Here is a 57,671-nt window from a genome sequence, read left to right as displayed (position 1 = left end):
CCGCGCATCCGCGAGCGTTTCGTCGCCCGCCACCCGAAGGCGAAGCTCTATGCGGATTTCCCCGATTTCGGTTTCTTCGCCCTCGAAGTGAGCGCCGGGCATCTCAACGGGGGCTTTGCCAAGGCGGCGACGCTGACCCCCGCCGAACTCCGCCTCGACCTGTCGGGGGCCGAGACCCTGATCGCCGGGGAGCGCGGGGCGGTGGAGCACATGAATGCGGACCATGCGGACGCCCTCGCCCTCTACGCCAAGGCCGAGGGCGGCGGCGACGGGCCCTGGCGCCTCACCGGCCTCGACCCGGAGGGCATGGATCTCCTGGCCGGCGACCGGACCGCGCGCATCCGCTATCCGGCGCCGGTCACCGACATGGGCGGCCTGCGCAAGGTCCTGGTGGCGATGGCCGCCAAGGCGCGCGAGGCCCCGGCATCCGGCGAATGACTACGCATTCGAAACGACTCTGCGCCTAGGAGGAGCGAGGCGGCGTCCCATCGGGGCGCCCATCGACAGGGTAGAGAGCGGTGCGCAGGCGCGGGGAGCGGGGGCAACACTCGGCGGTGGCGGCCATGATGGTCTTCGCCCTCGCCATTGCGCTTCCCCTCGTGGTGCTCGCCGTCGTCACCACCGATTGGTACGTGACCGCCGAGCGAGCCCGTCTGCAGACGATGGGGCAGCTCACCGGAGACCATCTTCGCGAGCGCCTCGACCGCGATCTCTCCGAGATGAGCGCGATGGCCAGGACCCTGGCGACCTCGCCCTCCATCGACGCCGAGGATTGGGGGCGGTTCGACGCCCAGGGCAGGGCACTCGTGGACACCACCGAATTCACGGTGTCCCTCGTCCATGTCGATGGCCGCCAGATCGTCAACACGCGCGTGCCCGCCGGTACGGCCATGCCGTCCTCCCCCCGTCCCGACCTCGCCGCGTCCCTGATCGCGACCCGGCGCCCGGTCATCTCTCCGGTGATCAAGAGCGTGGTCACCGGGGCCGACATCGTCCTGATCTGCGCGCCGGTCCTGCGCGGCGGCGCGCCGGAGATGTTCGTCTCCATTGCGGTGCGCACGGATCACTTCGCCCGCCTGATCGCACAGGCGGAGATCGACGACCCGTTCTCCGCCGTGTTCGTCGATGGCGCGAAGCGCATCGTCGCGCGGACCGGCAATGCGCCGACCCGCTCAGCTTCCTCGGCGAAGGAGCCGCCCCCGCCTCCGGCCAGGCTCCAGCGCCTGGAGGATTGGGAGAAGGCGGAGGCCAGCGTCATGGAATTCCACCACCGCTCCGGACTCTCCGATTGGACGGTGGTCACCGGCCTGGACCGGGAGGCGTTCGAGGCCCCGCTCCATCGTTCGCTGGCTGTCCTGGGCTTCCTCGCCGTGGCGCTGCTCGGCAGTGGCGGGATCGTCGCCTGGATCTATGCCCGGCAGGTGGCCAGGGCGGTGGGGAACCTGAAACGGGCCGCCGGGGCGATCGGGCGCGGCGACCCCGTCGACCTTCCCGCCAGCGAGATCCGCGAAGTCGAGCAGATCGGCCGGGCGCTCGTGACGGCGTCCCGCGTCTCGGCCGAGCAGCGCGCCGCCATCGCCGAGGCCAATGCCAGCCTGGAGGTTCGGGTGGCCGAGCGCGGCCGTGAACTCGCGGCGAGCCGGGCACATTACCAGCTCCTCGCCGAGACCATGACCGACATCGTCATCCTGCGTCATGCCGATTGGCGCATCGCCTATCTCTCGCCCTCGGGCGCTGCGCTGTTCGGCACGGAAGGGTCGGATTTCGACCCGCGCGAGCGTATCCATCCCGACGATCTGGCCGCCTTCACCGCCGCGGATGCCCGCCTCGGCCCCGGCCGGCCGAGCATCGTCTCCCTGTTCCGGATGCGCCACGCGGATGGCCGCTCGATCTGGATCGAGGCGGTCAACGACCTTCTGACCTCGGCGGAGCCGGGGGCGCCCAACGTGATCTCGACCCTGCGGGACGTGACGAAGCGGCAGGATCAGGCCGACGAAGTGCGCATGGCCCGCGATGCCGCCGAACTGGCCCAGGCCAAGGCCGAGAATGCGAGCCGGGCGAAATCCGAGTTCATGAACCTCATGAGCCACGAGATCCGGACGCCGCTGACCACGATCAAGGGCTTCACCGATCTCCTCGCGCACACGACAGGGCTCTCGCCCGACCAGGTCCGCTATCTCGCCCTCATGGGGGCGGCCACCGACACCCTCCTCGGCACGGTGGACGACGTTCTCGACTATGCCCGGGCCGGGGAGGGCGACCTGCGCCTCGACAGCCTCCCCCTCGACCTGCCCGCCCTGGTGAGTGGGACGGCCGACCTCCTGAGGCCCATGGCCGAGACGAGGGGGATCGCCATCGACGTGGTCGTGGCCTGCGAAGGGGTCCGCCACATCCTGGGCGACGAGCGCCGCCTGAGGCAGATCCTCCTCAACCTGCTCAACGACGCCATCGGCACGCTGCGCCGGGGCACCGTCACCCTCGCGCTGCAGGGGCCGCGCCGCGGCGAGCCGGTCGAGCGCTGGCGCGTGGCCGTCACCGCCCGTGCCGGCGAAGACCCGGAGCAGTCCGCATTCCGTACCGTGGCCCTCGACGGCAGCGGCCTCGGCTTCATCATCGCCCAGCGCCTCGTCGGCCTCATGGGGGGCGGGCGCATCGACCGGAGCACGCCGCCGGGCGAGACGGCGTCTTACCGGTTCTCCCTCTCCCTCGCGCCGGCGCCGGTGCTGACACGACCCGCCCCGGCCCCGAGCCCGGACGCGGCCTTGGCCGGTCGCATCCTCGTGGTGGAGGACAACCCGATCAACCAGGAAGTCGTCCAGGCGATGCTGAAGCGCCTCGGCTACGGCATCGACATGGTGCCCGGCGGAGAGGCGGCCATCCTGGCGGTACAGGCCCGCGCCTACGACCTCGTCCTCATGGATGTGTCGATGCCCGGAATGGACGGGGCCACGGCCATCCGGCGAATCCGCGCCCTGCAGCACCCTGCACGCCGGGTGCCGATCGTGGCCATGAGCGCCAGCATGATGCCGGACCGGGTTCGGACCCTCACGGAGGCCGGCGCCAACGGCCATCTCGGCAAGCCGTTCGATCTCCCGACCCTGTCGCGGGTGGTGGCTGAGCAGATCTCGTCCATCGTCCTGCGCGAGAGCGAGGCGGGCAGGCCGACGCTGGAACGGCCGCCGATCTTCGAGCAGAGTGCCTTCGACGCCCTGAATGCCGAGATCGGCGAGGAAGCGGCCCGCGAGGCCGTCTGCGCCTTCGTCAGGCTGGTCGATCGTTTCGGGGCCGACATGGACGCCGCCGGCGCGGAGTCGCTGGCCGCCCAGGCCGACAGGACGGGATTCCGCGACCTCGCCAAGGCCTGCCGGACCTTCGCCGCGTTGCCCGCCGGTGCCGCGCGGGACGAGGCCCACGGGCGCTGCCTCATCGCCCGCGACCTGATGAACCGCATGGTCCACGAGATCACGGGGCCGACCATGCCCGAGATCCGCCAGACCGTGGCCCTGCTCTGAGTGTTTCTCACACACCTTCCGCTGCGCCGTCGTGCCTCGAGAGAGAAGCGACCGTGACCAGGAGTTGTCAGAGTCGCTCGGAAAGTGACTAGCGTCCTCGTCTGCGCGGCGGCGAATGCGCGGTTCTCCCTTCGGGTCGAGGCAGGACTCCTTGGAACGTCCACGTCGGTCGCCATGACGAAGACGCCGATCGGTCCCTGCAAGGGCGCGGCGAAACGCGACGCATCGAGCTGTCCATTCGATGCTCTCATCACGCCCGAGGGATCGTGGAAGGCGGATGGGGCAGACGGCCCAGGTACGGTCACGGTGATGTTCAGCGCGGAGATCGACCTATCCATGCCGCGCCGCATGTGACCGCACGACCCCTTCATACCTCATGAGGAACGGAGTCCACGACCTCATAAGGTCGAGTGAGCTATTTCCCGCTATAGCGAAAAATAGCTTGCTGCTGCCATTAAGCGCCCCTACATCTAATCGTGTGACCGCGACCTGGGACGAGCATAAGCGCAAGGCCAACCTGCTCAAGCACGGGCTGGACTTCGCCGACTTCGATGCGTCGTTCGATGCGGAGCGGGCCATGATCCTTCCGACCCGCCCCAGCCGCACAGGGCGCGTCCGTCACATGCTGATCGGCGAATGGAACGGCGTCCTCGTCGTCGCCGTCATCGTCTCGCCCCTCGGGACCGAAGCTCTCGATATCGTCAGCATCCGCCCCGCCAGCGCGAAGGAAAGGAAGACCTATGACGACCATCAATCGCAAACCTGAGGGCGTCAGCTTCTCCCAGGAGGACTGGGACGAGGTGTCCGACACCCCGGAGGCCACCGACGCCGAACTCGCCGAAATGCGCCCCCTCAAGGAAGGGGCGCCGGAGATCTACAAACTCATAACGAAGCGCGGGCGCGGCCGACCGCCCGTCGAGGCCCCCAAGGTGAACCTGACGCTCCGCGTCGATCCCGCCGTGCTCGACGCCTACAAGGCGACGGGCGCGGGCTGGCAGACGCGGATGCACGAGGCCCTGGCGAGGGGCGCGGGCGAGCTGGCGCGATGACGGGCGAACGGATCTATTCGGTCGCGCTTCGCCGGGAGGAGGATGGCACGCTCCACCCCTATTGCTCTGCCGTACCGGAAGCGATCGCCTTGGGGGCGACCCGCGAGGAGGCATTGCAGGACATGGGCGAGGCCCTGTTGGCCGTCCGGCGGGCGCAGGAGCGCTGTGGCCTTCCTATGCCGCCGCCAACCGAGGGGCGCGACCACGTGCGGGCGCGGCTCCGCTTGGCGTGCCGGTGCCGCACTGCTATCTCCCGACGCGCGTCCACACACCGAAAAGCCGTGCGCCGGGCCCGTCCTTACGCCGACGGACCGCGACCGCGCCGGAGACAGACCCCTCGATGACCACCGTCCCCATCGACAACATCCGTAATTTCTCCATCGTCGCGCATATCGACCATGGCAAGTCGACGCTGGCCGACCGGCTGATCCAGACCACCGGCACGGTGGCGCTCCGCGACATGAGCGAGCAGATGCTCGACTCGATGGACATCGAGAAGGAGCGCGGCATCACCATCAAGGCCCAGACCGTGCGCCTCGAATACCGCGCGGAGGACGGCAAGGACTACATCCTCAACCTGATGGACACCCCCGGCCACGTGGACTTCGCCTACGAGGTGTCGCGGTCGCTCGCCGCCTGCGAGGGCTCGCTCCTCGTGGTCGACGCCTCCCAGGGCGTCGAGGCGCAGACCCTGGCCAACGTCTACCAGGCGCTGGACGCCAACCACGAGATCGTCCCCGTCCTCAACAAGATCGACCTGCCGGCGGCGGAGCCCGAGCGCATCCGCGCCCAGATCGAGGAGGTGATCGGCATCGACGCCTCCGAGGCGGTGGCGATCTCGGCCAAAAGCGGCCTCAACATCGAGGCGGTGCTGGAGGCCATCGTCAAGCGCCTGCCGCCGCCCAAGGGCGACCGCGACGCGCCCCTGAAGGCGCTTCTGGTGGACAGCTGGTACGACGTCTATCTCGGCGTCGTCGTGCTGGTGCGCATCGTCGACGGCGTGCTCAAGAAGGGCATGAACATCCGCATGATGCGGGCCGACGCCGTGCACGGGGTCGACAAGATCGGCGTGTTCCGGCCCAAGATGGCCGATATCGGCGAACTCGGCCCCGGCGAGGTCGGCTTCTTCACCGGCTCGATCAAGGAGGTCGCCGATACCCGCGTGGGCGACACGCTCACCGAAGACAAGCGCCCCTGCAAGGAGATGCTGGCGGGCTTCAAGGACGTGCAGTCGGTGGTGTTCTGCGGGCTCTTCCCCGTGGATGCCGCCGAGTTCGAGACCCTGCGCAGCGCCATGAGCAAGCTCCGGCTCAACGACGCGTCGTTCTCGTATGAAATGGAGACGAGCGCGGCCCTCGGCTTCGGCTTCCGCTGCGGCTTCCTCGGGCTGCTCCATCTCGAGATCATCCAGGAGCGCCTGGAGCGCGAGTTCAACCTCGACCTGATCTCGACGGCGCCTTCCGTGGTCTACCGCCTGCAGATGACGGACGGGACGATCAAGGAGTTGCACAACCCGGCCGACATGCCGGACGTGATGAAGATCACCGCCATCGAGGAGCCGTGGATCCGCGCCACCATCCTCACCCCCGACGAGTATCTCGGCGGCGTCCTCAAGCTGTGCCAGGACCGGCGCGGGACCCAGGTCGATCTCAACTACGTCGGCAAGCGCGCCATGGTCGTCTACGACCTGCCGCTCAACGAGGTGGTGTTCGATTTCTACGACCGCCTGAAATCGATCTCGAAGGGCTACGCCTCGTTCGACTACCACATCTCGGATTACCGCGAGGGCGACCTCGTGAAGATGTCGATCCTCGTCAATGCCGAGCCCGTGGACGCCCTCTCCATGCTGGTCCACCGCAGCCGCGCCGAACATCGCGGCCGGGCCATGTGCGAGAAGCTGAAGGATCTGATCCCGCGCCACCTGTTCCAGATCCCGGTCCAGGCGGCTTTGGGCGGCAAGATCATCGCCCGCGAGACCATCAAGGCCCTCTCCAAGGACGTCACCGCCAAGTGCTACGGCGGCGACATCTCGCGCAAGCGCAAGCTCTTGGACAAGCAGAAGGAGGGCAAGAAGAAGATGCGCCAGTTCGGCCGCGTGGAGATCCCGCAGGAGGCGTTCATCGCCGCCCTGAAGATGGACGATTGAGCCGGAGCCGGAGCCGGAGCGGGTGCCGCCGTCTCCACCTCCGATTGTGCTCCGGGGCGTTTAACCATGCGTTAAGGCCCGTGGCTCAGGGTCGGCGGCACGCTGTGTCCTGTCTCGAAAGGCGGGTAACATGGTCGAAACCAGGCGCCTTCGGGTGACCTGGGAGGAGATGCCGATGGCCCTGCCGCGTCTTTTCGCTCGCAGGTTCCGCTCGGCCCGCACCTGGATCGTCTTCGGAATCCTGGCGCCGGTCGGCATGCTCGTCGTGTCGGGCATCATGCTGCTCGACCTGCGAAAGGACGCCTGGGAGAAGGCCGAACAGACCTCGCAGAACCTCCTCCAGGTCATCGAGCGCGACATCGCCCGCAACATCGAGATCATCGATCTGTCGCTGCAGGGCGTCACCGACAACCTGAAACTCCCCGCCATCGCCAATCTGTCGCCGGAGCTGCGGCAGCTGATCCTGTTCGACCGGGCGATCTCGGCCCAGGACATGGGCGTGATCCTCGTCCTCGACGAGCGGGGCGACAGCATTCTCGACGGGCATGCCATCCCGGCGCGCCCCACCAACAATTTCGACCGCGACTATTTCCAGGCCCACAAGGCCCAGGGCGGCCGTGGCCTCCTGATCAGCCAGCCGCTGATGTCGCGCCTGACGGGCGCACGCGTCATGGTGCTGAGCCGCCGCGTCGACAAGCCCGACGGGTCGTTCGGCGGGGTGGTCCTGGGCACCTTGAATCTGTCGTACTTCACGCGGCTGTTCGACCGTATCGGCCTCGGCCGCGAGGGGGCGATCAACCTGTACCTGCACGACGGTACCCGCATCATGCGCTACCCGAGCCACGGCGGCGATAGCGGGGTGAACGTTGCCGGAGCGCCCAATTTCAAGCGCTTCCTCAGGGAGGGCAGCGGCCGCTTCGTCGGAACCTCCAGCCTGGACGCGGTGGAGCGGCACTATGCCTTCACGCAGGTCGGGACCTTGCCGCTGATCCTCAACGTCGCCCTCGCCGTCGAGGAGATCGAGGCCGAATGGCGTGCGAAGGCCATCGTCATCACCGCCATCGTGGTCGCGCTCTGTGGCCTGACCATCGGCCTCTCCCTCCTGTTCGGACGGGAGTTGGAGCGGCGCAGCGCGATGCAGGCTGAGCTCGCCCGACAGTCGCGGACCGATGCGCTGACCGGTCTGCCGAACCGCCGCCGGTTCGAGGAGGCCCTGACCGCCCTGCGCGGCGATGCCGGCCATGCGGCCCGTCCCTTCGCGCTGCTGGTCATCGATGCCGACCACTTCAAGCATTTCAACGACCGTTACGGGCATGCGGTCGGCGACGACGTGCTGCGCGGCCTCGCCCAGTGCCTGCTCGCCAGCATCCATCGTCCCGCCGACCTCGTCTGCCGGGTGGGCGGCGAGGAATTCGCGATCCTGATCCCGGACGGCGACGAGGCGGAGGCCCTGCGCATCGCCGAGAGGGTTCATGCCAGGGTGGCGCTCCTCGCGGTGGACTCGGCGCCGATCGCGGCCGGATCGGTCACGGTGAGCATCGGCGTCGCGACCCGGGGCGCGCCGGGAGCCGACCCCCTCACGCCGTCGGACCTGTATAGTCTCGCGGACGCCGCCCTCTACGAGGCCAAGGCCAACGGCCGCAACCAGACCCGCTTCGTCGAGCGGCGTCGCGGCGTGGTGGACCGGCGCCAGGCCAGCTTTCGTCTCGCAGGCGCCTGAAGACTCGCACCAGAGCCTCTGACCTGCGCCGGGAGGCCAGGGACGCCGAGGCGCAGCTCACGCGCTATCTGCCGGAACGCGAGGGCGCCACCTTCACCGCCTACGAGATGCGGGACGGCACCCTGGTGCGGCTCACTGAGCACGAGGTGAAGCCGGCGGATGCCCACCTTCCCGCCGCCGAGGAGGCGGAGACCGTCGATGCTTAAAGGCTACCGCGCCGTGTCGGCCGCCTCTTCGGTGGCCTTCTCGGCGGGCGGTTCGGCGATGGCCACCGCCGTGCGTTCCAGCATCGGCTGGAGGCGGAGGGCGAGTTCGCCGCCGAGATGGCGGGTATAGGCGGTCTTGAAGTAGCGCTCGCCGGTGCCGTGGCCGAAGAGCCGGTCGTGGGTGCGAATCATCGCATCCACTTCGGGGCGGCAGAGAAAGCCGATGATTCCCGCCGCCTCGTACCAGCGGCCCGCCCGGGCATGACGCATGGCCGCCGGATTGGCCATCACCGTCTCGGCGAAGCATTCCGTGGCCGCACGTTCCAGCGGGGCCATCGCCGCATGGGCGTGGTTCAGCGTGCGGGGAGCGGCATCGGCGGCACCCGCCGTCGCTACACCGATCAAGAGAGCGCCAAGCAGTCGAGCTTTCATCGCGCGCAAACCTCGAAGTCGATCGAACCCGATTCGTCCCAAGTCTTCATCCAAGACTTGGACCGGAACAGGGCATCTTGGACCGCGAAATTGCAAACGCGTCACATCGTGAGCCGACTGTGCCCGGCCGGTCACAGGGGTTCATTCCAACCGAGCCATCGTTGAGTCTGACCAATAGGTCAGGCTCAACGAGGAGCGGCGGACGGCCGCCGCCGCGCGGTCGCGCGGGCGGGCCACGATGAGCCTGGCTCATCGTGGCCCGATATCAGCCCCGCTTCTCGGCGTTCCAGCGGCCGGAGCAGCGGATCATGCCGTTGCTCGACCAGGTGCCGCTGCCGTAGCCGCCGCGATCGAGCTGGCCGACCACGTTGGCGCCATCCGAACCGCGCATGATCGTCGCCCGCACGGCGCCGTTGCCGGTGACGCGGCCGCGGATGTCGAAATCCCCGCCGGGATAGCTCGCCTCACCCTTGGCGATCCGGACGCCGTAGCGATACGCGCGGTCGCACGGGCCGTCCTGGGTGATGACCTCGATGCTCCAGTTGCCGTCGTAGCGGTTCGGCACCGAGACCTTCCGCTTGGCCGCCTCCGCCGTTCCGAAGGAGGCGGAGAGGAGGGCGAGGGAGCCGGCAGCAAGGAGGAAGCGTCGCATCGTAGCCCGTTCTGCAATGACGTGATCGGGGCTGGAAACGTCCCGGATCGCGTATCGGTTGCGGCTCACGCTCGTGTGGCTTCGCCCAAGGCGGCCTGAAGCAGCGCGAGGAGGTCGCCTCCCGCATGCAGATAGGCATCGACACCGGCGGCTTTGAGCCCTTCGGCGAGATCGCCGGGCTTGCCCGCCAGATACACGGTCCTGGCGCCCGCTTTCTTCAGGGCCTCGGCCGCCGCGACGGCGTGGGTGGCGTAGAGGGCGTCCGACGAGCAGAGGCAGGCGATGCGCGCGCCGGATTCCTTGAAGGCCGTGGCCAGGGCGTCGCTCTCCGAAAAGCCCTCTTCGTTCACCGCCTCGATGCCGCCGGCCGCGAAGGCGTTGGCGGCGAAGGTCGAGCGAGCATTGAAGACGGCGACCGTCCCGAGATTGGCGAGGAACACCCGAGGGCGCCGTCCGGTCTCGGCGAGATGGGCGTCGGAGGCATCGCGCAGGGCCTCGTAGGGCTCGGCGAGCCGCGACGAGGGCAGGGCCTCGCAGGTGGTCGTGCCGGCCCCGCCGAGGGCGAAGGCGGGCGCCAGCGTCGCGGAGGCGGGCAGGTCGAGGACCGTCACCGGCTTCTCGGCCAGGAAGGGGAACTCGCTCGCCCCGGTCAGGGGTTCGCGCCGCGTGGCGACGTTCTTCGTGCGGGTGGCGCGGGTCTCGCCGATCCGGGCCTGGATCGCGCCGGACTGCAGGCTCGCGACGATGCCGCCCTCGCGCTCGATCGCCTGGAAGGCGGCCCAGGCCGTGGTGGTGAGTTCCTCGGTGAGCGCCTCGAAGCCGCCGGCTCCGGCCGCCGGATCGGCGACGCGGGCGAGGTTGGATTCCTCGATGAGGACGATCTGGCTGTTGCGGGCGACCCGCCGGGCGAAGGCGTCGGCGAGGCCGAGCGAAGCGGTGTAGGGGATGACGGTGACGGAATCGGCGCCGCCGAGACCCGCCGAGCAGGCGGCCATGCCGGTGCGCAGGATGTTCACGAACGGGTCGTTCCGGTTCATCATCCGCCACGCGGTCTCGGCATGCAGGCGCAGCGGCTTCGGGTCGAGGCCGCAGGCCGCCTCCACCCGCGCCCACAGGCGGCGCATGGCGCGGAACTTGGCGATGGTCAGGAACTCGTCGGCATCGGCCACGAGGAGGATGGCGATGGCATCGCGGGCGCGGGCGAGATCGTGCCCGCCGGCTTCCAGCATGCGCAGATAGGCGACGGCGGTGGCGAGGATTGCGGCGAGTTCCGCCGCTTCGCTGGCGCCGGCCTCGTGATAGGGCCGCCCGTCGGCAAGCATCGCCCGGCCGGCAAAGCCCGCTCCGTCGAACTCTGCGAGCAGCGACGAGACCGCCGCGCCGATCTCCGGGATCGTCGCGTCGAGCCGGCCGGTGGCGGCCAGCGTGCCGATGGGGTCGAGGCCGAGATCGAGATCGAGGGCGCCGAGATCCTCGCTGCGGTCCGCCGCCAGCGCCTTGACCAGGCGGGCCGCCTCGAGGCCGCGCCCGCCGGCATCGAGGCGGGTCGCGATGAGGGAGAGCATCACGCCCGACAGGGCGGTGTCGAGGGCCGACACGTCGTCGGCGGCGAGGCCGAAGCCGCGCGCGAAGACGGAGCCCGAGAAGACGAGGTTCAGGGCATCGGCGCCGCCTTCGAGATCGGCCATGGCGAGATCGTGCGCGGCCTGCGCGTCCGGGTGGTCCACCCGCTGGGCGATGCGCCAGGGGCCGGGGGCGCGCACCGGCTGCGCCACCGGGGCGGCCGGCTCGTAGAGCGGTTCGATCCGGATGCCGTCCGCCGTCTTCGAGACCAGCCGCTTCTCGAAATCGCCACCCTTCAGGACGCCCTCGACCAGGCCGAGCCAGCGCTCGCGGGTCGGCGTGGGGAACAGGTCGGCGAGGGGGCGATCTTCCATTTCGTCGGGGCCTTGGCGCACGCTTCCGCCGGCCGCGCGTGGCCGGACGCTGTCGGCGACAGCCCTCGCACGGCGAGGCTTGCCGGGCAACACGCGCAGGTTATCAAAGAAATCGCAGCGGACTCAAAGAAAAGCGGCAGCCCCCGCCCGTGAGCTGCCGCCCTGCGCGGCGGCGCTCCTCAGCCCACGAGGATCAGCCCCGCGAAGCCGAGCGAGCCGACGATGATGCGCCACCACGCGAACAGGCGGAAGCCGTGCGACGAGACGTAGTCCAGCACCGTGCGCACCACGAGGAAGGCCGAGAGGAAGGCCACGACGAAGCCGATGGCGATCAGGCCGAAATCGTCCTGCGAGAGGTTCTTGTAATTGTCGAGGAGGTCCTTGGCGAAGGCCCCGGCCATGGTCGGGATCGCGAGGTAGAACGAGAACTCGGTGGCCGAGCGCTTGTCCGCCCCCATCAGCATGGCGCCGACGATGGTGGCGCCGGAACGCGACACGCCGGGGATCATGGCGATGCACTGGAACAGGCCGATCCTGAAATCCATCGGCAGGGTGAAGTCGAAGACGTCGCGCTTCTTCACCTCGAGCTCGGTCTCGTCGAGGACGAGGAGGACGAGGCCGCCCGCCACCAGGGTGGCGCAGACGATCCACGGGTTGAACAGGTAGTACTTAATATATTTCGAGAACAGGCCGCCGATGATCGCCGCCGGCAGGAAGGCCAGCAGGATGCCGAAGACGAAGCGCCTCGCGTTCGGATCGCTGGGAAAGGCCGTGGCGATGCCCAGAAGGCGGCGGAAATAGACCGCCAGGATCGCCAGGATCGCGCCGAGCTGGATCAGCACCTCGAAGGTGTTGTTGGGCGATTGGAAGCCGATGAAGTGCCCCACCAGCAGCTGGTGGCCCGTGGACGAGACCGGGATGAATTCCGTGGCGCCCTCGACGACGGCGAGAACGACCGCCTTCACGATGCTCATCGCATCCATCATGTCATCGCCTCGGTTGTCTCGGGGGGAAAGTGTCGTGGGGGGGAATGCCGATCGCCGCACGGTGTCGGCGATCAGAGTTGACGAGCGGTTACCGGAACATGTCCAGCGTGTTAATGAGGCGGCAATGATCGGGCAATAAGTCTCGACCGGCGACCCTCTCTTACCGTTGGTCTCGACACGGCGCGTCCCGCGATTCCATCCCCTTCGAAACGGCCTCTATGGCGACGCTTCACCACTCCCCCTTCTGTCCGCATTCGCGCTTCATCCGCCTCGTTCTCAGCGAGATGGGCATGGAGCCCGCGCTCGTGGAAGAGCGGGTCTGGGACCGGCGCGAGGCCTTCCTCCTCATCAATCCGGCCGGGACGACGCCGGTCCTGGTGGAGGAATCGGGGCTCGCGGTGCCGGGGGCCGGCATCATCGCCGAGTATCTCGACGAGACCCGCGGGCTCGGCCTCACCGGGCGGCGGCTGCTGCCGGAGACCACCGCCGATCGCGTGGAGGTCCGCCGCCTGCTCGACTGGTTCCTGGTGAAGTTCGATGCCGAGGTGACCGGCTATCTCGTCACCGAGAAGATCTCGAAACGCTTCATGACCAGCGCCAATGGCGGCGGCCCGCCGGACATGCATGCCATTCGCGCGGCGCGCACCAATGTGCGCTACCATATGAAATACATCGGCTACCTGATGTCCCGGCGGAAATGGATCGCCGGCGATCATCTGACCTATGCGGATCTCGCGGCCGCGGCCCACCTCTCCTGCGTGGATTATCTCGGCGACGTGCCATGGGACGAGGACGAGACGGCGAGGGACTGGTACGCGCGGCTGAAATCGCGCCCCTCGTTCCGGACGCTGCTGGCGGACCGGGTGCCGGGCATGGCCCCGGCGGATCATTACGCGGACCTGGATTTCTGAACGCCCCTTCCAGCCAGTTCCGGACGGAGGGCAAGCAGGCGGCCGGCCGCCGGGAGCATCGCAAGGTTCTCTCCGGAGATGCCCTGCGGCAGGCGCTCGACGCCCGCGCCCGGCATCTCGGCTTCGATACGGTCCGGGTGACCACCCCCGATGCGGTGCCGGCCCTGCGCGAGCGGCTGCCGGCCTGGCTCGCCGCCGGGCATCATGGCGAGATGGACTGGATGGTGGAGCGCGCCGATCAGCGCGCCGATCCGTCGGTGCTCTGGCCGGGGGTTCGCTGCGTCGTGATGCTAGGCATGAATTACGGCCCGGAGGCCGATCCGCTCGCCCTGCTGGCCCTGAAGGATCGCGGCGCCATCGCGGCCTATGCCCAGCGGCGGGATTATCACGATGTGGTGAAGGGCAAGCTGAAGGAGCTCGGTGGCTATCTCTCCGCCAAGGGCGACGTGCGGGTGAAGGTCTTCGTCGATACCGCGCCGGTGATGGAAAAGCCGCTCGCCGCCGCCGCTGGCCTCGGCTGGCAGGGCAAGCATACGGTTCTCGTCTCGCGCGAGCACGGCAACTGGCTCCTGCTCGGGGCGATCTACACCTCGGCCGATCTCTTGGCCGACGTGCCCGAAGCCGACCATTGCGGCTCCTGCCGGCGCTGCCTCGATATCTGCCCGACGGCGGCGTTCCCCGCCCCCTATCAGCTCGACGCGCGGCGCTGCATTTCTTACCTCACCATCGAGCACGAGGGGCCGATTGCGCCCGAATTCCGCGGCGCCATCGGCAACCGCGTCTTCGGTTGCGACGATTGCCTCGCCGTCTGCCCCTGGAACAAGTTCGCCGTCACGGCTTCGGAGGGACGTCTCGGCGCGCGGGCCGATCTCGCCGCGCCCCCCCTCGCCGAACTGGCGCGCCTCGACGATGCGGCCTTCCGGGCGCGGTTCGCCGGCACGCCGGTAAAGCGCACCGGGCGTGACCGCTTCCTGCGCAACGTCCTCATCGCCATCGGCAATTCCGGCGCGCCGGCGCTCGCCGCCGAGGCCGAGCACTGCCTCTCCGACCCGTCGCCCCTGGTGCGCGGCATGGCCGTATGGGCGTTGAGCCGTCTCACCGACGCGGCGGCATTGCGCGGCCTTTTCAACCGCCACGCCATCGGCGAAACCGATACGCATGTCCGTGCCGAATGGCGCGCGGCGCTCGATCACGCGGGAAACACGGCGGCATGAACCTCTTCGTCTTCGGTCTGGGCTTCACGGCACGGCGCTTCGTCGAGCGCGCGGCAGGGCGGTTCGGCCAGATCCGCGCCACCGTCACCGACCCGGCCCGGCCGGGGGCCGGCCTCGGCGACGTCGCCCTGCGCGGCTTCGGCCCCGAGACGGACGACGCGCGGATCGCGGACGACCTCGCCGATACGGACGTGCTGCTGGTCTCCGCCCCGCCGTCCCGCGACGGCGACACGGTGCTCTCCCGCTACCGGGACGCCATCGCCCACAGCCGGATCGGCTGGATCGGCTATCTCTCCACCATCGGCGTCTACGGCGACCAGCAGGGCGCCTGGATCGACGAGACGACGCCGCCCAACCCGGCCAGCGGCCGCTCGCATGGCCGCATCGCGGTGGAGAAGGCCTGGCTCGCCTTCGGGGAGGAGACCGGCAAGGCGGTGCAGGTGTTCCGGCTGTCGGGCATCTACGGGCCGGGCCGCAACCCCATCGTGAAGCTGCGCGAGGGCAAGTCACAGCGCATCATCAAGCCGGGTCAGGTGTTCAACCGCATCCATGTGGACGACATCGCCACGACTCTTCTCGCCTCCATCGACAGGCCGAGGGCGCAGGCGATCTACAACGTCACCGACGACGAGCCGACGCCGCCGCAGGTGGTGACGGAATACGCCGCCGGTCTCGCCGACCTGCCGCTGCCGCCGGAGATCGACTTCGAGACGGCGGATCTCAGCCCCATGGCGCGCAGCTTCTATGGCGAGAACAAACGCGTGCGAAACCGCCTGATCCGCGAAGAGCTCGGGGTCGATCTCGCCTACCCGACCTACCGCGAGGGGCTGGCGGCGCTGGTCGCCGATGCCCGGTCCTGAGGCACGGGTCCGAGGCCTTTGGTGCGAAAGAACAGCTTTCCAGTCTTTCCTCTCAGCTGCGATGAACATGTCATGGCAGGATGTCCGTTATGTCAGAGGCATCTAGGCTAAAAATCATGATCGATCTGAGCCGGATCAATTATTGTCTGGTGATCGAGTGATATTTTCGATCGCTAGACAATAGGTTTCTGGGTCGATGAGCCGTCGAGTTATGTTTGCATTGGGGAGTATGGTGTTCACAAGTGTTAATAATAACATATGTGTTTTTTCAGGACTGTATTCGTCCTGCTTCACATTAAAAGTCAACAGAGGAAGCGCTCTGCTCGTATTGTTGATCTCTCAAGACCCTATGCGCGTCTAGCCGTCGATCCACATCGACGACATCGTCGCTGCACCAACATACTTTCATCAATCGATGGATGGTGTCTCGATGATTTCGCTGGCCGGCGAGCGCAGAGGCCGGGAATGGCATATTTTTACCGGTTCAATGCCGGATCGTTGCAGTGTCTCGCCATAAAATGCGGGGCAACACTTTGAATACAGTTTGATCCGGCTTCCATCTCTTGCTCATTGACTTTCCATTAACGGACGTTTCGCATAACGATGCTTGAAGCATGGCGGGCGCCGGCTGATTCTGGCGGTCTGCGCAAGTATCGCTGTTCGAATGGGAAAGCGGATCGTGACGGCAAACGGTTCACGGTCACGGCGGAATCCATTCAATCTGCGAGATCGCTGGCAATTCCAGCGCCCGCGTCCTGCGTGCCGATTATGAGCGGGGCGAGGTCATCACTGAATGTGGCCGCGTGGCTTCGAACGGTCGTCAGGCGGATGGGTCCGGCCGCGACCGATGCCGGGGATTCGCAGACGGACATGCTTGGCCGGACCCGATCCCTCCTCCGTGTCTTCTCCGGCGCGGGTGCCGGACGAACCGGCCTCCGCATCGATCCGGGGGGATCGTCGAAATCCGTGCGGGCGTCGCGCACGAGCGAATCGAGGATGCCGCTGAGCGAGGAGCGTCTGGCGCTCGCCCTCGATAGCGGCGTCGAGGGGATCTGGGACTGCAACCTCGCCGACCGATCGATCTGGATCTCCGAGCGCTGGCTCGCCCGCCTCGGCTACGCCGTCGACGCCATCGAGGCGAGACAGCCGATGGACCACATCGTCCACGCGGAGGACCGCGAGCGCCTGACCCTCGCCATAGTCGAGCACGTCAAGGGCCTCGCCCCCAGCTACGAGTGCGAGCATCGCGTCGTCTGCGGGGACGGCACGTCGTTCTGGGTTCTGACCCGCGGGCGGGTCGTGGAACGGGACGGCGCGGGCCGGGCCGTGCGCGCGGTAGGAACCCAGATCGATATCACCCACCGCCGGGAAGCCGAGGCCCGCGTCGAGTACCTGGCCCTGCACGACGACCTGACGAGCCTGCCCAATCGCCGCCTGCTTCGCCAGCGCATCGAGCGGGCGGTGATGCGCGCTCGGGAAGGCCGGTCGACCGCCGCGGTGCTCGCCTGCGACCTCGATGGCTTCAAGGCCGTCAACGATACGCTCGGCCATACCGGTGGCGACCGTCTGCTCCGCATCGTCGCCGATCGCCTGCTCGATGCCGTGGGCTCCGGCGATACCGTGGCTCGGCTCGGCGGCGACGAGTACGCGCTCGTGCTCGAAGGGCTCGGCGGTCCACACGAGGCCGATGCGATCGCCAAGCATGTGATCGCGGTGCTCGGGGCGCCCATCGAGATCGACGGCATGGTGGTCGAGATCGGTGTCGGCATCGGCGCGGCGATGGTGCCGAATGACGCCATCACCGCCGACGACCTACTCCGGCGGGCGGACATCGCGCTCAACGAGGCGAAGACGATCGGGCGTGACACGTATCGCCGGTTCGAGCCCGCCCTGGCCGCGCGCCATTCGGCGCGCCACCTCCTCGCCTTCGACATGAAGGACGCGATCCGGCGGGGCAACTTCCACCTCGTCTACCAGCCGGTCATCGACCTTGCGGCAGAGACGGTCACGAGCTTCGAGGCGCTGATGCGCTGGCAGCACCCCGAACGGGGTCTCATCTCGCCGCTGGAATTCATTCCGGTGGCGGAGGAGACCGGGCTGATCGTGCCGCTCGGCGCCTGGGCGTTGGCCGAGGCATGCCGCGAGGCGATGGCATGGCCGAGCGAGGTTCGCGTCGCCGTCAACGTGTCGACGGTGCAGTTCCAGCACGACCTCGAACGCTTCGTGTCGAGCGCCCTTGACGGGGCCGGCCTGTCCGCGGATCGGCTCAAGCTCGAAGTCACCGAGAGCGCGCTGATGCGGGACCCGGAGGGCGTCGTCGCGACGTTGCACCGTCTGCGGGCGCTGGGCGTCAGGATCGCCCTCGACGATTTCGGCACCGGGTACTCGTCATTGAGCTACTTGCGGCGGTTTCCCTTCGACAAGATCAAGATCGACCGCGCCTTCATCAAGGACATCGCCGAGCCGGATGCGGCCGCCATCGTGCGGGCGGTGGTGGGCCTCGGCGAGCGGCTCGGCATGGGCATCGTGGCCGAGGGGGTCGAGACGGCGGAGCAGCTCGATCTCGTCAGGAGCGAGGGCTGTGACGAGGTCCAGGGGTTCCTGTTCAGCCGGCCTCTGCCCGCCAACGAGGTTCAGGCGTTCCTGCGGTCCCGCTGCGCGAGCGCGGCGGCCTAAGCAGGTTCGCGCTGGCAAACCAACGCTTCACCTTAGTTCAGCTCTCTGATGTGCCACCGGTTTTTGTCGCAGAACCGGGGGCCACTTCTGCGAAGCCTGCTTGGGCGGTTCACGCCGCGCGCTTGTTCGCGGCCGGTCCGAAATGGCCGATGTAGCGGGCGGCGATGGCCGAGACCGGCAGGACGACGAACACGTCCGTGGTGCCGAACTGGTGGTCGATCACCGCGCCGTCGCCGAAGGTGGCGCCCACCCGCAGGTAGCCCTTGATCAGCGGCGGGAGCGACTGGAGCGCGGTCTTGGCGTCCACCACCTCGCGCGGCAGCCGGTCCATGGCCACATGCCGCCCCGGCAGCGCCCTGGCGCACCAGGGCTCGGGGGCGCGGGCATGGTGGTGCAGGAAGCTCAAGCCCAGGGCGAGCCTGTCCGGGTCGGTCCCCTCCAGGCTGGCGCAGCCGAGCATCGCGTCGATGCGGTGGTGCTGGACATAGGCCCAGATCCCGGCCCAGAGCAGTTCCACCGTGCGCTTGGTCCGGTAGGGTTTCAGCACGCAGGACCGGCCGAGTTCGAGGAAGCGCTTGCCGGGATGCGCGGCCAGCAGGGGCGCGATGTCGTATTCGCCGGCGGTGTAGAAGCCGAAATTGCGGTCGGCCGCGTCCTGGCGCAGCAGGCGGTAGGTGCCCACCACCTTCGGCCGCGGCCGGCGGAAGGGCTTCGCCTCCGTCGCCGCGTGGTCGATCACCAGGAGATGGTCGCAGACCGTGTCGTAATCGTCGATGTCCCGCCGGGACAGCAGGGACATGCCCGAGGCCACCGCCGACATCTCCTGATAGAACACCCGGTAGCGCAGGCGCTGCGCCCGGCGGATCTCCGAGACGGTGGTGGCCAGACGCACTTCGAGGTCGCCGATGCGGCCGAGGACCGGGTCGAGCCCGGGGGCGGCCAGGGGCTTCTTCAGGCGCGGCTTGAACCGGATCGGCGTTCCGCCCGGCGGGACCAGGGACCGGCCGCCGGCGCCGGGAAGGCTCGCGAAGCCCGGCAGGCCGGAGAAGCCGGCATGTCCCGCCTCCAGGCGCTTCTGCTTGAACCGGGCGAAGGGCGCGTGAACATGGGCCTCCCAGCCATTGAGCCAGGCCGTGGACGCATCACGCGCGAAGTTCGGGACCATCGTCCAATCCGCTCTGCCGGACCCGCGAGGCCGGCTCCCGATGGAGCCTGGAGCCTCATATCCGCGTGGCCACATCATCACGAAGCCCGAACGCTTTTATGACAGGTTTTTGCGTGAATCCAGAGACGTTTAGCGGACCGCAAAAATGGTTCGTCGGCGACCTGTCCATGGGTAGCCGCCGAACCTTTCCCCTCTTCCTCGTCCCCTGCTTCGGCACCGGGGAAAAGGAGCGTCCCGGACCGGTCTCAGACGAACTGGTTCAGGCCGGGAATCGAACCGACGATCGGGCCCATCACGTCCTCGCCGGCCTTCTCGCGGCCGAAGGCGAACAGTTCGGCGCCCAGCGGCTGCATCTGTCCCATGGGGACGCCGGCCGCCATCAGCTTCTGGCCGAGCGCCATCACGCCCCCGCCCATCATGCCGCCGAGCATGCCCATGAGGCCGCCGCCGCCGCCCTCGCCCGCGTTCGACTGCGCCGCCGCCGCGTCCGCGCCGGGCATTGCCGCGAAGAGCTGGGCGACTTCGGTGGCCGGGCCTTCCTTCTGCAGGAAGGCGAGGATGTGGCCGATGGCCGTCTGCGCCGTCGCGGCGTCGAGCCCGGTCTTGGTGGTGACGCGGGCGATCAATTCTTCCATGTGCAAATGCTCCAACGCATGCGGGTCGTCCCGTCCATCTGGCCTCGACGGGGCGAAATCAAGCGCCCCGGGGCAGCGCGCTGGAAAATGTTGCCTGCGAACGGCATAACTCCACCGTCGGCGCAGAGGGCGCGACGCGAAGCGGTGGGTTCAGGCGATCATGCAGAGCGACGGCACCATCCTCGTCGGCAAGAGTTCGGTCGGCAAGAGCGGCACCAAGCCGGAGGCGCTGACCCTCAGGCTCGCCAACCGCCACGGCCTCGTGGCCGGCGCCACCGGTACCGGCAAGACGGTGACGCTCCAAGTGCTGGCGGAGGGGTTCTCCAATGCCGGCGTCCCGGTCTTCGCCGCCGACATCAAGGGCGACCTGTCGGGCCTCGCGGCGGCGGGCGAATCGAAGCCGGTCTTCGTCAAGCGCGCCGAGGAACTCGGGATCACCTACGAGCCCGACCGTTTCCCCACCGTATTCTGGGACCTGTTCGGCGCGCAGGGGCACCCGATCCGCTGCACGGTGATCGAGATGGGGCCGCTGCTGCTGGCCCGGCTGCTCGAGCTCAACGACACCCAGGAAGGCGTGCTCAACATCGCCTTCCGCGTCGCGGACGACAACCAATGGCCGGTCCTCGACCTCAAGGACCTGCGGGCGCTGCTGCTCTACGTCACCGAGAACCTCAAGGAGATCTCGGCCAGGTACGGCAATGTCTCGGCGGCCTCCGTCGGCGCGATCCAGCGGCAGTTGCTGATGCTGGAGAACCAGGGCGCCGACCAGTTCTTCGGCGAGCCCGCCCTCGACCTCAACGACTTCATGAAGGTGGACCGGGAGGGGCGGGGCATCGTCAACATCCTGGCCGCCGACAAGCTGATGCAGCGGCCGCGCCTCTACGCCTCGTTCCTGCTGTGGATGCTGTCGGAACTGTTCGAACAGCTGCCGGAGGTGGGAGACCTCGACAAGCCCAAGCTCGTCTTCTTCTTCGACGAGGCGCATCTCCTGTTCGACGACGCGCCAAAAGCCCTCCTCGACGCGGTGGAACAGGTGGTCCGCCTGATCCGCTCCAAGGGCGTCGGCGTCTATTTCGTGACCCAGAACCCCCTCGACCTGCCCGAGACCGTGCTCGGCCAGCTCGGCAACCGCGTCCAGCACGCCCTGCGCGCCTTCACCCCCCGCGACCAGCGTGCCGTGAAGGCGGCGGCCGACACGTTTCGCCAAAATCCCGGCTTCGACGTCGCTGAGGCCATCACCGAACTCGCGGTCGGGGAGGCCCTGGTGAGCTTCCTTGAGGCCAAGGGTACGCCCTCGATCGTGGAGCGCGCCCTCATCGCCCCGCCTCAGGGCAGGGTCGGGCCGCTGAATCCGGCCGAGCGCGCCGAACTGATCGCCAAGAGCCCCCTGCGCGGCAAGTACGACGAGGCGGTGGACAACGAGAGCGCCTACGAGATCCTGGCCCGGCGCAAGGGCCTCGATTCCGCTCCGGCCGAAGCGGCGCAGCAATCGGAAGGCGGCTTGAGCGGCATGCTCGGCGGGCTGCTCGGCGGCGTGCTCGGCTCGAAACCCGCCGCCAAGGGCGCCCGCCGCCCGCCGCAGAGTCTCGCCGAGCAGGTCATCGGCAACGCCGCCCGCTCCATGGCGCGGACGGTGGGAACGCAGGTGGGCAACGCGATCCTGCGGAACGTGCTGGGTGGGTTGATGAAGCGGTGACGATTCGGATGTGCCCGCATACGACGTCAACGGGAGTTGGTGGGATGTTTTCGTGGGCGTGACCAAAGTAATTCGTCGGAGGGTCGAAGTGCTAATTTCAGAGTTTCGTCGACGTAACACAACGATTTACTTTTATCCTGGGCCGATGCCGACGTTAAAGTCTTTCGTTGCAAGTCTTCTGATGTCCGCGTTCACGCGCATCAAAAGGCTTGGGCGCAAGGGCACTCGAACCTGACACGGACGAGTTTTCGAAGCGACATTGACAAATCACCCCTTCCACGCTTATCCACCGACGCAACGCGCGGCTTCCTCGACGAAGTCCGCGCGTTTCGCGTTCGCGCATCGCTCGATCGGTGTCGCGGATGACCTGAACAAGAAGACGGTCCAGGCGAAAGCCGGAGGCCGGCAGAGAACACGAGAGAGAACGATGTTCGCAGTCATCAAGACGGGCGGCAAGCAGTATCGCGTTGCCGCCAACGACACCATCACGATCGCCACCGTCGAGGGCGAGCCCGGCTCGGCCGTGACCTTCGGCGAAGTCCTCCTGTTCGCGGACGACGCGGGCGCCACCCAGGTCGGCGCGCCGCTCCTGTCGGGCATCAGCGTCGCCGGCGAGATCGTCAGCCACGGCCGCGATGCGAAGGTCATCGCCTTCAAGAAGCGCCGCCGTCAGAACTCGCGCCGCAAGCGCGGTCATCGCCAGCACCACACCGTGGTGCGCATCACCGGCATCAGCGCCTGACGTTCTGATCGAGACATTCGGAGTTAACCACAATGGCCCATAAAAAAGCAGGCGGCTCGTCCCGCAACGGCCGCGATTCGGCCGGTCAGCGCCTCGGCGTGAAGAAGTTCGGTGCCGAAGCCGTCATCGCCGGCAACATCATCGTCCGTCAGCGCGGCACCAAGTTCCATCCCGGCGTCAATGTCGGCATCGGTACGGACCACACCCTGTTCGCCAAGGCGGACGGCCGCGTGCTGTTCCAGGTGAAGCGCGGCCGCGCCTTCGTCGCCGTGGTGCCGCACCAGGAAGCCGCGGAGTAATCCACGGCCTCCCACCGCGAGGCGGCGCCCGCACCGGGCCTCCCGTCATCGACGATCGTCGGACATCGAAGGGAGGATGGTGCGCCATCCTCCCTTTCGTCGTCTGCGCGGGTCTCCGTCGTCGGGACGGGCGCGCGCTCGGAAGCGGAGCCGCGATGACGCAGCGCCCTCTCGTTCTGGCGGCCCTCGCCGCGACCGGTTCGGTCGCGGTCGCCCTCGCGTTTCTGAGCGGCGGAGGCGAGCCCCCCGCGACCCCGGTCGCGGACACCCCGAGACCGTCGCCACGGAGCCCGACGCTCTACTGCGAATTCTACAATTTCGTCGGGCGAAGCCCCAAGGTCGGCTTCACCTTCGCGATCTCCGACCATGACGAGCGGCCGGTCTTCGCCCAGGTGAGCCAGTTCGAGATGGACGGAAGCCGTGCCGAGTTCGGCTCCGATTCCCGTCCGATCTGGGCCTTCGACGATGCGCAGGTTCCGGCGACCCTCACGTCACCGGACGGCGCCATCGTCATCAATCTCTACGCCTACGACCGGACGAAGTCGGGTGGGGCGTGGTTCGAGGCGGGTCTGCGCAGCGTGCAGTACCTGAACCTCGACGGGAAGTGTCGACAAGGCGCAGCCTGACCCCGAACCCGCATGTGATTCGCCACGGTCTGGAGCCGGCAGGCCCCGCCCTCGGCGCATGAACGACAGAGACGAGAACACCCGTGAAATTCCTCGACGAAGCCAAGGTCTATGTGCGCTCCGGTGACGGCGGCGCCGGCTGCGTCGCGTTTCGGCGCGAAAAGTTCATCGAGTTCGGCGGCCCCAACGGCGGCGATGGCGGCCGGGGCGGCGACGTCTGGGTCGAGTGCGTCGACGGCCTCAACACGCTGATCGACTACCGCTACCAGCAGCACTTCAAGGCCAAGAAGGGCGAGCACGGCATGGGCTCGAACCGCCACGGCGCCAACGGGGCGGACGTGGTGCTGAAGGTGCCCGCCGGCACCGAGATCATCGCCGAGGACGGCGAGACCCTGATCGCCGACATGACCCATATCGGCCAGCGCGTGCGCCTGGCCAAGGGCGGCAATGGCGGCTTCGGCAACGCCTACTTCACCACCTCGACCAACCGCGCCCCCAAACACGCCAATCCGGGCCTGGAAGGCCACGAGCAGTGGATCTGGCTGCGCCTCAAGCTCATCGCCGATGCCGGCCTCGTCGGCCTGCCCAATGCCGGCAAGTCGACCTTCCTCGCCACGGTGACGGCGGCGCGCCCCAAGATCGCCGATTATCCCTTCACCACCCTGCATCCGGGCCTCGGCGTGGTCCGCTCGGACGAGCGCGAATTCGTGCTTGCCGACATTCCCGGCCTGATCGAGGGCGCTCATGACGGCGTCGGCCTCGGCGACAAGTTCCTCGCCCATGTGGAACGCTGCCGCGTGCTGCTCCACCTCGTGGAGGCAACGAGCGAGCATGCCGGCAAGACCTACAAGCTCGTGCGCAAGGAACTCGAGGCCTACGGCAACGGTCTGGCCGACAAGCACGAGATCGTCGCCCTGTCGAAAGCCGACGCCGTCGATCCCGACACGCTGAAGGAGCAGGTCGCGCGCCTGAAGCGGGCCTCCAAGGCAAAGCCGCTGATCCTGTCCTCGGCCACGGGCCTCGGTGTGCAGGACGCTCTGCGCGCGATCACCCGGGAGATGATGGAAGCCAAGGCCGCCGAGGCGGAAGCGCAGCCGGCGGAGGCTTGGCAGCCTTGAGCGACGGGCGTCCTACGATGTGCTAGCATCGTGGGCATCCCAGCTAGCAAGCCAGGGGTCGTCATGACGAAGCAGTTGAACATTCGCAGCGACGAGGCGCACGCCCTAGCCTCGGACATCGCCGAACGCCTCGATACCAGCGTCACGGACGTCGTCCTGCAAGCGCTGCGGGAGTTCGGGGCAAAGCTCACCCTAAGCGACGAACTCTCGCCGAGTCAGCAGGCGGAGTTCGAGGCGCTTCGTGCCTTGGCGAGGAAGGCGTCGGCCGACAAACGACCGGGTGCCACCTCCGATCACCGCGACATGTACGACGACTTTGGCCTGCCCATATGATCGTCCTCGACACCTCGGCGATTGTGGCCATCGCCCTGAGCGAACCCGAGGAGTGGGATTTCAACCGCCTCATTGCCCGTCGTAAGGCGGTGGTCGGCGCCCCGACTCTGGTCGAGGCCCGCATGGTTCTCGACTCACGGATACCGGACGCGGTGGTGGACTTTCTCGGAGGTTTTTCGAGCCGTCCGGCGATCTCGGTGCTCAGCTTCGATGCGCGGATGTATGAACTGGCCTGTGATGCCTTCGCCCGCTTTGGCAAGGGGCGTGGGCATCCGGCACGGCTCAACTTCGGCGATTGCATGTCGTACGCGGTGGCGAGGCACACCAAGCTCCCGCTTTTGTTCAAGGGCGATGATTTCGGCCAAACCGACATCCCGTCCGCATGGCCGTTAACGAGATGATCCCCTCCCTTCAGGATTTCCGCCGCGTCGTCATCAAGGTCGGCTCGGCGTTGCTCGTCGACCGCGCGCGCGGGCGCCTGCGCCATGCCTGGCTCGCGGCGCTCGCCGAGGACATCGCCGATCTGCATGCGCGCGGCGTCGACGTCCTCGTCGTCTCGTCCGGGGCCATCGCCCTGGGGCGGACGGTTCTCGGCTACCCGCCCGGCACGCTCCGGCTGGAGGAGAGCCAGGCCGCCGCCGCCGTGGGGCAGATCGCGCTCGCGCGCTACTGGGCCGAGGCGCTCGGCCATCACGGCATCGCGGCCGGCCAGATCCTGGTGACGCCGCAGGACACCGAGGAGCGCCGCCGCTACCTCAACGCCCGCGCCACCGTGCTGAAGCTCCTCGAAGTCCGTGCCGTGCCGGTGGTCAATGAGAACGACACGGTCGCCACCAGCGAGATCCGCTACGGCGACAACGACCGTCTCGCCGCCCGCGTCGCCACCATGATCGGTGCCGACGTGCTGGTGCTGTTCTCCGATATCGACGGCCTCTACACGGCGCCCCCCGCCAGCGATCCGAACGCGCGCCATCTGCCCCTCATCGAGCGGATCACGCCGGAGATCGAGGCCATGGCGGGAGGGCCGGCCTCGGAACTGTCGCGGGGCGGCATGCGCACCAAGGTCGAGGCGGGCAAGATCGCCGCGAGCGGCGGCACCCACATGGTCATCGCCGACGGGCGCGAGAAGAACCCCCTGCGCACCATCCTGCAGGGGGGGCGCTGCACCTGGTTCCTGTCCGGCTCGAACCCCGTCGCCGCGCGCAAGGCCTGGATCGCCGGATCGCTCGAGCCGCGCGGTATCCTCGTGGTCGATGCCGGAGCGGCCCGTGCCCTGCAAGGCGGGGCCAGCCTGCTGCCGGTCGGCGTCACCGGATTGTCGGGAAATTTCGGGCGAGGGGACGCGGTAATCATCCGGGACGTGCAGGGCCGCACCCTGGGGCGTGGCCTCGTGGCTTATGACAGTGCACAGGCGGCGCAGATCATCGGTCGCCCGAGTCGGGAAATCGCGGAATTGCTTACTCATCCCGGTCGCGCTGAAATGGTGCATCGCGATGACCTCGCGATGGTCGGAGAATAGGCTCGACTATTATGCAATGTGCTTGTTTTGCCGCCTCGACGCGTGGCATGAGGGCACAATCGATATGCCGCCATCGCCTTGAACGGTGAGCTGCGAGGAAACAGACCGTGCCCGTTCTGAATCTGAGATCCGATTTCGCCGCCGCTCCCGATCTCACCGAGCAGATGCAGGAGATCGGCCACCGCGCCCGTGCCGCCGCCCGCAAGATCGCCCAGGCCTCAGCCCAGGCCAAGGATGTCGCCCTCCGTCAGGTGGCCGATTGCCTGAGGGCGAGCCGGGACGCGATCCTCGCCGAGAACGCCCGCGACGTCGCCGCCGCGATGGCGAGCGGACAGACCCAGGCGCTGATCGACCGCCTGACCCTCGACGAGGGCCGGCTCGCCGCCATGGCCGATGCGGTGGCCAAGATCGGCGCGCTGCCCGATCCCGTCGGTCGCCAGCTCGCGGCGTTCGAGCGTCCCAACGGGTTGCTGATCGAGCGGATCGCCGTGCCGCTCGGCGTCGTCGGCGTCATCTTCGAGAGCCGCCCCAACGTCACCGCCGATGCGGGCGCCCTGTGCCTCAAGGCCGGCAATGCGGCGATCCTGCGCGCCGGGTCGGACAGCCACCGCACCGCCATGGCCATCGCCCGTGCCATGCGCGAGGGGCTGGAAGCCGCCGGCCTGCCGGCGGATGCGGTGCAGATCGTCCCCACTCGCGACCGCGCGGCGGTGGGCGCCATGCTGTCGGGCCTCGACGGCTGCATCGACATCATCGTGCCCCGTGGCGGGCGCGGCCTCGTGGAGCGGGTCCAATCCGAGGCCAAGGTCCCGGTCTTCGCCCATCTCGACGGCATCTGCCATGTCTACGTGGCCGCCGGCGCGGATCTCGACATGGCCCGCACCCTGGTGATCAACAGCAAGATGCGCCGCACCGGCATCTGCGGCGCCGCCGAGACCCTGCTCGTCGACGCCGCCGTGGCGGAGACGCACCTTGCCCCCCTGGTCACGGCGCTGATCGAGGCCGGCTGCAGCGTCCGCGGCGATGCGGCGACGCAGGCGGTGGATGCGCGGGTCACCGCCGCCACCGAGATCGACTGGCGCACCGAATATCTCGACGCGATCATCGCCGTGAAGGTGGTGGACGGGCTCGACGCGGCAATCGCCCATATCGAGGCCAACGGCTCGCATCATACTGATGCCATCGTCACGGCCGACCCCGCCGAGGCGACGCGCTTCCTCGCGGAGGTCGATTCGGCCATCGTCACCCACAACGCCTCCACGCAATTCGCCGATGGCGGCGAGTTCGGCTTCGGCGCCGAGATCGGCATCGCCACCGGGCGCATGCATGCGCGCGGTCCGGTGGGCGTCGAGCAGCTGACGACCTTCAAGTACCGGGTCCATGGTCGCGGGCAGACCCGTCCTTGATGCGGCCTGCCTGATGCGGCGTGTCGGCTCCACCCGTGCGGCTTGAGGCGGCGGGGCTCGTCCGGCTGCCTCCCGCCGTACCCGGCCTGCGGATCGGTCTCTATGGCGGGTCCTTCAATCCGGCCCATCTCGGCCACCGCCACGTGAGCCTCGTGGCGCTGAAGCGGCTGCGGCTCGACCGGATCTGGTGGATGGTCACCCCCGGCAATCCGCTGAAGGACCGCACGGCCCTCGCTCCCCTGGAGACGCGGATCGCGGTGGCCTCCGCCGTCGCCGACCATCCACGCATCGCCATCACCGGTTTCGAGACGCGGATCGGCGCCCGCTATACCCGCCAGAGCCTTGCCTACCTCCAGGCCCGCCAACCCGCCGTGCGCTTCGTCTGGATCATGGGGGCCGACAGTCTCGCGGCATTTCACCGCTGGCGTGATTTTCGTGCTATCGCCGCCACGATGCCGATCGCGATCATCGATAGGCCGGGCTTCACCCTGACGGCACCGAGCGCCCGAGGGGCGCAGGCGATGGGACGATGGCGCATCGACGAATCGGATGCGGGTCTCCTCGCCGATCTCGAACCCCCGGCCTGGGTGTTTCTCCATGGCCCGCGCTCGACCCTGTCGTCCACGGCCCTCCGGGCTGGACGATGACGAGCGCGTCGCGACTCTTGAAAACGGAGAGTGATCGTTCCACTCTCTCCAGACTATAGATTGTTCGGGTAAAATGACCGCCGTCACTTCGGGAATCGAGACACTGACCGATTCGCACCCTTCCGGAACCACAGGTTCCGACCACGCCACCGATCTGCGGATCGGCGATCTCAGGGCGCTCGCGCTTGATTGTCTCGACGACATGAAGGCCGAGGAAACCATCGAGATCGATCTCGCCGGCCGGACCTCGCTTGCCGACACGATGATCATCACCTCCGGCCGCTCGCAGCGCCATGTCAGCGCCATCGCCGACCGGATCCTGCAGGAAATGAAGTCCAAGGGCTTCGGAACGGCCCGGGTCGAGGGCCTGCCCGCCTGCGATTGGGTGCTGATCGATACGGGCGACATCATCGTCCATATCTTCCGCCCGGAAGTCCGTGGCTTCTACAATCTCGAGAAGATGTGGGGCGCCGATCGCCCAACCACCGACCATCTGGCCGGCTGAGCACCGGCCCGATGGCGCGGGGCGACTGACGCATGCGTCTGCTCGTGACGGCGGTGGGCCGCCTCAAGCCGGGACCCGAGCGGGATCTGGCTTCGCGCTATCGTGAACGGGCGGTCCAGTTGGGGCGCGGATTGGGTCTCACCGCCTGCGACGTCGTCGAGATCCCGGAAAGCCGGGCCCGGCGCCCCATCGACCGCAGCGTGGAGGAGGGGGCGACGATCCTGTCCCATGCCCCGGCGGCGTCGAGCGTGCTGCTGGTCTATGACGAGCGCGGGCGCTCCGACTGGACGAGCGAACGCATTGCCGAGCGGATCGCGTCCTGGCGCGATGCGGCCACGGCGACCCTGGTCGTCGCCATCGGTGGCGCCGACGGGCTCGCGCCGGCGGTGCGCACGCGCGCCGACCTCTCCCTCGCCTTCGGGGCGGCCACCCTGCCTCACGGCCTTGTGCGCGTGCTGGCCCTGGAGCAGGTGTACAGGACGCTGACGATCCTTGCGGGACATCCCTATCACCGGGGCGACATCGACGCATGAGGGGCGGATACGCGCGGCACGGGCCTGACGGCGGAGCGATCCGCATCGCTGCCTTCGCGGCGATGGCGGTGCTGACGCTCGGTCCTGCCCATGCCCAGGACAGCCCGAAACAACAGGACAGTTCGAAACCACAGGACGCGTTGAAACAACAGGATGCCGCCGCCGACGCGATCCAGCGCGCCATCGACGAGAAGGCCCGCCGCGCCGAGAACCTGAAGCGGATCGAGGAGCAGCTCGCCGCCTCCACCGGCGCGCGGGCCAAGCTCGAAGCGGAGATCGCCTCCGTCGCCGGAGACCGGGCCAAGCTGAATGCCGCCCTCCTCGATGCCACCCGTCAGGCGCAGGCCACCGAGGATCGGATGAGCCGGCTGGAGGAGCGCCTGAAGACGCTCACCGCCAGCGAATCCGGCATCCGCCGCTCCCTCGAAGCCCGCCGCGGCGTCATCGCGGAAATCCTCGCCGCCCTGCAGCGCATGGGCCGGCGCCCGCCCCCGGCCGTCCTGGTCCAGCCGGAGGACGTGCTCGCCGTCATCCGCACGTCGATGCTGCTCGGGGCCGTGGTGCCCGAACTGCGCGGCGAGGCCGAGACCCTGGCGGCCGACCTCACCGAGATGGTGCGGCTGAAGGGGCTCATTGCCGCCGACCGCGAGGGGCTGCAGAACGACCTCACCGGCTGGGCGAGGGAGCAGCAGCGGATCAACGCCCTCATCACGGCCCGCCGCACCCGCCTCGCCGAAGTGGAGAGCGGGCTCGTCACCGAGCGCGCGCGCACGGCCGAGCTCGGAATCCAGGCCAAAAGCCTGAAGGAACTCCTCGACCGGATGGAGAACGAGGTCGCCTCGGCCCGTCGGGCGGCGGAGGAGGCCCGCGCCGCCGAGACGCGGGAGGCCCGCGCGACCCAGGAGCGCTTCGCGGCGGCCGGCGCGCGCGATCCCGCGCGGCTCGCCCCGAAGATTCGCTTCGTCGATACCCGCGGCGAGGTGCCCAAGCCCGTGAGCGGCGCGACCCTGCGCAGCTTCAACCAGCCCGACGGCAATGGCGGAACGACCCGCGGCATATCGCTCGCGACCCGCCCGAAGGCGGTGGTCTCGTCTCCGTCCGATGGGTGGGTGTCGTTCGCCGGGCAGTTCCGCTCGTATGGACGACTCTTGATCATCAACGCCGGCGATGGCTACTATCTGCTGCTGGCCGGTATGGATCAGATCAGCGTCGAGGTCGGACAGTTCGTGCTTGCGGGGGAACCGGTGGCGGCCATGGGTGAGGGCGGCCAGGGCACCGCTTCGGGCGACCGTGACGGGCCGGTTCTATACGTCGAGTTCAGGAAAGACGGCGGCTCCATCGATCCGGAGCCGTGGTGGGCGAAGAGCCCCAGCGAGAAGGTTCGCGGATAATGCGCAAGATTTCCCTAGTCCTGGCCGGCGCGTTTCTTGGCGTCGGTTCCTCCCTCCTCGCGACCCAGACGCATCTGCTCTCCGGGACCAGCGCGGTGGCGGCCTCCGCGGAGACCTATCGCCAACTCAGCCTGTTCGGCGACGTGTTCGAGAAGGTGCGGACCGACTATGTCGAGAAGCCCGACGAGGCCAAGCTGATCGAGGCGGCCGTCAACGGCATGCTCACCTCGCTGGATCCGCATTCGAGCTACATGGACTCGAAGAGCTTCCGCGACATGCAGGTGCAGACCAAGGGCGAGTTCGGCGGCCTCGGCATCGAGGTCACGATGGAGGACGGCCTGATCAAGGTGGTCAGCCCCATCGACGACACCCCCGCCTCCAAGGCCGGCATCCTCACCAACGACATCATCACGCAGATCGACGAGGATCAGGTCCAGGGCCTCACCCTGAACCAGGCCGTCGACAAGATGCGCGGACCGGTGAACTCGCCGGTGAAGCTCAAGATCTCCCGCAAGGAGTCCAAGGATCCCATCGACGTCGTGCTCAACCGCGACGTCATCAAGATCAAGCCGGTGCGCTCGCGGGCCGAGGGCGGCGATGTCGGCTACATCCGCCTGACGCAGTTCACGGAGCAGACCTATGACGGCCTGCGCAACGCCATCGACAAGCTCTCCACGGAAGTGGGCCAGGACAAGCTGAAGGGCTACGTCCTCGACCTGCGCAACAATCCGGGCGGCCTCCTCGACCAGGCCGTGTCGGTCTCCGACGCGTTCCTCGACCGCGGCGAGATCGTCTCCACCCGTGGCCGCAACCCGGACGAGACCCAGCGCTTCTCGGCCAAGTCCGGCGACCTCACCAAGGGCAAGCCCATCGTCGTCCTGGTGAATGGCGGCTCGGCCTCCGCCTCGGAGATCGTGGCCGGCGCCCTGCAGGATCACAAGCGGGCCACGGTGCTCGGCACGCGCTCCTTCGGCAAGGGCTCGGTCCAGTCGATCATCCCGCTGGGCGGCAGCGGCGCCCTGCGCCTCACCACGGCGCGCTACTACACCCCGTCGGGCCGCTCGATCCAGGCCAAGGGCATCGAGCCGGACCAGGAGGTCCTGCAGGAGATCCCCGACGAGCTGAAGGGCAAGGACGAGACCAAGGGCGAGGCCGGGCTGAAGGGGCACCTCAAGCAGAAGGACGTCGAGGAGCGCGGCGGTTCGTCGGCTTACGTCCCGCCGGACCCGGCCAAGGACAAGCAGCTCATCGCCGCCGTCGACTTCATCCGCGGCATCCAGAAGGGCGCGGCCAACACGCCCAAGGCCGCCGTTCCGAACTGAGCATCACGGTCCCGTTCTGAAACGCGCCTCGTGTCGCCGGATTGAGAACGCCTGACAGAACGGGACCATCAGCGTTGATGCGCGTTGGCGCGTCATCGCCCGCGCTCTTCTTCCCGACGATCTCTGGCATGAGATCGCCCCGCGGCTTCCGCCTTCCCGGCCGCGTCCGAAGGGCAGTCGACGGCCCTACGATAACCGGGCAGCGCTCACCGGCATCCTGATCGTGATTCGCTCCGGCTTGCCCTGGGAGATGCTGCCCGCCGAGAGGGGCCGTGGCTCGGGCATGACGTGTTGGCGCCGCCTGCAGCAGACGCTGCTGGGGCGACGTCACGAAGCCGGTCGGCTCGACGGGGGCCGGGCCAGCGCGTCCGTGCCGGCGAAGAAACGGGCTCTGCCACAGGCCCGAACCCGACGGATCGCGGCAAACCGGGCCAGAGCCGCCACCTCGTCGTCGAGGCCGCGGCACGCCCCTCGGCCGGACCGTCACAGGGGCCCACCGCCACGACAGCGTGATGATGGCCCCGACCCTCGATGCCATTCCACCTATGCGCAACGGCCGGCGCGGCCGCCCACGCTACCGTCCCCCACACGCGTCATGCCGACGAGGCCTACGACGCCCGCGCCCGCCATGAGTGCCGCGCCCGTGGGATCGTACCGCGCATCGCCTTCATGGGCATCGAGAGCAGCGAGAAGTTCAGCCGTCACCGCTAGGTCGTCGATCCTTTCTGTCAGGCGCTCTCACAGGTCCATTGATCGGCATCGTCAAATCGCGATGCCGGTAAAATGACATGTGCTTTTAACGAAAACTGATTTCGCCGCATAGGCAGTCAACGCACAGTTGAAATCGCGATCCACGTCTTTGCGACGTCTCGTCTAAGCAACATCGAGCCCTGCTGGTCGCATGGTCCGAATCCTTTGAGCAGATACCATCGCGTATGCTCCGCGTGGTCTTCAAATTCGGACGAGCGCACCAAGATCGCGACGATCCTTCCGTCGGATATGCCGAGGCACGCATTCTCGTCCGATCCCGCATCTTCCGAGCAGACGGTGTTCGAAGTGCACGGCGGAGGACATAAAACGTTAACCTGTATTAATTAATCATTAAGCTTTCATGAATGGCCAAGTGCCGGTTTCCTGGCATCGTTCCGAATTGTCTGGCCTATGACTTCGGATAGGCGCCATCCCTCAAATGAGGGAGGCGCGAAAATCAATAAAATACCTTCGCCCTCACTCATATGAGGGATGCGCCTCAAAATCCTTTGTTCTATCCAGCTGCCTCAATTCCCGCTCATGCGTTGCGGATGGGGTCTTCGATTTGGTCCGACAAAGGCAAAGCCGCCTGCGGACTCAATGATACTTCATGATGTCGCGTTTTTTTAGCTGACTATGACCGGGCTTGACTGCTCGGAATCTGTCGTCGACCCCAAATCTCGGAGTGAAGCGTCATGCCCCTCGCAAACACCCCCCCCACCGTATTGTCGATCACTGCGGCTAAAACCGTTCTCGGCGCGACCTCCAACACCACGGAGGTGACCTTCACCTTCTCCATGGAGGTGAACGGCTTCGAAGCGGACGACGTCGTCATCCCCGGCAATGCCGGTACGATGGGCACCTTGACGAGCAGCGAAGGTGGCACGGTCTGGAAGGGTATCTTCACTGCGGAATCGAGTTTCAATGGTACGGTCACGCTGTCCGTCACCGACGGTTACAAGAATTCCAATTTTGAGCCGGGTGAACCTGGCGGTGCGCTGCTGCTGACCATAGACCAGACGGCCCCGACGGCGACGGTCGTGATCGGGGATGCCAGCTTCAACGATGGCAACCTGACCTCGCCGGTGACCTTCACCTTCACGGAAGCGGTCGATCCGACTTCCCTCGTCGTGAGTGCCGCCGGCGGCAGCGTCGATCCGGCCTCGATCGTCGTCGCCGCGAATGGTCTCTCCGCCACGGCCACGTTCACCGTCACCGACAACAGCACGACCGCCGCCACGGTCACCCTCACGGCGTTCAAGGACCTCGCCGGCAATGCCGGGACCTCCACCGCGTCCGCTCCGGTCACGGTCGATACCGTCAACCCGACGGCGACGGTCGTGATCGGGGATGCCAGCTTCAGCGACGGCAACCTGACCTCGCCGGTGACCTTCACCTTCACGGAAGCGGTCGATCCCGCCTCCCTCGTCCTGAGTGCCACCGGCGGTACCGTCGATCCGGCCTCGATCGTCGTCGCCGCGAATGGTCTCTCCGCCACGGCCACGTTCACCGTCACCGACAACAGCACGACCGCCGCCACGGTCACCCTCACGGCGTTCAAGGACCTCGCCGGCAATGCCGGGACCTCCACCGCGTCCGCTCCGGTCACGGTCGATACCGTCAACCCGACGGCGACGGTCGTGATCGGGGATGCCAGCTTCAGCGACGGCAACCTGACCTCGCCGGTGACCTTCACCTTCACGGAAGCGGTCGATCCCGCCTCCCTCGTCCTGAGTGCCACCGGCGGTACCGTCGATCCGGCCTCGATCGTCGTCGCCGCGAATGGTCTCTCCGCCACGGCCACGTTCACCGTCACCGACAACAGCACGACCGCCGCCACGGTCACCCTCACGGCGTTCAAGGACCTCGCCGGCAATGCCGGGACGTCTACCGCGTCCGCTCCGGTCACGGTCGACACCGTCAACCCGACGGCGACGGTCGTGATCGGGGATGCCAGCTTCAGCGACGGCAACCTGAGTTCGCCGGTGACCTTCACCTTCACGGAGGCGGTCGATCCGACCTCCCTCGTCGTGTTCGCCACCGGCGGCAGCGTCGATCCGACCTCGATCGTCGTCGCCGCGAACGGGCTCTCCGCCACGGCCACGTTCACCGCCGCCGACAATAGCGTGGCCCCCGCCACGGTCGCCCTTACGACATTCAAGGACCTCGCCGGCAATACCGGCGCGCCCATCGCGTCCGCTCCGGTCCCGGTCGACACCGTCAACCCGACGGTCGCGCTGCTGACGATCTCGGATGATGGCGGCGCGAGCAACTCGGACCACATCACCCGCGATCGAACCCTGTCGGTCAGCGGCACGGTCGAGGCGGGCTCCACCGTGACCGTCGCCGTGCTCGATCTCGGCGGTAACCCCGTGCTCGTGAACGGGACCCCCGTGACACTGGTCGCCACGGTCACCGGTGGCACGTTCACGACGGCGTCGACCCCCTCATTGCTGGATGGCAGCTACATCTTCCGCGCCACCGCGACGGATGCCGCCGGCAACACCACCACCAGCGATCTGAGCCCTGTACGGGTGGACAACACCACGGCCCTCCCGACCTTCGGCTTGGCTGCGGCCTCCGATACCGGCGTCAGTGCCACCGATCTGCTCACCAAAGACACCACTCCCGACTTCACCGGCACGGCCGAGGCCGGCGCCACGGTCCAGATTTTCCTGGACGGATCCATCATCGGCACCGCCGTCGCGGGGCAGGACAATACCTACACCCTGGCCTTTGCCGACTCGGACCTGAACGGCTTCCCCCTGACGGATGGCAGCCACACCCTCACGGCTCTCGTGACCGACCTTGCCGGCAACACGAAGCTGAGCCCGACCGTCACGACGTTCACGGTCGACGCGACCCCGCCGACGGCGACGGTCGCGTTCGACAAGAGCAAGCTCAGCGACGGCACCAACACTTCGCCGGTGACCTTCACCTTCTCGGAAGCGGTCGATCCCGCCTCTCTCGTCGTGTTCGCCACCGGCGGCAGCGTCGATCCGGCCTCGATCGTCGTCGCCGCGAACGGCCTTTCCGCCACGGCCACGTTCACCGCCGCCGACAATAGCGTGGCCCCCGCCACGGTCGCCCTCACGGCGTTCAAGGACCTCGCCGGCAATACCGGCGCCCCCATCGCGGCCACTCCGATCACGGTCGACACCGTCAACCCGACGGCCACGGTCGTGATCGGGGATGCCAGCTTCAGCGACGGTAACCTGACCTCGCCGGTGACCTTCACCTTCTCGGAAGCGGTCGATCCGGCCTCCCTCGTCCTGAGTGCCACCGGCGGCAGCGTCGATCCGGCCTCGATCGTCTTCTCCAATGGTGGACTCACCGCCACGGCCACGTTCACCGCCACCGACAGCAGCACGACCGACGCCACGGTCACCCTCACGGCGTTCAAGGACCTCGCCGGCAATGCCGGGACCTCCACCGCGTCCGCTCCGGTCACGGTCGATACCGTCAACCCGACGGCGACGGTCGTGATCGAGGATGCCAGCTTCAGCGACGGCAACCTGAGCTCGACGGTGACCTTCACCTTCACGGAAGCGGTCGATCCGACCTCTCTCGTCGTGAGCGCCACCGGCGGTAGCGTCGATCCGACCTCGATCGTCTTCTCCAATGGCGGACTCACCGCCACGGCCACGTTCACCGCCACCGACAGCAGCACGACCGACGCCACGGTCACCCTCACGGCGTTCAAGGACCTCGCCGGCAATGCCGGGACCTCCACCGCGTCCGCTCCGGTCACGGTCGATACCGTCAACCCGACGGTGACGATCGCGTTCGACAAGACCAGTCTCAGCGACAGCAGCCCGACCACAACGGTGACTTTCACCTTCACGGAAGCGGTCGATCCGACCTCTCTCGTCGTGAACGCCACCGGCGGTACCGTCGATCCGACCTCGATCGTCTTCTCCAATGGCGGACTCACCGCCACGGCCACGTTCACCGCCGCCGAGGACAGCGTGGCTGAGGCCTCGGTCACCCTCACGGCGTTCAAGGACCTCGCCGGCAATATAGGGGGCGCCAAAGAGGCCGGTCCGGTCACGGTCGATACCCGCAACCCGACGGCGACGGTCGTGATCGGGGATGCCAGCTTCAGTGACGGCAACCTGACCTCGCCGGTGACCTTCACCTTCTCGGAAGCGGTCGATCCCGCCTCCCTCGTCCTGAGCGCCACCGGCGGCAGCGTCGATCCGGCCTCGATCGTCTTCTCCAATGGCGGACTCACCGCCACGGCCACGTTCACCGCCACCGACGACAGCACGACCGCCGCTTCGGTCACCCTCACGGCGTTCAAGGACCTTGCCGGCAATGCCGGGACCTCCACCGCGTCCGCTCCGGTCACGGTCGATACCGTCAACCCGACGGCCACGGTCGTGATCGAGGATGCCAGCTTCAGTGACGGCAACCTGACCTCGCCGGTGACCTTCACCTTCACGGAAGCGGTCGATCCGACCTCCCTCGTGCTGAGTGCCACCGGCGGTACCGTCGATCCGGCCTCGATCGTCTTCTCCAATGGCGGACTCACGGCCACGGCCACGTTCACCGCCACCGACAGCAGCACGACCGACGCCAAGGTCACCCTCACGGCGTTTAAGGACCTCGCCGGCAATGCCGGGACCTCCACCGCGTCCGCTCCGGTCACGGTCGATACCGTCAACCCGACGGTGATCGCGATCACCGCGGCTGACCAAAGCCTCAACGTCGCCGGCAAGACCACGACGGTGACCTTCACCTTCTCGGAGGCAGTCCAAGGCTTCGATGCCAGCGATGTCGCCTACGATACCTCCACCGGAACGCTGGGAGCCCTGACGAGCAGCGACGGCATTACCTGGACGGGCGAGTTCACGGCGAAAGCGGGCATCACCGGCACGACGACGCTGTCGATCGGTGGAAACGCGGCCGCCTATACCGATCAGGCCGGCAACACAGGTGTCCATGGCGGTGAGCTGAGCTTGGCCATCGATACGTCAGCACCGACCATTGGCGGGTTCACGATCTCGACGGATAATGGGCAGAGCGGCACCGACAAGATCACACGCGACAACACCCTCTCGGTCAGCGGATCCGTCAGTGGTGTTGCCAACGGCACGGAAGTGCATGTCGCCGTGATGGATGGTGACGAAGTCATCACCACCCTGACCGGCATAGTCCTGAACGGCGTCTTCACCACGAACGTCAGCCCCATCCTTGCTTCGCCCGGGGCTACGGGTCGGGAATACACGTTCTCGGCTTCGGTGGCGGATGCGAACGGCAACATCACCACCGAGAGCTTCAAGGCCACGATCGATCGTACGACGACGGTGGCCACGATCGGACTGGCGTCGGGCTCCGATCAGGGCGTGCCCAGCGACGGGATCACCAGCAACGCGACGCCGGACTTCTTCGGTACCGCTGAAGCCGGTGCGACGGTCGACGTGTTCCTGGATGGCGAACTCGTCGGCACGGCGGTCGCGAATGAGAGCGGACAATTCATCGTGTCCTTCGCTGAATCGGGTCTCGAGCCGCTCAGCAACGGGACCTACACGCTGACCACCAGCAGCACCGACGTCGCAGGAAACACCAAGCAGAGCATACAGGGGACATCCTTCACCATCGATCGGACGGCTCCGACCGCCACGATCACGCTGAGCGATACCTCACTGGTGGCCGGCGAGACCGCGACCGTGACGATCACCTTCTCGGAGGCTGTCGCGGGCTTCGCTCTCGCAGACCTGGTCAGCGGCAATGGCGAACTGCGCGAGCTGAGCGGCCCCACCGCCGGCCCGAACGGGTCGGTCATCTACACCGCGACGCTGATCCCGACCGCCAATTCCGAGGACAGCACCAACGTCGTCACCCTCTCCACCGGGTACACGGATGTGGCCGGCAACACCGGAACCACGGCCAGCACCGGGAACTTCACCGTCGACACCTTGGCACCCACGGTGCTCAGCGTGGCGGCCTCCGGTCCCGGCATCACGGATGGTTCCGGAACACTGGTCACGGGTCAGACCGTCTCCTTCACCTTCACCATGTCCGAAGCCGTGATCGTCTCGACCGGCGACGAGTTGGCGATCCGCCTGAGCAATGGAGCGACGGCCGTCTACAACGCCTTGAAATCGACGGGGACGCTTCTCGTTTTCGACTACACGGTGTTGGTCGACCAGATTTCCAGCGACTTGGCGGTCACGGGGATCTCCTTGAATGGAGCCGTCATCACCGACGCGAACGGGAATCCCTTCGACGCCAGCGGGTCCGCCATCAATCCTGACGGTATCCTGAAGATCGATGGCTACACTGGCACAAGTGGCAGTGAGACTTTCCGCGGCACCAACGGAGCCGAAACCTTCACCGGATTGGGCGGTGCCGACACCTACATGGTCGACAATATCGGTGACCAGGTCATCGAGGCAGTGGGCGGCGACATCGATACGGTGCGGACCAGTGTCAACTTTACCCTCGGGGCAGGCCAGGGAATCGAAGTGCTCCGCGGTTCCGGAACCGTCGGTCTCGCACTGACCGGCAATGAGTTCGACAACAGGATCGTCGGAACGTCCGGTAACGACGTCATCGATGGCAAGGCCGGCGTCGATGCGCTGTTCGGCGGACTTGGCGACGACACCTACTCTGTCGACAATGCCAACGATCAGGTCACCGAGGCGGCTCAAGCCGGTAACGACACGGTCTATGCTTCCGTCAGCTACGTGTTGAAGGCAGGCCAGGAAATCGAGACTCTCGAGGGCACCGGTTCGACGGGCCTGACCCTGACCGGCAACAACTTTGCCAACAAGATCGTCGGAACCACGGGCAACGACATCCTCGACGGCAAGACGGGGGCGGACACATTGTCCGGTGGCGCCGGCAACGACAGCTACTACGTCGACAACGCGAACGATCACCTGATCGAGACGACCGGTACCGACACGGTCTACGCCAGTGTCAGTTATACGCTGGAGACGGGCGTCGAGATCGAGGCTCTCCGAGTCTCCGGTTCCAAGGGTCTGACGCTCACGGGCAACGAGTTTGCCAATACGATCGTGGGTGGGGCAGGCAAGGACGTGATCGTCGGTGGACTGGGTCAGGATACCCTGGTGGGTGGAGCAGGAAACGACACGTTCGTCTTCAAGACGGTGAGCGATAGCGGCAACGGTATCGCGAACCGCGATGCGATCCTGGACTTCAAGGCGGGGTTCGATCACCTCGATCTGTCCGGTATTCAAGCCGTGAGTGGAGCTGCGACCGACCAATCCTTCTCCTTCATCGAGGGGGCGTTCACCAAGCAGAAGGGAGAACTCCACGCTGTCGTCTCCGGAAGCTCGACGACCATCGAGGGCGATGTCGATGGAAACGGCAAGGCGGACTTCCAGATCATCTTGAGAGGCACGATCGAAGCCCTGCATGCGAATGACTTCGTGCTGTAGTATCGACCGCCTCATCTAGGACTATAGCGAGCCCCGTGTGCCCTTGATCCGGCACACGGGGCTTCCTCGTGTTGGGGACCGTGCTGCGGAAAGGCGGCTCATACCCAATCTCCCTGATCCTGACCCTTAGATGAGGATCAGGGAGGTCCGGCGGACGACCGCCGCCGCGCAGTCGCGCGGGCAGACCTCGACGAGTCAGGCTCATCGAAGTCTGGTATAAGCTTTCGTATCGCTCGGGATTCGAACGGTCTCGCCGTGCCGGCCTATCCGTTCGCCTGCTGCCTCTTCCATGCGAGGGGCGCCATTGCCTTGTAGCGTTTGAAGGCGGCCGAGAACTGGCTCGGATCGTCGTAGCCGACGAGAGCCGCGATCGAGGCGACGGGAAGGGTCGAGCGCGTGAGGAGCTCGGCCGCCCGATCGAGGCGACGGCGGGTGATGAAGGCGTAGGGCGGCACGCCGACCGAGGCTTGGAAGCAACGGCTGAAGTAATGCTCGCTCAACCCCGCGATGCGGGCGAGATCGGCCACACGCAGGTCGTCACCGAGACCGGCCTCGATGAACGCCGCCACATCGGACAACTGCCGCGCCGTGAGCCCATGCGCGGAGACGGGTTCGGGCCGGGACGCGGCATGGGCCAGCCTGTGCACCACGATGGCCAAGGCATGATCGAAGAACGCCGTGGTGAAACCGTGAAGCCCGGCTTCCTCCCACATGGCGGTCAACGTGGCCGTCAGCAGGGGATCGTCGTGGTAGGTCGACGCCAGCGCCTCGATGTCCAGTCGGCCCCCCGGAAGCTCGGCGGCCAGCCGCTTCAGCCGTCGCTCGGAGATCCCGAGGGCGAGCAGGCTCATGCGCGGCCCGAACCCTTCGCCGCCGTCATAGGGGGCTCCCAGGCCGACGCGTCCCGGCACGAACAGGCCGTCGAGTTTCTGGGTCCGGCTGTTCCGAAGCAGGCGACCGCCGCCGCGGGTGCAGAGATGGATCCAGAGGGTGTCCGTATTCTCGTAGGCGCCCTCGTAATCCTCGTAATCCGAACGGGTCATGATCGTATCGAGGCTGAGATCGGCCCGGACGATCTCGTGAGCGGCTTCTACGATCCGTGGAGGAGGGGCTGTGGTCATGCATTCGCTGCGGTTGGACGATTGGCTTGTCAGAACACAACCGGAAGTGGATCGTCGAACCGCGATGGACAATCGCCATTCGAGGGGCGAGTTTGTAATTATTCAAATTGTACTGTGTAATCCCGCAACAGCGGCAGCGTATCTTCGCTTTATCCTCTTGAATGGCAGACTAGGCGTATTTTTCGCAGGAATTCAATACCGCGTCCCGGCCTTCGGTGAGTAATCAGGTCGCCGCGCCGGCAGAGCACGATTGCCGGCGATGGTGCGAGAGGCGACGATGCGGGACGATTTCGAAACACTCATCCGTTCGGTCCTGAGGGGGGCTGCGCTCGGGACACTCATCACGGTGGGAATCGGGCGTTCGGCCGCCGCCCAGGACGCCCCGCGGAGTGTGACCCTCGATCAGTTGAGCGTCGATGCCGTCGCTTCCCGCAGCCCCAACGGGACCATCGGCGCGTCGCCGCCGCCCTATGCCGGCGGTCAGGTCGCCAGCGGTACGCGGGTCGGAATCCTCGGCACCAGCAGCGTCTTCGATACGCCCTTCAACTTCACCGGCTATACCGACACCCTCGTCCGGGACCAGCAGGCCCAGAGCCTCATCGACGTCGCCACGAACGATCCGTCCGTCCGCGCCGTCACGTCCAGCACGGGGGCCGCCGGCAACCAGTTCTACATCCGCGGTTTCCCGGTCTATGCCAGCGATATCGCGTTCGACGGGCTCTACGGCGTGGTCGATAGCCGCCGGCCGGCGATCTACAACGTGGAGAGGGTCGAGATCCTCAAGGGGCCGAGCGCCCTCGTCAACGGCATCGCCCCCATCGGCGGTATCGGCGGCAGCATCAACCTCATTCCCAAGCGCGCCTATGACGAGCCGCTGACCCGGATCACGCCGTTCTTCATCTCCCGGGGCCAGTTCGGCACGGCCGTGGATATCGGCCGGCGCTTCGGAGAGGCGAAGGAATGGGGCGTGCGGGTCAACGGCGTCTATCGCAACGGCGAATCCGCCATCGACCGCGAGCGGCTCGAAGTGGGATTCGGCTCGATCGGCCTCGATTACCGGGGTGACCGCGTCCGCCTCTCGGCCGATTTCGGCTATCAGGTCGACGATTACCGGCGGAACCGGTCGTTCCTCACGGTGGCGCCCGGCATCCAGATCCCGAGGGCGCCCAATCTCACCCTCAATCAGAACCAGCCCTACGAATTCCAGCGGACCGAGACGAAGTTCGGCACCTTCCGGGCCGAGTACGACCTCACCCCCGACACCACGCTCTATGCCGGCTTCGGCGGCCACTCGACCCAGGAAAGCGCGCTCGCCAGCTTCCAGACCCTGGTGACGTCGATGGGGGGTGTCGCCGGCCCGTTCGCCCGGCAGCAATACGTCACCGAATCCTATTCGGCCGAGGCCGGCCTGCGGACCCGGTTCCAGACGGGCCCCATCGCGCACCGGGCCACCGTTTCCGCCGTCGGTTTCTGGAGCACGACGAACTATCCGAAGGCGGTCCAGTTCCTGCCGGGCGGCGTCTCGAACATCTACAGCCCGCTCTCCTTCGCGGCTCCGGCCTACCCCGACATCGATATCGGGAATGCCCGCGGCTCCATGCAGACCAACCGCAGCGTCGCCCTCGCCGACACCCTGTCGTCCCTGGACGAGCGGGTGCTGCTCACCGTGGGCGGCCGCTTCCAGCAGATCGGGGTCAAGGGCTACGACTTCTCGCCCGGCAGCCCCAGCTTCGGCGACGCCACGTCGCGTTACGACAAGGTCGCCTGGACGCCCGCGGTCGGCCTCGTGGTCAAGCCGCTGGAGCATCTCTCGCTCTACGGCAATTACATCGAGGGCCTGCTCTCGACCGACTCGGCTCCCGTCACGGCCAGCAACCCGAACCAGGCGCTCCCGCCGACCATCGCCGACCAGAAGGAGATCGGCGTGAAGTACGATTTCGGCGTCGTCGGCGTCAGCGCCTCTCTGTTCGAGATCAACCGGCCCAACGCTTTCCAGGATCCGGCGACGCGGAACTATGCGCTCAACGGCCTGCAGCGGAACCGGGGGATCGAGTTCAGCCTGTTCGGCGAACTCGCGCCGGGTGTGCGCCTCATCGGGGGCATCGCCTTCACCGATGGGCGCCTGGTCCGTACCGAAGGCGGCGCCTTCGACGGCAAGGTCGCGCCCGGCGTCCCCGGTACCACGCTCAGCCTGTACGGCGAATACGACCTGCCGCCCTGGTTGCCGCGCGGCCTGACCCTGACCGGACGGGGCATCCACACGGCGTCCCAATACTATGATCAGGGCAACCTGCAGCGCATCCCGGACTCGACGCGGTTCGATGCGGGCCTCCGCTACACGTTCCTCGGCACGTGGGGCAAACCCGTGACGGTGCGGGCCACCGTCGAGAACGTGTCGGGCGAGAATTACTGGGCCTCCACCGGAAACGGCTTCCTGACCCTCGGAGCGCCGCGGACCTACCTCGTCTCGGCCCAGCTGGACTTCTGACGATGGCGACGGGACCCGACGCGCCGCGCCTGCGGGCCTTCCGGCTGTGGTCGTTCGTCCATACCTGGACGAGCCTCGTCAGCATGGCCTTCATGCTGATGCTGTGCCTGACGGGCCTGCCGCTGATCTTCCATCACGAGCTCAACGGCGTCCTCGGCTACGAGCCCGAGGTGCCGGCGATGCCGGCCGGGACGGCGCACGTGTCGTTGGACAGGATCGTCGCCACGGCCATGGCCTCGAAGCCCGGGCTCGTGGTCCAGTACCTCGTCTTCGATCACGACGAGCCGGATGTCGCCTTCGTCAATCTCGCCCGGGACGTGCGCTCACCGCCATCGGACATGACGATCCTGTCCCTGGATCGGCGCGACGCCGCCCTTCTCCGGGAGCCCAAGCCGAATGAGGGTCCCATCGGCTTCCTGCTGCAATTGCATGTCGACATGTTCCTCGGCCTCGGCGGCAAGCTCTTCCTCGGCGCGATGGGCTTCCTGTTCGTGATGGCGATCGTCTCCGGCATCGTCCTCTACGGTCCATTCATGCGAAAGCTCGATTTCGGCACCGTCCGGCGCACCCGGACGCGGCGGATCCACTGGCTCGACTGGCACAACCTCGTCGGCGTCGCGACCTTGGGCTGGGCGCTGATCGTCGGGGGGACGGGCGTGGTGAACACCTGGGCCGATCTCATGCTGAAGCTCTGGCAATTCGGCCAGCTCGCCGAGATGACCGCGCCCTATCGCGACGCTCCGCGCCCCGTCCGACTCGCCTCCATCGCCGAGGCGGTGGCGACGGCCAAGGCCGCGGCTCCGAACATGAGCCCGCGCTTCGTCGCCTATCCCGGCACCGTCGTGAGCAGCAACAACCACTACGCCGTGTTCATGGCCGGCGACACGCCGTTGACCTCGCGGCTGCTCAAGCCCGCCCTCATCGATGCCGAGACCGGCGCGCTCACCGACATGCGCGCGATGCCCTGGTACATCCAGGCTCTGCTGGTCTCGCAACCGCTGCATTTCGGCGATTACGGCGGCCTTCCCCTGAAGATCGTCTGGGCGCTTCTCGATCTGGCGAGCATCGTCGTGCTCGGCAGCGGGCTCTATCTCTGGATCGCCCGCAGACGATGGAAGACGGCCGGCGAGCGGGTGCCGCCCGGCGCGAGGCCGTCCGGCGCAGGAGCCGCGGAATGAAGACGCGCCCGCTCATCCGGTCCCGGATCTGGGCCATTCCATCGATCCTCGCCGCCCTGACCCTGCTCAGCCTGGTGATCGCCCTGGTCGTCGACGGAATCTGGGACAGTCTGGCCAGCGCCGTGTTGGCTGGCGTCTTGATTTACATGACCTATGAAGGATCTCGTTCGCGAAGGCGGTAGCAACGAAACCGACGTCGTGAGATCCGCTCACCCTCGCGGGCGTAGCCCTCACCGCCTCCCTCGATCACGCTCATCCTGCAAAACGTCTGCGCACGACCACCCGACGCCGCTTGGCTAGCCCCCCAGCTCGCGCGCGAGGTCCCCGACCCGTTTCAGGTCGGAGACGAAGGCCGCGTAGGCGTCTTCCTTGGCCTCGTCCGGCAGGCGCAGGAGATAGGAGGGGTGCACGGTGATGAACCCCTCAAAGGCCTTGCCGAAGGAGGCGGGCCCACGCGCGCGGGTGATCGGGATCGCCTTGCCGGTCAGGGCCAGGACGGCGGTCGCCCCCAGGGCCACGACGAGTTTGGGGGCCACGAAATCCAGCTCCCGGTCGAGCCACCAGCGGTAATGGCTCACTTCCCCGGCGGTGGGTTTCTGGTGGATGCGGCGCTTGCCGCGCTCCTCGAACTTGAAATGCTTGACCGCATTGGTGAGGTAGGCATCCCCCCGCACGATCCCCGCATCTGCCATGGCGCGGGACAGGAGCTGCCCGGCCGGTCCCACGAAGGGCCGGCCCTGCCGGTCCTCCTGGTCGCCCGGCTGCTCGCCGACGAAGGCGATCGCGGCATGGGTGGGCCCTTCACCGAGGACGGCCTGGGTCGCGCCCGGCACCAGGGGCTCCGAGCGCCGGATGATGGCGTTGAGCTCCTCCAGGGAGGCGGGCGCCTGGTCGGACATCGCCGCCACGGCCTTGGCGGGGTTACGCTTTGCCGGCATCTGTGGCTCCCTCTCGATCATGGCTTCCGTGCGGGCGGACGCGGCGCGGACGAGGCCGGGGATCGCCGCGGTCTCGGGCATGTTGCGCCAGTACTTCTTCGGCATCTCCGCCCGCATGGCGGCGAGGTTGGTGCGGGCGGGGTTGAACGTGCTCTCGTAGTAATCGCGCCAGCCGGCCTCGAACCCGTCGGCCTCGGGCGCATCCTCGCGACGTCCCGGCGGGCCGAAGGTCAGGGCGTCACCGTCCCAATGGGCGGAGCCGTCCGGCGTGAGGATCGACCAGTTCAGGGATCGGAAGCGCGCGACGAAGAAGGTACTCGCCGCCTCGAGGATGTGATTGTCCGGCTCGAACCAGGCGACGAAGCGCTCGACGCCGTCGGCCTCCGTCCGCCGGAAGCGCAGGAAGGCGTGCATCTTGTGCAGGTCGCGGGCGATGGCCTTGCGCATCCGGTCGAGGCGATGGACCAGCGGGTCGCTTCCCACCTCCATCAGCCCGCGCTCGCCATGGGTGACGCGCCAGATCAGGGCGTAGAGCAGGGCGTAGCGCTCGGGGTCGCGGTGCGGGACGACCATGCGGATCAGGTCGGCCACCGCCCGCGGCAGGCTGAGCGGAACCTCGGTGCCGAGTTCGGGCGAAACGGCCTCTCTGAAAAGGCCGGGGGCGTGCCCGATCGACCAGACCACCTCACCCGGAGGAACCGATGACGCTGCGAGCCGGCGCACGGTGGCACGGAACCCGTCGAGATCGGCACCCTCGCGGAGGATGACCGTCCGGAGTGATCCGCCCGACCCTCCCCCCTCTGCGGGGCTACAGGATTCACCCATCTGCTCGACGGCTGTTCCCCTTGTCCGAGAATGTTCGACATCAGGCGCGCCGCGCTCCCTCTCCTGGAAGGAGAGGGTTGGGGTGAGGTGTGGTCCATCTCCGAAAAGGTCACACACCTCACCCTGTCCCTCTCCTTCCAGGAGAGGGGACCCGCGGTGTCCGCGAGATGGGTGAATATCGTTAAGTAGAGGGGGGAGAGAAGAGCGGCGTGTCATCCGGCACCGTCAGAACAGGCTCAGCTGCCGCGCCGGCTCGACGAGCTTGGCGCGCAGATCGAGCCTGTCCGTGCCGGTCGGGCTGGGATGATAATCGGCGGCGATCAGGAACGGGCGGGCGCGCTTGAGGCCCGAGGTGAGACGGGCGACGTCGTCGAGACGCAGCCGCGTGTGGCGGCGCGCCTTCACGATCTTGTCCACGGCGCGGGCGCCCAGCCCCGGCACCCGCAGCAGCATCTCCCGGTCGGCGGCGTTCACATCGACGGGGAACCGGCCTCGTTGCTTCAGGGCCCAGGCGAGCTTCGGGTCGATGTCGAGGGAGAACATGCCGTCCTCGGCGGCATCCGCCACGTCGTCGGCGGAGAAATCGTAATACCGGATCAGCCAATCGGCCTGGTAGAGCCGGTGCTCGCGCTGGAGCGGCGGGGATTTCAGCGGCAGGATGGCGGAGCCGTCGGGGATCGGGCTGAAGGCCGAGTAATAGACCCGCTTCAGGTTGAACGAGCCGTAGAGGAGGGCGCTCTTGCGGATCAGCGCCTCGTCGGTGGTGGTGTCCGCGCCGACGATGACCTGCGTCGACTGGCCGGCGGGCGAGAAGCGGCGCTTCTCCGCCTTGGCCTCGGTGATCCGCGCGCCGATCTGCTTCATCGCGTTCTGGATGACCGGGCCGTTCTTCTCCGGCGCGAGCCGGTGCAGGCTGGCATCGGTGGGGAGTTCGAGGTTGATCGAGAGCCGGTCGGCGTAGAGGCCCGCCTCCTCCACCAGCCACGGGCTCGCCTCGGGGATCGACTTGAGGTGGATGTAGCCGCGAAAGCCGTGGTCGCGCCGCAGGCTTTTCGCCACCCGCGTCAGCAATTCCATCGTATGGTCGGGCGATTTGATGATGCCCGACGAGAGGAACAGTCCCTCGATGTAGTTGCGCTTGTAGAACTCGACCGTGAGGGTCACGACCTCCTCGACGGTGAACTTGGCACGGGCGACGTTGGAGGAGCGCCGGTTCACGCAATAGGCGCAGTCGAAGAGGCAGTAATTGGTCAGCAGGATCTTCAGCAGCGAGATGCAGCGCCCGTCCGGCGTGTAGGCGTGGCAGATGCCGGCACCCGTGGTCGAGCCGAGTTCGCCCTTGCCCGCCACGCGTTTGGGCGCGCCCGAGGAGGAGCAGGACGCATCGTATTTCGCGGCATCGGCCAGGATGCGCAGCTTCTTGGCGAGGGTCTCGTCCATGACAGGGACATGCGCGTCGTTCGTGTTTCGTTCAAGTTTTTGTCGCGGCGAGTCGGAAATGTCGCAGCGTGCGCTGTCTTCTCTCTCCCCGTGTGCGGGAAAGGGGGGCACGGCCGATCTCCATCAGCGGTCGAAGCCGTCCTCCGCGTTCACCTCCCCGTCGACGATCGTCTTCGCCAATCCATACGAGAACCCGGCCCGTGCCATCGAGGCGAGATCCTTGTCGCGGTGGGCGGCGCGGAGGTCGGGGCGGCGGAACGGGCCGAGGCGGCGGCGCTTGGCATAGGCGCGGGCCGCGTCTTCCTCGGCATTGGTGCCTTCTTCCTCGCCCCGGTCGCGCTCGGTTTCCAGGGTTTCGGCGATGAGCGTCCGGTCGACCCCCTTGGCGGCAAGCTTGGCCGAGAGGCCGCGAGCGGAGGCCCCGCGCCGGCGCAGGGTCGCCGCCCGCGCGGCGGTGAACCGGGCATCGTCCACGAGGCCGGATGAACGGGCGCGCTCCACGATGGCGGCGATGGTCTCGGCAAAGGCAGCGGGGTCTTCGTCCCGGAGCCGGCACCGCTTGGCGACCCGGCGCTCCAGGGTCTGGCGCAGCATCGCCACGGAGGCGCTGTAGCGCTCCAGATAGTGCAGGGCGACGCGCTCCAGATACGCGGCCGTGATCGGCGGCGCGGGTTTTGCCTCGCGGGGCGCGGGTTTTGCTTCGCGAGAGAATGCACGCGGCCCCGCGGCAACGTTTCGGGCGCTCATCGGTTCATCACGCTTCGGACAGGTTTCAGGATCATGAGGCGCATCGTCTCGACCGTGAACCGGTTATCTGTCTTACCCCGAGAGGACGCATGCATGTCATGCCGGCATTCCTCCTGAAGCGCGAGTGGCTCCTGGTCGCGCTCGGCCTCGGCTTCGCCGTCCTCGCGGCCGCCGTGGTCTACCTGTCGCGCCCGACGGTGCTCACCGTGGCGGTCGGTCCGCGCGACGGGGCCGAGGCGCAGTTGCTCGAAACCTATGCCCAGGCCCTGAAGCGAGCGCGGGAGGACGTCCGTCTCAACGTGCGGACCTATGACGACGTCCGCGACAGCGCCGCGGCACTCCAGGCCGGCAGCGCCGATCTCGCCGTGGTCCGGCCCGACGTGTTCCTGCCCGATAACGGCCTGACCCTGGCGCTCCTGCACGAGGAGACGCTGCTCATCGCCACGCCCGAGGCGAGCGAGATCGAGAGCTTCCCCGACCTCGCGACGAAGCGCCTCGGCATCGTCGAGCGTCACGCGGCCGACCGGCCCTTCGTCACCAACCTCCTCGGCTTCTACGATTTCACCGCCGTGCCGGCGCCCGAGCCCGGCCACACCCTCACTGCCGGCCATATCGCCCTGGTGCCGCTCAAGCCCGGTGAGGTGACAGCCGCACTTCTGGCCGGGACCGTGGATGCCGTGGCCGTGATCGCGGCGCCGACCTCGAAGGCGGCGATCTCCACGGTCCGGGCTGTGGAGATGGCGTCCCACGAGAAGAAGATCACCATCGTCTCCGTGCCCGATGGCGATGCCATCGTGCAACGGATGCCCGAACTGCAATCGGCGACGATCCCCGCCGGCACGTTCGGCGGCCGCCCGAAGCGCCCCGATGAGGACGTGAAGACGGTGGGCGCCTCCTACCGGCTGATGGCGCGGGGCGGGGTCAGCCGCTACTCGGTGGCCTCCGTCACGCAGCACCTGTTCGAGTGGCGCTCGAAGCTCGCGCCGAGCGCGCCCATCGCCAACCTGATGAAGGCCCCGGATTTTGAAACCTCGGTGGCCGCCACCAGCGCCCGCCTGCCCAACCATCCGGGGGCGGTGGATTACTTCGAGCGCGAACAGCAGACCCTGTTCGAGCGCTACGAGGACTACGTCTACCTCCTCGCCTTCTTCGGCGGCACGATCGGCTCCGGCATCGCCTGGCTCGGCCAGCGCCTCGCCCGCCAGCGCCGCGAGCGCGTGGACGTGGTTTTGGACCGGCTGCTCGACATCCTCAGGGACATCCGCTCGGCCACCACAAGGGAGCAACTTGACGGCCTCGTTCGCGAGACCGACGATCTCGTCACCGACGTCGTCCAGCACGCCCGCGAGCGCAACGTCGACACCCGCGCGATGAATGCCCTGATCCTCGCCATCGACGCCGTGCACGGCGCCATCGCCGATGCCCGCCGCTCCCTCGTCACCGGCGCCGAGCCCGAGCGCCGGCCCCTGCGCACGCGGTCCGCGCGCCTCCTCAGGCTGGACCGGCCGGCGGCGGAATAGGCGCGGCTATTCCTGTGCCATCTTGTCGGCCATCGCCTCGACGACGTTGCTGAAATCGTCGCTCCATGGCCGGCGGTCCATGTCGGGGACGACCCGCGTCCACTCGCCCGGTTCGGCGAGGGCCCCGAGATGCGTCGCGTCGCGGGCGATGGCGACGACGATGGATGCCTGACGGAAGCGCGGCCCGTCGATGCTGTCCATCAGGCGGCCGTCGCGGACGAAGGTGACGAGGCCCTTGTCGGCTGCGGCGCGGGCGAGGATGTGACGCAGTTCGAGGTGCCGGTTCGAGATGTGGACGACGAGGGCGCCGTCGGGCGCGAGCTTCGCGGCGTAGAGCGCCAGCGCTTCCCGCGTCATCAGATGGCTCGGGATCGAGTCGGAGGAGAAGGCATCGACCACGATCAGGTTCTTCCCGCCGGGCTCGTCGGCCAGGGTCAGGCGCGCGTCGCCAAGCACGATCCGGGCATCGGGGGCGCAAGCGTCGAGGAAGCGGAACAGGGCGGGGTTCTGGGCGATGCGCACCACCTCCGGGTCGATCTCGAGAAAGGTCCAGTTCTCGGCGGGTCTCGCGTGGCAGGCGAGGCTGCCGGCGCCGAGCCCGACCACCGCCACCGTGTCGAGGCGTCCGCCCCGGCGTGACCGGACCGCCGCGATCGCGCGGCCGATGCCGCCGTCCATGGTGAAATAGGTCACCGGCTCGGGCCGCCCGGTGAACGGCGTGCCGTCCTCATTGGTGATCCGCATCGCGCCGTGCAGGGTGGTGCCGTGGCTGAGGGTGCGGAAATGTCCGTCCGCCGAGGTGGCGATCTTGTGCACCCCGAAGAACGAGCGCACCGACGCGCCCGAGGTCAGGGCTCCGCTGACCGTGGCCGAGAACAGGGCGAGGCCCACGCCCAGGAGCACCACGTTCTGCGGCCTGCGCCAGACTGCGATCATCGCCCCCATCAGACAGAGGGCGCTGACGATGAGCCAGGACCGCGGCAGGATCGTCAGGTTGATCAGGAGGGCGAGAACGATCAGGCCCGCCAGGATGGCGAGCGGGCGCCGGTTCTCCCGCCAGGAGGCGGCGGACAGGTCCGGCCGGCACAGCAGGGCCGCCACGAGCAGGATCGGGTATTCGAGGACGGTGGAGAAGATGCGCGGCGCGAGCAACCCGCAGAAGATGCCGCCGAGCATGCCTCCGAAGGACAGGCAGAGATAGAATTCGGTCAGCCGTTCCGCATCCGGGCGGCGCTTGTAGAGCGCCCCGTGGCAGATCATGGCGTTGACGAAGAACAGGCCGAGATGGAGGGCCAATCCGATGCCGAGCGGGAACGCCGCCGTCATCGGCAAGAGCGCCATCGCGGTGCCGAAGACCTGGAGGCAGGCGAGGACGGTCTGCGACGGGACCATCCGCTCGCGGAAGGCGAGGACGAAGGTGAGGAGGAACAGCGCCAGCGGCGCGACCCAGAGCAGGGGAGCGGCCGCGACATCGGTGGAGATGTGCGCCGTCACCGAGACGAGGAGGCCCGAGGGCACCAGGGAGAGGGCGATCCAGCCGAGCCGCTGGCGCCAGATCGCGCGCCGTGACGCGGGGGCCGCCGTGCCCCCGGCCGCGATCCGGGACGGGGCCGAGGCGTTGCGCGCGGCCATAGCAGCGCAGATCGCGATCAGGCCGGCCAGGAGCGCGAAGCCCAGCATCCAGGTGCGGCTCTGGTCGCGCAGGGTGAGGAGCGGCTCGATGGCGAGGGGATAGGCGATCAGGGCGGCGAAGGAGCCGATATTCGACGCCCCGTAGAGGAAATACGGGTCGCGCGCATGGGGGTGGTTCGAGCGCGAGAACCAGGCCTGCAGCAGCGGCCCGTTGGCCGAGAGGGCGAAGAACGGCAGGCCCACCGAGACGAGGAACAGCCCGAGCAGCCAGACGGCCTCGCCATCGGCCGGCGGCCTGCCCCAGCCCGCGGCCAGTTCGATGGGCAGCGCCGCCAGGGCGCAGCCCATTACGGCGAGGTGGAGCGGTGCGGCGACGCGCAGCGGCAGGTAGCGGGCGAGGGCGTGGGCATAGGCGTAGCCGGCCAGAAGCAGGGCCTGGAACACCACCATCGCCACGGACCAGACCGAGGGCGAGCCGCCGAGGACCGGCAGCACCATCTTGGTGAACATCGGCTGGACGCCGAAGAGCAGCAGGGCCGAGAGGAAGATCGTGGCGACGAACAGCGCGAGAAACACCGTCGCGCGGGACGCTCCGCTGAAACCGGCATGCCGGGCCCCGTCCGCTGCCATGGTCATTGGTCGAGTCCGTTCCGTTTCCGCCGACCGATTAACGGAACAGGTCGTTAAAGTGTGGTTGCTCCGGTGCCGGCGGATCGATCGCAGGGTCGATGAATCGCCGCTGACGGTTTCCCTTTAACCGGCATGGACGACCGGCGGAGAGCGGGGTGATCGAAACGTTTTCGATGGCGCAGTTCAAGGATCATCTGCGGTGCGTATTCGATGACGGCAGAACACAAACAAGCGTTTTAGCCGATGTTCGTCAGCAAGCTTCGCGTTAATCCGGCAGACTCTCAGAAATAATCCCACTTTCCTGCTGGGATAAACTACTTAGTTTAACATAAGATAATATCAACGATCACCGAATATTATTTTCGGATTCTGAAACCATCGTGGTTAACCGTCCGTAATCGCCCAGCCGCATGCCTGCGAGCCGAACGTGCATCTCAGGCAGCGAGTCAGGGAGACGACGCAATGGCGACTATCAATGGCGATAACGGCGATAATGTCCTGAACGGCACCGAAGACGAAGACGTCATCTATGGCCGCGGAGGTAACGATACGATCGACTCCGTCGATCGCCCCGCAAGCATATTCGCAGGCTCCATCGATCCCAGGCGTGATGTCGTCAACGCCGGATCCGGAGACGACACCGTCACGGGCGGAAAGCTCGATCGTCTGGTCGGCGGTGAGGGCAACGATTTTCTGTCGGTGAATTTCAATTTCAACGGCCCGGTCGTCGGCTCCGGAACACCCATCACCCTGACGCTGAACGAGAACGGCACGGGCAGGGCGTCCGATGGAACCGTCATCAAGGGCTTTGAGTCGGTCAACTTCAACCTGTCCGACACAGGAGACAATGTCGTCGATACCGGCAATGTCCGGGCGCAGCTGACGGGTGGAAACGGCAACGACACGCTTACCACCGGGTCGGCGGATGATGTCGTCTCTGGCGGCGGCGGCGACAACGTCATTTCGACGGGCGGCGGCAACGACACGATCGGCGGCGGCTCCGGGATCGACACCGTCTTCGGCGGCGACGGCGACGACACGTTCGGCGTCAACGTCGCCACCGACGGCAGCGACCAGGTGAATCTCGGCGAGGGCAACGACACCGTCCGGTTCGATCGCGTCGACGGCGGTGCCGGCAACGTGCGCCTGACCTTCACCTCGGCCGAGGTGGGCAACGGCAACACCAACGATGCCGGCAGCCTGACGAACCAGGATGGCGGGCTCGCGGTCCGCGTACAGGCAGAGGATGCTGACGGAAACCTGACCGGGCCGATCTCCCGCTACGACGACGAGGGCATCACCTTCGTGGCCGGAACGCAGGGCATCACCTTCGACGTCCGCGATCTCGTCTCCGGCACTCAGCGTGGCAATACGTTCGAGGGCGTCGTGCTCGGGACCAATGGGGACGACGCGCTGACGTTCTTCCCGCCTTTCCGTGCCGGCCAGGATTTCTACTACAACGCCGGTCAGGGCAACGACACGATCACCGCCGGAACCGGCAACGACTTCCTTGTCGGAGGTGCCGGTAACGACACCATGATCGGCGGCCTCGGCAACGACAGCTACATCGTCGATTCGCTCGGCGACACGGTGGTCGAAGGCGCCGACGAAGGCACCGACACCGTTCTGTCCTCCATCACCTACACTCTGCCCGACACCGTCGAAAACCTTACCCTCACCGGCACCGGCACCATCGACGGAACCGGCAACGCGCTCGACAACAGCATCACCGGTAACATCGCCGACAACCGGCTGAACGGGGGAGCCGGGAATGATCTCCTCACCGGCGGCGGTGGAAACGATGTCCTCATCGGCGGCATCGGCGACGACGTCATGACCGGCGGTGCCGGCGATGACATGTACGTCGTGGAGTCCGCTGGCGATCAGGTCACCGAAGGCGTGGGCGAAGGGAACGATACCGTTCGGGCCCTGGTCGATTACCGGCTTGGCGCCAACCTCGAGAGCGTCATTCTCAGCGGGTCTGATGCCATCGATGCCACCGGCAACGAGGGCGACAACAGCCTCATCGGCAACAGCGGCGAGAACCGCCTCGATGGTGGGGCCGGGGACGATCGTCTGGCTGGACGTGAAGGGGATGACACTCTGGTCGGCGGCACCGGTGCGGACGTCATGCGGGGCGGAACCGGGAACGACACCTATGTGGTCGACGATGCCGGTGATCACGCCATCGAACAGCCGGGCCAAGGCTTCGATACCGTTCGCTCCAGCGTCAGCTACACGATGGAAACCAACATCGAGAAGCTGGTGCTCGCCGGTTCGGACGATCTGACCGCCAACGGCAATGTCGGTCGCAATCAGATCTACGGCAATGTCGGCGACAACACGATCTACGGCGATGACGGCCGTGATCTCCTCTTCGGCCGCGACGGTGCCGACACCTTCGTGTTCAAGGCCATCACCGACAGTGACGTCGCGGTTGCCGGGCGCGACATCATCAAGGACTTCGACTTCGCCGAAGGCGATCGCATCGACCTCAGCGGGATCGATGCGAATCTCGGACAGGCCGGAGACCAGGGCTTCCAGTTCGTCGGGACGGACGCGTTCTCAGGCCAGGCCGGCGAACTCCGCACGAAGTACGGTGGCGGCAACACCCTCGTACAGGGTGACACCGATGGAGATGGAGCGGCGGACTTCGCGGTTCTCCTCCAGGGCCATCAGACCCTGGACAACGGATCGTTCATCGTCTGATCGTCTCGCAATCCAAGGGGGGCTGCCGCGAGGTAGCCCCTTCTCATGTCCGAAAGGCCGCCTTGTCGGCACTGGTGCCGGCGGCCTTCCACCCGACCCGGTCGTTCGGCGCGGATATCCCACGACGGATTCGTGCAACGAGGACCGTCACGCCGACCTCCCCCGCGTCATCCCGACCACGGCCGGGAAGGATTTCAATAATGCGGCGGGGGCGGCTCCGGGGCGCCGGTGCCGGTGCGGGCGCCGGCTTCCTCGACCTGCTCCATGAGCTTGGCCAGGCGCCGCGTCAGGGCATCGATCTGGCGCCATTGCGCGGTGATCGTCGCGTTGAGGTCGTCGAGGACCACGTCCTGCTCGGTCAGCCGCATCTCCAGGGCATCGATGCGGACGGACAATGTGTCGTCATTGGTCATGGCTGGTCCCGCCTCATCGCAGCGTTTCGGGGGCGTGGTCCGGGCGCTCCACGAGGCCGGGTCCCAGCGCGATGCGGTGGTCGAAGACGAAGCAGTCGCCGCGCCAGCGGCTCTCCGCTTCGGGGATCGTCTCGAGATAGCGCAGAATGCCGCCCTCGAGATGGTGGACCGTGCCGAACCCCTTGGCGCGCATATAGGCCCCGGCCTTCTCGCAGCGGATGCCGCCGGTGCAGAACATCGCCACCGCCGGATGCGCGGCGGGATCGAGGCCGTCGACATAGGCCCGGAAATCCGAGAAGCGCGACAGATGCGGGTCGGTGGCGCCCTCGAACGTGCCGAGATTGACCTCGAAGGCGTTGCGGGTGTCGAGGAGGAGCAGGCCCGGCGTATCGAGCAGCGCGTTCCATGCCTCCGGCGGCACGGGAATCCCCGCCTCGCCGGCATCGGTGGCGCCGTCGTCGAAGGTTACGATCTCCCGCTTCACCCGCACCTTGAGATGGCCGAACGGCGCTTCGTCCGCCCTTGAAAGCTTCACGTCGAGATCTTTCAGGCGCCCGCCGAAGAGCGGGCCGTCGCGCATCTCCGACAGGAGCGTGGCCATGCCGGCCGCGCTGCCCGCGATCGTGCCGTTGATCCCCTCGCGCGCCAGCAGGAGCGTGCCGAGGATACCGAGCGCCGCGCAGCGCTGCTCCAACGCGTCGCGCAGGGCGGCGGCGTCGGGCAGGGGGACGAAGCGGTAGAGGGCGGCGACGGTGTAGGGCATCGGCGGCAGGGTCTATCAGGCACGGCCGTCAGGGGGAACCGCTCGGCGCAGCACCCTCGATCCGGCGCAGGATGAAGGTAGTGCCGACCTCCGGCTCGCGCCGCCAGTGGTTCTCCCCCGCCGGCACCAGCCCCACCACATGGCCGCGCCGGGCCACCAGGGTGAGGCGGCCCGGAGCTCCCAGCCATGCCGCGGGATCGAAGGTCGTCAGCCCGCTGTCGCGGCAGCCGTCGAGGACGCGGACCGGGGCGGTCCCACCGCCCTCCGCCGGTTTCAGTTCGAGGCGGCAGACGTCCTGTTCGCGGTAGCGGTCGAGGGCGTAGGTGCCGGGCGTCGGCCGTTCGCCGGTCCCCGTCGTGCCGGTCCCTGTCGTGCCGGTCCCCGTCGCCCCGCCGTTCTGCGCCCCGGTATTCTGTCCCCCCGCGCCGGTCGGATCGTCCCGCTCGAGCTTGAACCCGGCGCCGCCATCCGGTGCGGGCGCGGGAGGCGGCGCCATCGCCACGATCTGGAGCGGGACGAGGCTGTAGACCTCGCCCGCCTCGGTCTTGGCCATCAGGCTGCGCCGGTCGTCCCGGGCCTTGAAGATCAGGACCGGCCGGACGTTCTTGTCGACGAGGCGGACGACGCCGTCCACGAACAGCCAGGCGGTGACCTCGTTCAGGATCGGCAGGGCGCGTCGGCACCCGGCGGGAAACGACAGGCGCCGCCCGCCCTCGAAGCTCTGCGATGCGAGGGTCATGACGCAGCGCCGCGTGCTGCCGTCCCGCGACAGGTCCCAGGTACCGGGGACCCCCTCGATGGTCGGCGGCAGGGTCTCCACGAAGCCGGCGGGCGGGCTCACCGCGGCGGGCGTCTCCGAGAGGCCGGAGG

Annotated in this window: 44 protein-coding genes and 1 pseudogene (1 of these 45 running past the window's edge); 31 read left to right on the top strand and 14 right to left on the bottom strand. The window is 67.4% G+C overall.

Features of this window, described 5'->3' with window-relative positions:
* From FPV16_RS01530 to FPV16_RS01505, 6 genes are all read left to right on the top strand, one after another.
* A protein-coding gene (locus tag FPV16_RS01530) for a HugZ family protein (RefSeq protein ID WP_227435608.1) crosses the window boundary here: on the top strand, nucleotides 1-438 show its 3' portion. It extends 381 nt beyond the left edge of the window; 438 of the gene's 819 nt are visible here — the last part of the coding sequence; its start codon lies off the left edge, out of view; its stop codon occupies nucleotides 436-438.
* Between the two features lie 125 nt (nucleotides 439-563).
* A complete protein-coding gene (locus FPV16_RS01525; RefSeq protein WP_227435606.1) occupies nucleotides 564-3,512 on the top strand; it encodes a response regulator in 2,949 nt (982 codons plus the stop codon).
* 478 nt (nucleotides 3,513-3,990) lie between these two features.
* Entirely contained in the window at nucleotides 3,991-4,278 is a 288-nt protein-coding gene (locus FPV16_RS01520; protein ID WP_227435604.1) for a BrnT family toxin, read from the top strand.
* Nucleotides 4,253-4,561: a BrnA antitoxin family protein gene (locus FPV16_RS01515; RefSeq protein WP_227435602.1), complete on the top strand. Its 309-nt coding sequence runs from the start codon at nucleotides 4,253-4,255 to the stop codon at nucleotides 4,559-4,561. The genes FPV16_RS01520 and FPV16_RS01515 overlap by 26 nt, the downstream gene beginning before the upstream one ends.
* Before the next feature lie 340 nt (nucleotides 4,562-4,901).
* On the top strand, nucleotides 4,902-6,707 hold the full coding sequence (lepA, locus tag FPV16_RS01510) for a translation elongation factor 4 (RefSeq protein WP_027171154.1): 1,806 nt from the start codon (nucleotides 4,902-4,904) through the stop codon (nucleotides 6,705-6,707).
* 175 nt (nucleotides 6,708-6,882) lie between these two features.
* Nucleotides 6,883-8,427, top strand: a complete 1,545-nt coding sequence (locus FPV16_RS01505) for a sensor domain-containing diguanylate cyclase (RefSeq protein ID WP_227435795.1) — start codon at nucleotides 6,883-6,885, stop codon at nucleotides 8,425-8,427.
* Between the two features lie 209 nt (nucleotides 8,428-8,636).
* Here the strand turns inward: FPV16_RS01505 and FPV16_RS01500 are convergent, their stop codons facing one another.
* The 4 genes from FPV16_RS01500 to FPV16_RS01485 form a co-directional block, all read right to left on the bottom strand.
* Nucleotides 8,637-9,065 (bottom strand): hypothetical protein, encoded by a 429-nt coding sequence (locus FPV16_RS01500; protein WP_227435599.1) that lies wholly within the window; start codon nucleotides 9,063-9,065, stop codon nucleotides 8,637-8,639.
* A 265-nt stretch (nucleotides 9,066-9,330) separates the two neighbouring features.
* Nucleotides 9,331-9,717 (bottom strand): hypothetical protein, encoded by a 387-nt coding sequence (locus FPV16_RS01495; protein ID WP_227435597.1) that lies wholly within the window; start codon nucleotides 9,715-9,717, stop codon nucleotides 9,331-9,333.
* A 65-nt stretch (nucleotides 9,718-9,782) separates the two neighbouring features.
* A complete protein-coding gene (locus FPV16_RS01490) occupies nucleotides 9,783-11,654 on the bottom strand; it encodes a methylmalonyl-CoA mutase subunit beta (protein ID WP_227435596.1) in 1,872 nt (623 codons plus the stop codon).
* 179 nt (nucleotides 11,655-11,833) lie between these two features.
* On the bottom strand, nucleotides 11,834-12,637 hold the full coding sequence (locus tag FPV16_RS01485) for an undecaprenyl-diphosphate phosphatase (RefSeq protein WP_227435793.1): 804 nt from the start codon (nucleotides 12,635-12,637) through the stop codon (nucleotides 11,834-11,836).
* 221 nt (nucleotides 12,638-12,858) lie between these two features.
* Between FPV16_RS01485 and FPV16_RS01480 the strand changes: the two genes are divergently transcribed.
* The 4 genes from FPV16_RS01480 to FPV16_RS01465 all read left to right on the top strand — a co-directional run bounded on the left by FPV16_RS01480 (nucleotide 12,859) and on the right by FPV16_RS01465 (nucleotide 18,301).
* Nucleotides 12,859-13,551 carry a glutathione S-transferase family protein gene (locus FPV16_RS01480; protein ID WP_227435595.1) on the top strand — a complete coding sequence of 231 codons (693 nt, stop codon included), beginning with the start codon at nucleotides 12,859-12,861 and terminating at the stop codon, nucleotides 13,549-13,551.
* A gap of 83 nt (nucleotides 13,552-13,634) precedes the next feature.
* Nucleotides 13,635-14,765, top strand: coding sequence for a tRNA epoxyqueuosine(34) reductase QueG (gene queG, locus FPV16_RS01475; RefSeq protein ID WP_227435792.1), 1,131 nt, complete (start codon nucleotides 13,635-13,637; stop codon nucleotides 14,763-14,765).
* The gene (locus FPV16_RS01470; protein WP_227435594.1) at nucleotides 14,762-15,625 is read left to right on the top strand and encodes an SDR family oxidoreductase; all 864 of its coding nucleotides are present in this window, start codon (nucleotides 14,762-14,764) and stop codon (nucleotides 15,623-15,625) included. The genes queG and FPV16_RS01470 overlap by 4 nt, the downstream gene beginning before the upstream one ends.
* A 996-nt stretch (nucleotides 15,626-16,621) precedes the next feature.
* Nucleotides 16,622-18,301: a putative bifunctional diguanylate cyclase/phosphodiesterase gene (locus FPV16_RS01465; RefSeq protein ID WP_227435593.1), complete on the top strand. Its 1,680-nt coding sequence runs from the start codon at nucleotides 16,622-16,624 to the stop codon at nucleotides 18,299-18,301.
* Nucleotides 18,302-18,410: 109 nt separating this feature from the next.
* On the opposite strand, the gene FPV16_RS01460 is transcribed toward FPV16_RS01465, so the two are convergent.
* Both FPV16_RS01460 and FPV16_RS01455 read right to left on the bottom strand, forming a co-directional pair.
* Entirely contained in the window at nucleotides 18,411-19,466 is a 1,056-nt protein-coding gene (locus tag FPV16_RS01460) for a GNAT family N-acetyltransferase (RefSeq protein ID WP_227435592.1), read from the bottom strand.
* 245 nt (nucleotides 19,467-19,711) lie between these two features.
* Nucleotides 19,712-20,101 carry a DUF2267 domain-containing protein gene (locus FPV16_RS01455; RefSeq protein ID WP_227435591.1) on the bottom strand — a complete coding sequence of 130 codons (390 nt, stop codon included), beginning with the start codon at nucleotides 20,099-20,101 and terminating at the stop codon, nucleotides 19,712-19,714.
* A 160-nt stretch (nucleotides 20,102-20,261) separates the two neighbouring features.
* Here FPV16_RS01455 and FPV16_RS01450 point away from each other — a divergent pair, with 160 nt between their 5' ends.
* The 16 genes and pseudogenes from FPV16_RS01450 (at nucleotide 20,262) to FPV16_RS01375 (ending at nucleotide 40,397) form a co-directional block, all read left to right on the top strand.
* Nucleotides 20,262-21,797 (top strand): helicase HerA-like domain-containing protein, encoded by a 1,536-nt coding sequence (locus FPV16_RS01450; protein WP_227435590.1) that lies wholly within the window; start codon nucleotides 20,262-20,264, stop codon nucleotides 21,795-21,797.
* Nucleotides 21,798-22,224: 427 nt separating this feature from the next.
* The gene (rplU, locus tag FPV16_RS01445; RefSeq protein WP_018041679.1) at nucleotides 22,225-22,539 is read left to right on the top strand and encodes a 50S ribosomal protein L21; all 315 of its coding nucleotides are present in this window, start codon (nucleotides 22,225-22,227) and stop codon (nucleotides 22,537-22,539) included.
* Between the two features lie 32 nt (nucleotides 22,540-22,571).
* Nucleotides 22,572-22,838, top strand: a complete 267-nt coding sequence (rpmA, locus tag FPV16_RS01440) for a 50S ribosomal protein L27 (RefSeq protein ID WP_018041680.1) — start codon at nucleotides 22,572-22,574, stop codon at nucleotides 22,836-22,838.
* Nucleotides 22,839-22,993: 155 nt separating this feature from the next.
* Nucleotides 22,994-23,464, top strand: coding sequence for a hypothetical protein (locus FPV16_RS01435; RefSeq protein WP_227435588.1), 471 nt, complete (start codon nucleotides 22,994-22,996; stop codon nucleotides 23,462-23,464).
* Between the two features lie 83 nt (nucleotides 23,465-23,547).
* Nucleotides 23,548-24,582: a GTPase ObgE gene (gene obgE / locus FPV16_RS01430; protein ID WP_227435586.1), complete on the top strand. Its 1,035-nt coding sequence runs from the start codon at nucleotides 23,548-23,550 to the stop codon at nucleotides 24,580-24,582.
* A 63-nt stretch (nucleotides 24,583-24,645) separates the two neighbouring features.
* Nucleotides 24,646-24,915 carry a type II toxin-antitoxin system VapB family antitoxin gene (locus FPV16_RS01425; RefSeq protein WP_227435584.1) on the top strand — a complete coding sequence of 90 codons (270 nt, stop codon included), beginning with the start codon at nucleotides 24,646-24,648 and terminating at the stop codon, nucleotides 24,913-24,915.
* Nucleotides 24,912-25,316 carry a type II toxin-antitoxin system VapC family toxin gene (locus FPV16_RS01420; protein WP_227435583.1) on the top strand — a complete coding sequence of 135 codons (405 nt, stop codon included), beginning with the start codon at nucleotides 24,912-24,914 and terminating at the stop codon, nucleotides 25,314-25,316. The genes FPV16_RS01425 and FPV16_RS01420 overlap by 4 nt, the downstream gene beginning before the upstream one ends.
* On the top strand, nucleotides 25,313-26,434 hold the full coding sequence (proB, locus tag FPV16_RS01415; protein ID WP_227435790.1) for a glutamate 5-kinase: 1,122 nt from the start codon (nucleotides 25,313-25,315) through the stop codon (nucleotides 26,432-26,434). The genes FPV16_RS01420 and proB overlap by 4 nt, the downstream gene beginning before the upstream one ends.
* Before the next feature lie 107 nt (nucleotides 26,435-26,541).
* Nucleotides 26,542-27,840, top strand: a complete 1,299-nt coding sequence (locus FPV16_RS01410; RefSeq protein ID WP_227435581.1) for a glutamate-5-semialdehyde dehydrogenase — start codon at nucleotides 26,542-26,544, stop codon at nucleotides 27,838-27,840.
* 35 nt (nucleotides 27,841-27,875) lie between these two features.
* Complete coding sequence (locus tag FPV16_RS01405; RefSeq protein ID WP_227435789.1) at nucleotides 27,876-28,487, top strand: nicotinate-nucleotide adenylyltransferase; 612 nt, start codon at nucleotides 27,876-27,878, stop codon at nucleotides 28,485-28,487.
* 73 nt (nucleotides 28,488-28,560) lie between these two features.
* Nucleotides 28,561-28,992 carry a ribosome silencing factor gene (gene rsfS, locus FPV16_RS01400; protein ID WP_227435579.1) on the top strand — a complete coding sequence of 144 codons (432 nt, stop codon included), beginning with the start codon at nucleotides 28,561-28,563 and terminating at the stop codon, nucleotides 28,990-28,992.
* A 32-nt stretch (nucleotides 28,993-29,024) separates the two neighbouring features.
* Nucleotides 29,025-29,525, top strand: a complete 501-nt coding sequence (gene rlmH / locus FPV16_RS01395; protein ID WP_227435577.1) for a 23S rRNA (pseudouridine(1915)-N(3))-methyltransferase RlmH — start codon at nucleotides 29,025-29,027, stop codon at nucleotides 29,523-29,525.
* Nucleotides 29,526-29,587: 62 nt separating this feature from the next.
* The gene (locus tag FPV16_RS01390) at nucleotides 29,588-30,916 is read left to right on the top strand and encodes a murein hydrolase activator EnvC family protein (RefSeq protein WP_227435788.1); all 1,329 of its coding nucleotides are present in this window, start codon (nucleotides 29,588-29,590) and stop codon (nucleotides 30,914-30,916) included.
* Nucleotides 30,916-32,238 carry a S41 family peptidase gene (locus FPV16_RS01385; RefSeq protein ID WP_018041691.1) on the top strand — a complete coding sequence of 441 codons (1,323 nt, stop codon included), beginning with the start codon at nucleotides 30,916-30,918 and terminating at the stop codon, nucleotides 32,236-32,238. The genes FPV16_RS01390 and FPV16_RS01385 overlap by 1 nt, the downstream gene beginning before the upstream one ends.
* 94 nt (nucleotides 32,239-32,332) lie before the next feature.
* Nucleotides 32,333-32,946 (top strand): annotated as a pseudogene (locus FPV16_RS01380) (transposase); the annotation flags it as partial.
* Between the two features lie 737 nt (nucleotides 32,947-33,683).
* Nucleotides 33,684-40,397 (top strand): Ig-like domain-containing protein, encoded by a 6,714-nt coding sequence (locus tag FPV16_RS01375; RefSeq protein ID WP_227435575.1) that lies wholly within the window; start codon nucleotides 33,684-33,686, stop codon nucleotides 40,395-40,397.
* A 263-nt stretch (nucleotides 40,398-40,660) separates the two neighbouring features.
* On the opposite strand, the gene FPV16_RS01370 is transcribed toward FPV16_RS01375, so the two are convergent.
* The gene (locus FPV16_RS01370; protein WP_227435573.1) at nucleotides 40,661-41,518 is read right to left on the bottom strand and encodes a helix-turn-helix domain-containing protein; all 858 of its coding nucleotides are present in this window, start codon (nucleotides 41,516-41,518) and stop codon (nucleotides 40,661-40,663) included.
* Between the two features lie 277 nt (nucleotides 41,519-41,795).
* On the opposite strand from FPV16_RS01370, the gene FPV16_RS01365 reads away from it, so the two are divergent.
* The 3 genes from FPV16_RS01365 to FPV16_RS01355 are packed head-to-tail and all read left to right on the top strand — an operon-like array spanning nucleotide 41,796 to nucleotide 45,366.
* Complete coding sequence (locus FPV16_RS01365) at nucleotides 41,796-44,006, top strand: TonB-dependent receptor (RefSeq protein ID WP_227435571.1); 2,211 nt, start codon at nucleotides 41,796-41,798, stop codon at nucleotides 44,004-44,006.
* 2 nt (nucleotides 44,007-44,008) lie between these two features.
* Nucleotides 44,009-45,184 carry a PepSY-associated TM helix domain-containing protein gene (locus tag FPV16_RS01360; protein ID WP_227435570.1) on the top strand — a complete coding sequence of 392 codons (1,176 nt, stop codon included), beginning with the start codon at nucleotides 44,009-44,011 and terminating at the stop codon, nucleotides 45,182-45,184.
* Entirely contained in the window at nucleotides 45,181-45,366 is a 186-nt protein-coding gene (locus FPV16_RS01355; protein WP_227435568.1) for a hypothetical protein, read from the top strand. Before FPV16_RS01360 ends, FPV16_RS01355 begins: the two co-directional genes overlap by 4 nt.
* A 114-nt stretch (nucleotides 45,367-45,480) precedes the next feature.
* On the opposite strand, the gene FPV16_RS01350 is transcribed toward FPV16_RS01355, so the two are convergent.
* The 3 genes from FPV16_RS01350 to FPV16_RS01340 all read right to left on the bottom strand — a co-directional run bounded on the left by FPV16_RS01350 (nucleotide 45,481) and on the right by FPV16_RS01340 (nucleotide 49,134).
* The gene (locus FPV16_RS01350; RefSeq protein WP_227435567.1) at nucleotides 45,481-46,947 is read right to left on the bottom strand and encodes a UdgX family uracil-DNA binding protein; all 1,467 of its coding nucleotides are present in this window, start codon (nucleotides 46,945-46,947) and stop codon (nucleotides 45,481-45,483) included.
* 225 nt (nucleotides 46,948-47,172) lie between these two features.
* A complete protein-coding gene (locus FPV16_RS01345) occupies nucleotides 47,173-48,387 on the bottom strand; it encodes a putative DNA modification/repair radical SAM protein (RefSeq protein WP_227435566.1) in 1,215 nt (404 codons plus the stop codon).
* A 123-nt stretch (nucleotides 48,388-48,510) separates the two neighbouring features.
* Nucleotides 48,511-49,134, bottom strand: a complete 624-nt coding sequence (locus FPV16_RS01340) for a RecX family transcriptional regulator (protein WP_227435564.1) — start codon at nucleotides 49,132-49,134, stop codon at nucleotides 48,511-48,513.
* Between the two features lie 89 nt (nucleotides 49,135-49,223).
* Here FPV16_RS01340 and FPV16_RS01335 point away from each other — a divergent pair, with 89 nt between their 5' ends.
* On the top strand, nucleotides 49,224-50,654 hold the full coding sequence (locus FPV16_RS01335) for a TAXI family TRAP transporter solute-binding subunit (protein WP_227435563.1): 1,431 nt from the start codon (nucleotides 49,224-49,226) through the stop codon (nucleotides 50,652-50,654).
* 6 nt (nucleotides 50,655-50,660) lie between these two features.
* On the opposite strand, the gene FPV16_RS01330 is transcribed toward FPV16_RS01335, so the two are convergent.
* Complete coding sequence (locus FPV16_RS01330) at nucleotides 50,661-52,922, bottom strand: spermidine synthase (protein ID WP_227435562.1); 2,262 nt, start codon at nucleotides 52,920-52,922, stop codon at nucleotides 50,661-50,663.
* 456 nt (nucleotides 52,923-53,378) lie between these two features.
* Here FPV16_RS01330 and FPV16_RS01325 point away from each other — a divergent pair, with 456 nt between their 5' ends.
* Nucleotides 53,379-55,625 carry a calcium-binding protein gene (locus FPV16_RS01325; RefSeq protein WP_227435561.1) on the top strand — a complete coding sequence of 749 codons (2,247 nt, stop codon included), beginning with the start codon at nucleotides 53,379-53,381 and terminating at the stop codon, nucleotides 55,623-55,625.
* A gap of 194 nt (nucleotides 55,626-55,819) precedes the next feature.
* Here the strand turns inward: FPV16_RS01325 and FPV16_RS01320 are convergent, their stop codons facing one another.
* The 3 genes from FPV16_RS01320 to FPV16_RS01310 all read right to left on the bottom strand — a co-directional run.
* Nucleotides 55,820-56,038, bottom strand: coding sequence for a SlyX family protein (locus FPV16_RS01320; protein ID WP_227435560.1), 219 nt, complete (start codon nucleotides 56,036-56,038; stop codon nucleotides 55,820-55,822).
* 13 nt (nucleotides 56,039-56,051) lie between these two features.
* The gene (locus tag FPV16_RS01315) at nucleotides 56,052-56,801 is read right to left on the bottom strand and encodes a rhodanese-related sulfurtransferase (protein ID WP_227435559.1); all 750 of its coding nucleotides are present in this window, start codon (nucleotides 56,799-56,801) and stop codon (nucleotides 56,052-56,054) included.
* A 28-nt stretch (nucleotides 56,802-56,829) separates the two neighbouring features.
* A partial coding sequence (locus FPV16_RS01310) for an AprI/Inh family metalloprotease inhibitor (RefSeq protein WP_227435558.1) occupies nucleotides 56,830-57,671 on the bottom strand: 842 nt, incomplete at its 5' end.

Origin of the sequence: Methylobacterium sp. W2, assembly GCF_020662345.1 — a bacterium.
Taxonomy (GTDB): domain Bacteria; phylum Pseudomonadota; class Alphaproteobacteria; order Rhizobiales; family Beijerinckiaceae; genus Methylobacterium.
This window is presented reverse-complemented; position numbering and strand designations above follow the sequence as displayed.

Bases quoted from the DNA above. Each gene is read 5' to 3' on its own strand.
- FPV16_RS01525 (WP_227435606.1), top strand. From the start codon at position 564: ATGATGGTCTTCGCCCTCGCCATTGCGCTTCCCCTCGTGGTGCTCGCC.
- FPV16_RS01515 (WP_227435602.1), top strand. From the start codon at position 4,253: ATGACGACCATCAATCGCAAACCTGAGGGCGTCAGCTTCTCCCAGGAG.
- lepA (WP_027171154.1), top strand. From the start codon at position 4,902: ATGACCACCGTCCCCATCGACAACATCCGTAATTTCTCCATCGTCGCG.
- FPV16_RS01505 (WP_227435795.1), top strand. From the start codon at position 6,883: ATGGCCCTGCCGCGTCTTTTCGCTCGCAGGTTCCGCTCGGCCCGCACC.
- FPV16_RS01500 (WP_227435599.1), bottom strand. From the start codon at position 9,065: ATGAAAGCTCGACTGCTTGGCGCTCTCTTGATCGGTGTAGCGACGGCG.
- FPV16_RS01495 (WP_227435597.1), bottom strand. From the start codon at position 9,717: ATGCGACGCTTCCTCCTTGCTGCCGGCTCCCTCGCCCTCCTCTCCGCC.
- FPV16_RS01490 (WP_227435596.1), bottom strand. From the start codon at position 11,654: ATGGAAGATCGCCCCCTCGCCGACCTGTTCCCCACGCCGACCCGCGAG.
- FPV16_RS01485 (WP_227435793.1), bottom strand. From the start codon at position 12,637: ATGGATGCGATGAGCATCGTGAAGGCGGTCGTTCTCGCCGTCGTCGAG.
- FPV16_RS01480 (WP_227435595.1), top strand. From the start codon at position 12,859: ATGGCGACGCTTCACCACTCCCCCTTCTGTCCGCATTCGCGCTTCATC.
- FPV16_RS01470 (WP_227435594.1), top strand. From the start codon at position 14,762: ATGAACCTCTTCGTCTTCGGTCTGGGCTTCACGGCACGGCGCTTCGTC.
- FPV16_RS01465 (WP_227435593.1), top strand. From the start codon at position 16,622: ATGCCGCTGAGCGAGGAGCGTCTGGCGCTCGCCCTCGATAGCGGCGTC.
- FPV16_RS01460 (WP_227435592.1), bottom strand. From the start codon at position 19,466: ATGGTCCCGAACTTCGCGCGTGATGCGTCCACGGCCTGGCTCAATGGC.
- FPV16_RS01455 (WP_227435591.1), bottom strand. From the start codon at position 20,101: ATGGAAGAATTGATCGCCCGCGTCACCACCAAGACCGGGCTCGACGCC.
- FPV16_RS01450 (WP_227435590.1), top strand. From the start codon at position 20,262: ATGCAGAGCGACGGCACCATCCTCGTCGGCAAGAGTTCGGTCGGCAAG.
- rplU (WP_018041679.1), top strand. From the start codon at position 22,225: ATGTTCGCAGTCATCAAGACGGGCGGCAAGCAGTATCGCGTTGCCGCC.
- rpmA (WP_018041680.1), top strand. From the start codon at position 22,572: ATGGCCCATAAAAAAGCAGGCGGCTCGTCCCGCAACGGCCGCGATTCG.
- FPV16_RS01435 (WP_227435588.1), top strand. From the start codon at position 22,994: ATGACGCAGCGCCCTCTCGTTCTGGCGGCCCTCGCCGCGACCGGTTCG.
- FPV16_RS01425 (WP_227435584.1), top strand. From the start codon at position 24,646: ATGACGAAGCAGTTGAACATTCGCAGCGACGAGGCGCACGCCCTAGCC.
- FPV16_RS01420 (WP_227435583.1), top strand. From the start codon at position 24,912: ATGATCGTCCTCGACACCTCGGCGATTGTGGCCATCGCCCTGAGCGAA.
- proB (WP_227435790.1), top strand. From the start codon at position 25,313: ATGATCCCCTCCCTTCAGGATTTCCGCCGCGTCGTCATCAAGGTCGGC.
- rsfS (WP_227435579.1), top strand. From the start codon at position 28,561: ATGACCGCCGTCACTTCGGGAATCGAGACACTGACCGATTCGCACCCT.
- rlmH (WP_227435577.1), top strand. From the start codon at position 29,025: ATGCGTCTGCTCGTGACGGCGGTGGGCCGCCTCAAGCCGGGACCCGAG.
- FPV16_RS01390 (WP_227435788.1), top strand. From the start codon at position 29,588: ATGGCGGTGCTGACGCTCGGTCCTGCCCATGCCCAGGACAGCCCGAAA.
- FPV16_RS01385 (WP_018041691.1), top strand. From the start codon at position 30,916: ATGCGCAAGATTTCCCTAGTCCTGGCCGGCGCGTTTCTTGGCGTCGGT.
- FPV16_RS01375 (WP_227435575.1), top strand. From the start codon at position 33,684: ATGCCCCTCGCAAACACCCCCCCCACCGTATTGTCGATCACTGCGGCT.
- FPV16_RS01370 (WP_227435573.1), bottom strand. From the start codon at position 41,518: ATGACCACAGCCCCTCCTCCACGGATCGTAGAAGCCGCTCACGAGATC.
- FPV16_RS01365 (WP_227435571.1), top strand. From the start codon at position 41,796: ATGCGGGACGATTTCGAAACACTCATCCGTTCGGTCCTGAGGGGGGCT.
- FPV16_RS01360 (WP_227435570.1), top strand. From the start codon at position 44,009: ATGGCGACGGGACCCGACGCGCCGCGCCTGCGGGCCTTCCGGCTGTGG.
- FPV16_RS01355 (WP_227435568.1), top strand. From the start codon at position 45,181: ATGAAGACGCGCCCGCTCATCCGGTCCCGGATCTGGGCCATTCCATCG.
- FPV16_RS01350 (WP_227435567.1), bottom strand. From the start codon at position 46,947: ATGGGTGAATCCTGTAGCCCCGCAGAGGGGGGAGGGTCGGGCGGATCA.
- FPV16_RS01345 (WP_227435566.1), bottom strand. From the start codon at position 48,387: ATGGACGAGACCCTCGCCAAGAAGCTGCGCATCCTGGCCGATGCCGCG.
- FPV16_RS01340 (WP_227435564.1), bottom strand. From the start codon at position 49,134: ATGAGCGCCCGAAACGTTGCCGCGGGGCCGCGTGCATTCTCTCGCGAA.
- FPV16_RS01335 (WP_227435563.1), top strand. From the start codon at position 49,224: ATGCATGTCATGCCGGCATTCCTCCTGAAGCGCGAGTGGCTCCTGGTC.
- FPV16_RS01330 (WP_227435562.1), bottom strand. From the start codon at position 52,922: ATGACCATGGCAGCGGACGGGGCCCGGCATGCCGGTTTCAGCGGAGCG.
- FPV16_RS01325 (WP_227435561.1), top strand. From the start codon at position 53,379: ATGGCGACTATCAATGGCGATAACGGCGATAATGTCCTGAACGGCACC.
- FPV16_RS01320 (WP_227435560.1), bottom strand. From the start codon at position 56,038: ATGACCAATGACGACACATTGTCCGTCCGCATCGATGCCCTGGAGATG.
- FPV16_RS01315 (WP_227435559.1), bottom strand. From the start codon at position 56,801: ATGCCCTACACCGTCGCCGCCCTCTACCGCTTCGTCCCCCTGCCCGAC.